Source organism: Candidatus Margulisiibacteriota bacterium, assembly GCA_028715625.1.
Taxonomy (GTDB): domain Bacteria; phylum Margulisbacteria; class Riflemargulisbacteria; order GWF2-35-9; family GWF2-35-9; genus JAQURL01.
In genome coordinates this window covers 1-56,240 of the sequence record JAQURL010000003.1, presented here as the reverse complement: position 1 = coordinate 56,240, position 56,240 = coordinate 1, and the positions used below count along the sequence as shown (strand labels likewise).

Annotated in this window: 70 protein-coding genes and 1 other annotated feature (1 of these 71 running past the window's edge); of the genes, 66 read left to right on the top strand and 4 right to left on the bottom strand. The window is 38.1% G+C overall.

Annotated features, from left to right (window positions below):
* The 58 genes from nusG to PHV30_00960 all read left to right on the top strand — a co-directional run.
* Positions 1–54, top strand: the 3' portion of a protein-coding gene (gene nusG / locus PHV30_01245) for a transcription termination/antitermination protein NusG (GenBank protein MDD5455638.1). It extends 678 nt beyond the left edge of the window; 54 of the gene's 732 nt are visible here — the last part of the coding sequence; the start codon falls outside the window, past its left edge; its stop codon occupies positions 52–54.
* An 18-nt stretch (positions 55–72) separates the two neighbouring features.
* A complete protein-coding gene (gene rplK, locus PHV30_01240) occupies positions 73–495 on the top strand; it encodes a 50S ribosomal protein L11 (protein MDD5455637.1) in 423 nt (140 codons plus the stop codon).
* A 17-nt stretch (positions 496–512) separates the two neighbouring features.
* Entirely contained in the window at positions 513–1,205 is a 693-nt protein-coding gene (rplA, locus tag PHV30_01235; protein ID MDD5455636.1) for a 50S ribosomal protein L1, read from the top strand.
* Positions 1,201–1,295: a sequence feature (ribosomal protein L10 leader region), on the top strand. (Overlaps the previous gene by 5 nt.)
* 38 nt (positions 1,296–1,333) lie before the next feature.
* On the top strand, positions 1,334–1,864 hold the full coding sequence (gene rplJ / locus PHV30_01230) for a 50S ribosomal protein L10 (protein ID MDD5455635.1): 531 nt from the start codon (positions 1,334–1,336) through the stop codon (positions 1,862–1,864).
* Positions 1,865–1,885: 21 nt separating this feature from the next.
* Complete coding sequence (gene rplL, locus PHV30_01225; protein ID MDD5455634.1) at positions 1,886–2,284, top strand: 50S ribosomal protein L7/L12; 399 nt, start codon at positions 1,886–1,888, stop codon at positions 2,282–2,284.
* A gap of 59 nt (positions 2,285–2,343) precedes the next feature.
* On the top strand, positions 2,344–5,544 hold the full coding sequence (gene rpoB / locus PHV30_01220) for a DNA-directed RNA polymerase subunit beta (protein ID MDD5455633.1): 3,201 nt from the start codon (positions 2,344–2,346) through the stop codon (positions 5,542–5,544).
* A gap of 22 nt (positions 5,545–5,566) precedes the next feature.
* The gene (rpoC, locus tag PHV30_01215) at positions 5,567–9,727 is read left to right on the top strand and encodes a DNA-directed RNA polymerase subunit beta' (GenBank protein ID MDD5455632.1); all 4,161 of its coding nucleotides are present in this window, start codon (positions 5,567–5,569) and stop codon (positions 9,725–9,727) included.
* Between the two features lie 81 nt (positions 9,728–9,808).
* Complete coding sequence (rpsL, locus tag PHV30_01210; protein ID MDD5455631.1) at positions 9,809–10,183, top strand: 30S ribosomal protein S12; 375 nt, start codon at positions 9,809–9,811, stop codon at positions 10,181–10,183.
* A gap of 14 nt (positions 10,184–10,197) precedes the next feature.
* The gene (gene rpsG, locus PHV30_01205; GenBank protein MDD5455630.1) at positions 10,198–10,671 is read left to right on the top strand and encodes a 30S ribosomal protein S7; all 474 of its coding nucleotides are present in this window, start codon (positions 10,198–10,200) and stop codon (positions 10,669–10,671) included.
* Positions 10,672–10,681: 10 nt separating this feature from the next.
* A complete protein-coding gene (gene fusA, locus PHV30_01200) occupies positions 10,682–12,766 on the top strand; it encodes an elongation factor G (protein MDD5455629.1) in 2,085 nt (694 codons plus the stop codon).
* A 26-nt stretch (positions 12,767–12,792) separates the two neighbouring features.
* The gene (gene tuf / locus PHV30_01195) at positions 12,793–13,992 is read left to right on the top strand and encodes an elongation factor Tu (protein MDD5455628.1); all 1,200 of its coding nucleotides are present in this window, start codon (positions 12,793–12,795) and stop codon (positions 13,990–13,992) included.
* A gap of 14 nt (positions 13,993–14,006) precedes the next feature.
* Positions 14,007–14,363 carry a 30S ribosomal protein S10 gene (gene rpsJ, locus PHV30_01190; GenBank protein ID MDD5455627.1) on the top strand — a complete coding sequence of 119 codons (357 nt, stop codon included), beginning with the start codon at positions 14,007–14,009 and terminating at the stop codon, positions 14,361–14,363.
* A 30-nt stretch (positions 14,364–14,393) separates the two neighbouring features.
* Entirely contained in the window at positions 14,394–15,017 is a 624-nt protein-coding gene (gene rplC, locus PHV30_01185; GenBank protein ID MDD5455626.1) for a 50S ribosomal protein L3, read from the top strand.
* Between the two features lie 7 nt (positions 15,018–15,024).
* The gene (gene rplD / locus PHV30_01180; protein ID MDD5455625.1) at positions 15,025–15,663 is read left to right on the top strand and encodes a 50S ribosomal protein L4; all 639 of its coding nucleotides are present in this window, start codon (positions 15,025–15,027) and stop codon (positions 15,661–15,663) included.
* A complete protein-coding gene (gene rplW, locus PHV30_01175; protein MDD5455624.1) occupies positions 15,656–15,940 on the top strand; it encodes a 50S ribosomal protein L23 in 285 nt (94 codons plus the stop codon). Before rplD ends, rplW begins: the two co-directional genes overlap by 8 nt.
* Positions 15,941–15,950: 10 nt before the next feature.
* Entirely contained in the window at positions 15,951–16,781 is an 831-nt protein-coding gene (rplB, locus tag PHV30_01170) for a 50S ribosomal protein L2 (GenBank protein ID MDD5455623.1), read from the top strand.
* A gap of 20 nt (positions 16,782–16,801) precedes the next feature.
* Positions 16,802–17,077 (top strand): 30S ribosomal protein S19, encoded by a 276-nt coding sequence (gene rpsS / locus PHV30_01165; GenBank protein MDD5455622.1) that lies wholly within the window; start codon positions 16,802–16,804, stop codon positions 17,075–17,077.
* 12 nt (positions 17,078–17,089) lie between these two features.
* Positions 17,090–17,446, top strand: a complete 357-nt coding sequence (gene rplV / locus PHV30_01160) for a 50S ribosomal protein L22 (protein MDD5455621.1) — start codon at positions 17,090–17,092, stop codon at positions 17,444–17,446.
* Positions 17,430–18,101 carry a 30S ribosomal protein S3 gene (gene rpsC, locus PHV30_01155; GenBank protein MDD5455620.1) on the top strand — a complete coding sequence of 224 codons (672 nt, stop codon included), beginning with the start codon at positions 17,430–17,432 and terminating at the stop codon, positions 18,099–18,101. Before rplV ends, rpsC begins: the two co-directional genes overlap by 17 nt.
* Entirely contained in the window at positions 18,101–18,520 is a 420-nt protein-coding gene (rplP, locus tag PHV30_01150; GenBank protein ID MDD5455619.1) for a 50S ribosomal protein L16, read from the top strand. The genes rpsC and rplP overlap by 1 nt, the downstream gene beginning before the upstream one ends.
* Positions 18,517–18,720, top strand: a complete 204-nt coding sequence (gene rpmC / locus PHV30_01145; GenBank protein ID MDD5455618.1) for a 50S ribosomal protein L29 — start codon at positions 18,517–18,519, stop codon at positions 18,718–18,720. Before rplP ends, rpmC begins: the two co-directional genes overlap by 4 nt.
* Positions 18,720–18,980 carry a 30S ribosomal protein S17 gene (rpsQ, locus tag PHV30_01140; protein MDD5455617.1) on the top strand — a complete coding sequence of 87 codons (261 nt, stop codon included), beginning with the start codon at positions 18,720–18,722 and terminating at the stop codon, positions 18,978–18,980. The genes rpmC and rpsQ overlap by 1 nt, the downstream gene beginning before the upstream one ends.
* Positions 18,981–19,355 carry a 50S ribosomal protein L14 gene (gene rplN / locus PHV30_01135; GenBank protein ID MDD5455616.1) on the top strand — a complete coding sequence of 125 codons (375 nt, stop codon included), beginning with the start codon at positions 18,981–18,983 and terminating at the stop codon, positions 19,353–19,355.
* 18 nt (positions 19,356–19,373) lie between these two features.
* A complete protein-coding gene (rplX, locus tag PHV30_01130; protein ID MDD5455615.1) occupies positions 19,374–19,685 on the top strand; it encodes a 50S ribosomal protein L24 in 312 nt (103 codons plus the stop codon).
* A 61-nt stretch (positions 19,686–19,746) separates the two neighbouring features.
* On the top strand, positions 19,747–20,286 hold the full coding sequence (rplE, locus tag PHV30_01125; protein MDD5455614.1) for a 50S ribosomal protein L5: 540 nt from the start codon (positions 19,747–19,749) through the stop codon (positions 20,284–20,286).
* A gap of 20 nt (positions 20,287–20,306) precedes the next feature.
* Positions 20,307–20,492 (top strand): type Z 30S ribosomal protein S14, encoded by a 186-nt coding sequence (locus PHV30_01120; protein ID MDD5455613.1) that lies wholly within the window; start codon positions 20,307–20,309, stop codon positions 20,490–20,492.
* 16 nt (positions 20,493–20,508) lie between these two features.
* Positions 20,509–20,907 (top strand): 30S ribosomal protein S8, encoded by a 399-nt coding sequence (rpsH, locus tag PHV30_01115; protein ID MDD5455612.1) that lies wholly within the window; start codon positions 20,509–20,511, stop codon positions 20,905–20,907.
* A 21-nt stretch (positions 20,908–20,928) separates the two neighbouring features.
* Complete coding sequence (gene rplF, locus PHV30_01110) at positions 20,929–21,474, top strand: 50S ribosomal protein L6 (protein MDD5455611.1); 546 nt, start codon at positions 20,929–20,931, stop codon at positions 21,472–21,474.
* Positions 21,475–21,492: 18 nt separating this feature from the next.
* Positions 21,493–21,804 carry a 50S ribosomal protein L18 gene (gene rplR, locus PHV30_01105; protein ID MDD5455610.1) on the top strand — a complete coding sequence of 104 codons (312 nt, stop codon included), beginning with the start codon at positions 21,493–21,495 and terminating at the stop codon, positions 21,802–21,804.
* 23 nt (positions 21,805–21,827) lie between these two features.
* Positions 21,828–22,322 (top strand): 30S ribosomal protein S5, encoded by a 495-nt coding sequence (gene rpsE, locus PHV30_01100; GenBank protein ID MDD5455609.1) that lies wholly within the window; start codon positions 21,828–21,830, stop codon positions 22,320–22,322.
* A 23-nt stretch (positions 22,323–22,345) separates the two neighbouring features.
* Positions 22,346–22,795: a 50S ribosomal protein L15 gene (rplO, locus tag PHV30_01095; GenBank protein ID MDD5455608.1), complete on the top strand. Its 450-nt coding sequence runs from the start codon at positions 22,346–22,348 to the stop codon at positions 22,793–22,795.
* Positions 22,785–24,044: a preprotein translocase subunit SecY gene (secY, locus tag PHV30_01090; protein ID MDD5455607.1), complete on the top strand. Its 1,260-nt coding sequence runs from the start codon at positions 22,785–22,787 to the stop codon at positions 24,042–24,044. The genes rplO and secY overlap by 11 nt, the downstream gene beginning before the upstream one ends.
* A gap of 3 nt (positions 24,045–24,047) precedes the next feature.
* Positions 24,048–24,686: an adenylate kinase gene (locus PHV30_01085; protein ID MDD5455606.1), complete on the top strand. Its 639-nt coding sequence runs from the start codon at positions 24,048–24,050 to the stop codon at positions 24,684–24,686.
* A gap of 64 nt (positions 24,687–24,750) precedes the next feature.
* A complete protein-coding gene (infA, locus tag PHV30_01080; GenBank protein MDD5455605.1) occupies positions 24,751–24,966 on the top strand; it encodes a translation initiation factor IF-1 in 216 nt (71 codons plus the stop codon).
* 18 nt (positions 24,967–24,984) lie between these two features.
* Positions 24,985–25,098, top strand: a complete 114-nt coding sequence (rpmJ, locus tag PHV30_01075) for a 50S ribosomal protein L36 (GenBank protein MDD5455604.1) — start codon at positions 24,985–24,987, stop codon at positions 25,096–25,098.
* Positions 25,099–25,109: 11 nt separating this feature from the next.
* The gene (gene rpsM, locus PHV30_01070) at positions 25,110–25,475 is read left to right on the top strand and encodes a 30S ribosomal protein S13 (protein MDD5455603.1); all 366 of its coding nucleotides are present in this window, start codon (positions 25,110–25,112) and stop codon (positions 25,473–25,475) included.
* 24 nt (positions 25,476–25,499) lie between these two features.
* Positions 25,500–25,895: a 30S ribosomal protein S11 gene (gene rpsK, locus PHV30_01065; GenBank protein MDD5455602.1), complete on the top strand. Its 396-nt coding sequence runs from the start codon at positions 25,500–25,502 to the stop codon at positions 25,893–25,895.
* 22 nt (positions 25,896–25,917) lie between these two features.
* On the top strand, positions 25,918–26,541 hold the full coding sequence (gene rpsD, locus PHV30_01060; protein MDD5455601.1) for a 30S ribosomal protein S4: 624 nt from the start codon (positions 25,918–25,920) through the stop codon (positions 26,539–26,541).
* 26 nt (positions 26,542–26,567) lie between these two features.
* Positions 26,568–27,506, top strand: a complete 939-nt coding sequence (locus tag PHV30_01055; protein MDD5455600.1) for a DNA-directed RNA polymerase subunit alpha — start codon at positions 26,568–26,570, stop codon at positions 27,504–27,506.
* 15 nt (positions 27,507–27,521) lie between these two features.
* Positions 27,522–27,872: a 50S ribosomal protein L17 gene (rplQ, locus tag PHV30_01050; GenBank protein MDD5455599.1), complete on the top strand. Its 351-nt coding sequence runs from the start codon at positions 27,522–27,524 to the stop codon at positions 27,870–27,872.
* 18 nt (positions 27,873–27,890) lie between these two features.
* Positions 27,891–28,649 (top strand): tRNA pseudouridine(38-40) synthase TruA, encoded by a 759-nt coding sequence (gene truA, locus PHV30_01045; protein ID MDD5455598.1) that lies wholly within the window; start codon positions 27,891–27,893, stop codon positions 28,647–28,649.
* A 7-nt stretch (positions 28,650–28,656) separates the two neighbouring features.
* On the top strand, positions 28,657–29,106 hold the full coding sequence (rplM, locus tag PHV30_01040) for a 50S ribosomal protein L13 (protein MDD5455597.1): 450 nt from the start codon (positions 28,657–28,659) through the stop codon (positions 29,104–29,106).
* An 11-nt stretch (positions 29,107–29,117) separates the two neighbouring features.
* Positions 29,118–29,537: a 30S ribosomal protein S9 gene (rpsI, locus tag PHV30_01035; protein ID MDD5455596.1), complete on the top strand. Its 420-nt coding sequence runs from the start codon at positions 29,118–29,120 to the stop codon at positions 29,535–29,537.
* 24 nt (positions 29,538–29,561) lie between these two features.
* Positions 29,562–30,512, top strand: coding sequence for a hydroxyacid dehydrogenase (locus PHV30_01030; protein ID MDD5455595.1), 951 nt, complete (start codon positions 29,562–29,564; stop codon positions 30,510–30,512).
* A 170-nt stretch (positions 30,513–30,682) separates the two neighbouring features.
* Entirely contained in the window at positions 30,683–32,584 is a 1,902-nt protein-coding gene (locus tag PHV30_01025) for an ATP-binding protein (protein MDD5455594.1), read from the top strand.
* 6 nt (positions 32,585–32,590) lie between these two features.
* Positions 32,591–33,616, top strand: coding sequence for a tRNA preQ1(34) S-adenosylmethionine ribosyltransferase-isomerase QueA (queA, locus tag PHV30_01020; protein ID MDD5455593.1), 1,026 nt, complete (start codon positions 32,591–32,593; stop codon positions 33,614–33,616).
* Positions 33,617–33,669: 53 nt separating this feature from the next.
* A complete protein-coding gene (gene thrC / locus PHV30_01015) occupies positions 33,670–34,716 on the top strand; it encodes a threonine synthase (protein ID MDD5455592.1) in 1,047 nt (348 codons plus the stop codon).
* A 10-nt stretch (positions 34,717–34,726) separates the two neighbouring features.
* Positions 34,727–35,215: an Lrp/AsnC family transcriptional regulator gene (locus PHV30_01010; protein ID MDD5455591.1), complete on the top strand. Its 489-nt coding sequence runs from the start codon at positions 34,727–34,729 to the stop codon at positions 35,213–35,215.
* A 1-nt stretch (position 35,216) separates the two neighbouring features.
* Positions 35,217–36,362, top strand: a complete 1,146-nt coding sequence (locus PHV30_01005) for an aminotransferase class I/II-fold pyridoxal phosphate-dependent enzyme (protein MDD5455590.1) — start codon at positions 35,217–35,219, stop codon at positions 36,360–36,362.
* Between the two features lie 3 nt (positions 36,363–36,365).
* A complete protein-coding gene (locus PHV30_01000) occupies positions 36,366–37,547 on the top strand; it encodes a cofactor-independent phosphoglycerate mutase (protein ID MDD5455589.1) in 1,182 nt (393 codons plus the stop codon).
* Between the two features lie 2 nt (positions 37,548–37,549).
* Complete coding sequence (rseP, locus tag PHV30_00995; protein MDD5455588.1) at positions 37,550–38,599, top strand: RIP metalloprotease RseP; 1,050 nt, start codon at positions 37,550–37,552, stop codon at positions 38,597–38,599.
* A 2-nt stretch (positions 38,600–38,601) separates the two neighbouring features.
* Positions 38,602–39,444 (top strand): transketolase, encoded by an 843-nt coding sequence (locus PHV30_00990; protein ID MDD5455587.1) that lies wholly within the window; start codon positions 38,602–38,604, stop codon positions 39,442–39,444.
* Positions 39,441–40,382 (top strand): transketolase family protein, encoded by a 942-nt coding sequence (locus tag PHV30_00985; GenBank protein ID MDD5455586.1) that lies wholly within the window; start codon positions 39,441–39,443, stop codon positions 40,380–40,382. The genes PHV30_00990 and PHV30_00985 overlap by 4 nt, the downstream gene beginning before the upstream one ends.
* Entirely contained in the window at positions 40,379–41,059 is a 681-nt protein-coding gene (gene ftsE, locus PHV30_00980) for a cell division ATP-binding protein FtsE (GenBank protein MDD5455585.1), read from the top strand. The genes PHV30_00985 and ftsE overlap by 4 nt, the downstream gene beginning before the upstream one ends.
* Positions 41,049–41,951: a permease-like cell division protein FtsX gene (gene ftsX, locus PHV30_00975; GenBank protein MDD5455584.1), complete on the top strand. Its 903-nt coding sequence runs from the start codon at positions 41,049–41,051 to the stop codon at positions 41,949–41,951. Before ftsE ends, ftsX begins: the two co-directional genes overlap by 11 nt.
* 16 nt (positions 41,952–41,967) lie before the next feature.
* Positions 41,968–43,506, top strand: coding sequence for a peptidylprolyl isomerase (locus PHV30_00970; GenBank protein MDD5455583.1), 1,539 nt, complete (start codon positions 41,968–41,970; stop codon positions 43,504–43,506).
* Between the two features lie 117 nt (positions 43,507–43,623).
* Positions 43,624–45,033: an ATP-binding protein gene (locus PHV30_00965; protein MDD5455582.1), complete on the top strand. Its 1,410-nt coding sequence runs from the start codon at positions 43,624–43,626 to the stop codon at positions 45,031–45,033.
* A gap of 54 nt (positions 45,034–45,087) precedes the next feature.
* On the top strand, positions 45,088–45,801 hold the full coding sequence (locus PHV30_00960) for a response regulator (GenBank protein MDD5455581.1): 714 nt from the start codon (positions 45,088–45,090) through the stop codon (positions 45,799–45,801).
* A gap of 93 nt (positions 45,802–45,894) precedes the next feature.
* Here the strand turns inward: PHV30_00960 and PHV30_00955 are convergent, their stop codons facing one another.
* Entirely contained in the window at positions 45,895–46,488 is a 594-nt protein-coding gene (locus PHV30_00955) for a LysE family translocator (GenBank protein MDD5455580.1), read from the bottom strand.
* A gap of 176 nt (positions 46,489–46,664) precedes the next feature.
* Between PHV30_00955 and PHV30_00950 the strand changes: the two genes are divergently transcribed.
* The 8 genes from PHV30_00950 to phoU all read left to right on the top strand — a co-directional run bounded on the left by PHV30_00950 (position 46,665) and on the right by phoU (position 53,064).
* The gene (locus PHV30_00950) at positions 46,665–47,621 is read left to right on the top strand and encodes a hypothetical protein (GenBank protein MDD5455579.1); all 957 of its coding nucleotides are present in this window, start codon (positions 46,665–46,667) and stop codon (positions 47,619–47,621) included.
* A 12-nt stretch (positions 47,622–47,633) separates the two neighbouring features.
* Positions 47,634–48,533, top strand: coding sequence for a PstS family phosphate ABC transporter substrate-binding protein (locus PHV30_00945; GenBank protein MDD5455578.1), 900 nt, complete (start codon positions 47,634–47,636; stop codon positions 48,531–48,533).
* A 129-nt stretch (positions 48,534–48,662) separates the two neighbouring features.
* Positions 48,663–48,854 (top strand): hypothetical protein, encoded by a 192-nt coding sequence (locus PHV30_00940; protein MDD5455577.1) that lies wholly within the window; start codon positions 48,663–48,665, stop codon positions 48,852–48,854.
* A gap of 78 nt (positions 48,855–48,932) precedes the next feature.
* Positions 48,933–49,787, top strand: a complete 855-nt coding sequence (locus PHV30_00935) for a PstS family phosphate ABC transporter substrate-binding protein (GenBank protein ID MDD5455576.1) — start codon at positions 48,933–48,935, stop codon at positions 49,785–49,787.
* Positions 49,762–50,655 carry a phosphate ABC transporter permease subunit PstC gene (gene pstC / locus PHV30_00930; GenBank protein ID MDD5455575.1) on the top strand — a complete coding sequence of 298 codons (894 nt, stop codon included), beginning with the start codon at positions 49,762–49,764 and terminating at the stop codon, positions 50,653–50,655. Before PHV30_00935 ends, pstC begins: the two co-directional genes overlap by 26 nt.
* On the top strand, positions 50,648–51,502 hold the full coding sequence (pstA, locus tag PHV30_00925) for a phosphate ABC transporter permease PstA (protein MDD5455574.1): 855 nt from the start codon (positions 50,648–50,650) through the stop codon (positions 51,500–51,502). The genes pstC and pstA overlap by 8 nt, the downstream gene beginning before the upstream one ends.
* Positions 51,503–51,512: 10 nt before the next feature.
* Positions 51,513–52,283, top strand: a complete 771-nt coding sequence (gene pstB, locus PHV30_00920; GenBank protein MDD5455573.1) for a phosphate ABC transporter ATP-binding protein PstB — start codon at positions 51,513–51,515, stop codon at positions 52,281–52,283.
* Positions 52,284–52,386: 103 nt separating this feature from the next.
* The gene (gene phoU, locus PHV30_00915) at positions 52,387–53,064 is read left to right on the top strand and encodes a phosphate signaling complex protein PhoU (protein MDD5455572.1); all 678 of its coding nucleotides are present in this window, start codon (positions 52,387–52,389) and stop codon (positions 53,062–53,064) included.
* Here the strand turns inward: phoU and PHV30_00910 are convergent.
* From PHV30_00910 to PHV30_00900, 3 genes are all read right to left on the bottom strand, one after another.
* A complete protein-coding gene (locus PHV30_00910; GenBank protein MDD5455571.1) occupies positions 53,061–54,353 on the bottom strand; it encodes a hypothetical protein in 1,293 nt (430 codons plus the stop codon). The two genes, phoU and PHV30_00910, sit on opposite strands and share 4 nt — an antisense overlap.
* A complete protein-coding gene (locus PHV30_00905; GenBank protein ID MDD5455570.1) occupies positions 54,353–55,123 on the bottom strand; it encodes an outer membrane lipoprotein-sorting protein in 771 nt (256 codons plus the stop codon). Before PHV30_00905 ends, PHV30_00910 begins: the two co-directional genes overlap by 1 nt.
* Before the next feature lie 10 nt (positions 55,124–55,133).
* Positions 55,134–56,240 (bottom strand): FtsX-like permease family protein (locus PHV30_00900; protein ID MDD5455569.1); only part of this gene is annotated, 1,107 nt, incomplete at its 5' end.

The following is a 56,240-nucleotide window of genomic DNA, read 5'->3' as shown; positions in this document are numbered from 1 at the left end:
CGTGAAACACCGGTGGAGATAGATTTTGACCAAGTTGAAAAAGCATCAAAATAAGTTCCGGAGGTAATTAAAGTGGCAAAAAAGGTTAAAGGTTATATTAAATTGCAATTGCCGGCTGGCAAGGCAAATCCCGCACCACCCGTAGGTCCTGCCTTGGGACAGCAGGGTGTAAATATTATGGAATTCTGCAAAGCCTATAATGACAAGACCAAGACCATGGGCGATCAGATAATTCCAGTAATTATTACTGTTTATGAAGATCGCAGTTTTGATTTTATTTTAAAAACCCCCCCGGTTTCAGACATGTTGAAAAAGTTTGCCAAAGTCGCCAAGGGTTCAGGAGAGCCAAATAAAAATAAAGTTGGTACGGTCACCATGGCGCAGGTGAAGGAAATTGCTCAAATTAAATTAAAAGATTTAAATACCAGGTCTGTGGACTCTGCAATGAGGACGGTTATGGGTTCAGCCAGAAGTATGGGTATAGAAATCAGCTAGCAAGTGGAGGAAATGGAATGAGAAAGAGATCTAAAGCATATAAAAGCAAAGTAGAATTGGTTGAACCTCACAAGAAGTATACGTTAAGTGATGCTCTTGAGGTACTGGACAAGATGCCTGCGGCCAAATTTGATGAATCGACCGAACTTACCGTAAGGCTGGGGATCAATGTGAAACACAGTGATCAGCAGGTAAGAGGCACTTTGATATTGCCTCATGGTGTTGGAAAATCTACGAAAGTAGCTGTCATTGCCAAGGGTGAGAAACTGGCAGAGGCTGAAAAGGCCGGAGCCGATTACGTAGGCAGTGAAGATTTGATTGAAAAGATCAAAGGTGGCTGGGTGGAATTTGATGTGCTGGTTACAACACCGGACATGATGAAGCTCGTGGGTGTACTTGGTAAGGTGTTGGGTAAAAAAGGACTTATGCCTTCTCCCAAAACCGGTACAATTACTCTGGATGTTAAAAAAGCTGTTGAAGAATTTCGTAAAGGTAAAGTTGAATACAGAGCGGACAAACAAGGTATCGTACATATGTCTATCGGCAAAAAAAGTTTTAAGAAAGAAAGATTAAAAGACAATATTTTGGCTGTGTATGACGCTATATTAAAGGCCAAGCCGTCATCAGCCAAAGGTGTTTATATAAAGGGTGTTTATTTGGCGCATACAATGAGTCCAGGTGTGGAAGTGGACTCAATGAACATGAACTAACCAGACAGAACTGCCCAAGACAGCAGGGGCCTGACGGGCTTAATAATCCTGCCGAGGTAAATAGTCGTCCCTAACTATTTGTCCTCTTTGCAGTGAAAAGGGAATAGTCAGATCGGAGGAGGATAAAAGTGGTTAAGGAATCTAAAGTACAAGTTGTCGATGAGCTAAAAGACAAAATCAAGAATAACAATTACATCTATTTTCTGGAATATCAGGGTTTGAATGTTGAGCAGATGACCGGTCTGCGGGCATTACTCAAGGAGAATTCATCCGAACTGAAAATTTATAAAAATACTTTCTCCTTAAGGGCTTTGCATGAAGCCAGACAGGAAGCAGGAGAAGAGGTAAAGAAAATACTGACAGGAAGTACCGCCTTAATTTTCAGTACTGTTGACCCGGTAAAACCGGCCAAGATTTTAATGGATTTTATTAAACAGAATGATGCCGCCAAAATGAAAGGCGCGCTTATTCAGAATAAATTTTTGGATACGGCATCTGTAAAAACATTATCAACACTGCCGTCCAAAGAAGTATTAATAGCTAAATTGTTGATGTTGATGAACAGTCCGATTACAGGTTTTGTTAATGTGCTGCAGGGCAATCTGCGTAAATTTGTTTACGCGGTCAATGCCGTAAAAGAAGCCAAAGAAAAAGCGTAATATAAAAAGGAGGTGAATGAAATGACAGAAGTGAAAGTGAGCAAAGAAGGTGAAAAAGTCATTGAAACTATCGAGAAAATGACTGTTTTGGAACTCGCGGAACTAGTGAAAGCTTTAGAAGAAAAATTTGGAGTTACTGCCGCCGCTCCTATGGCAATGGCCGCAGCGCCAGCTGCTGCAGGTGCCGCACCGGCTGCCGAAGCTGCAAATGATGAGGTAAGCGTCATTCTCAATTCAGCAGGGGATAAAAAGATCCAGGTACTGAAAGTTGTAAGAGAAATTACAGGTTTAGGTTTAAAAGAAGCTAAAGACCTGGTTGACGGCGCACCCAAAACCGTAAAAGAAAAGTTGAAAAAAGAAGAAGCAGAAGAAATCAAGAAGAAACTCGAAGCCGAAGGCGCAAAAGTTACAGTAAAATAAAAATATATAAGAGGGGGGATTGCACTAATCCCCCCCAAAAAAATTGAGGTGATTTTTTAGTGGCTACTAAAGTTGCTCCAAGAGAATCCTTACATAAGGATAAAATAAGCGATAAAGTCTCTATATCGAATTTAATAGACATTCAGAGAAAGTCATTTGACGAGTTCGTCAAAATAGGAATCAAAGAAGAATTAAAAGCAATATCTCCTATCAAAGGTTTCGGCAACAGACTGGAACTGGAATTTTTGGATGATTATGAATTGGGAGAACCGGATTATTCGTTAGAAGAATGCAGGGACAGAGAACTTACATTTTCAGCTCCCTTAAAAGTAAAAGTAAGACTGTTAGATAAAGAAACAGGGGAAGTTAAGGAACAGGACGTTTACATGGGGAATATTCCCGTGATGACGGAAAAAGGTACATTTTTAATAAATGGCGCGGAAAGAGTTGTCGTAAGCCAATTCGTACGTTCGCCAGGTGTTTACTTCAAAGAAAAAAATGATAAACAAGGTATTATTACCTATCACGCAACTGTAATTCCTAACCGTGGAGCATGGTTAGAAATTGAAACAGACAAAAGCAACGTACTTTATGTACATGTGAACAAAGTAAGGAAATTACCTCTGAATGTATTTTTAGGAGCAATCGGTATCGATGAAAAAACTATGATCGCAGCAATAAAAGATAACAAATTTATCAAAAATACTATTGAAAAAAGCGGCATCAAAGATAAGGACCAGGCTTTAAAAGAGGTTTACTATCGTTTAAAACCCGGAGATCCTTTCAATCAGGAAGCAGCTAACAATCTGGTGAAGGGTTTATTTTTCGATAACAAATCATATGATTTGGGAAAAGTGGGCAGATACAAGCTGAACAATCGTCTGCATCTTACTGTAAAGGATGATGTAACGGTTTTAACCGAAAAAGATATATTTGCCATAGTAAATGAAATTTTAAAACTTATTTCCGGTGAAGGTTTGACTGATGATATTGACCATTTGGGCAATCGTCGTGTCAGATGCGCCGGAGAGCTCATGCAAAAACAGCTCAGAGTGGGCCTGGCCAGACTGGAAAGGCTTGTAAATGAGCAGATGACTGTAAGCGAACCGGAAGAAATCGTACCACAGAAACTTATTAACATCAGACCGTTAATGGCTGTGATGCGCGAATTTTTTGGTACCAGCCAATTGTCGCAGTTTATGGACCAGACCAATCCGCTGGCTGAACTTAATCACAGACGCAGATTGTCAGCCCTTGGGCCTGGAGGTTTAACCAAAGAAAGAGCGGGTTTTGAAGTGCGCGATATTCATCCGTCACATTACGGCAGGATTTGCGTAGTAGAAACTCCCGAAGGCCAGAATGCAGGTCTTATTGGCCCTCTGGCAATTTTTGCCAGGATCAACAAATTTGGTTTTATCGAGACACCATATATAAAGGTAAAGAACAAGAAAATCACCAGTGAAGTTACTTATTTTACAGCTGATTTGGAAGACTATCATAAAATAGCTCCTTTTGATATCAAAACAAAGGAAGGCATTATTTCAGAAGGTAAAGTGCCGGTACGTTTTAGAAAAGAATTCCAGTACGCCAAAGCTGATGAAGTAGAATACGTGGGTGTATCTCCCAGACAAATGTTCGGTATATCTACCGGACTTATACCATTTCTGGAACACGACGATGCCAACCGTGCCTTGATGGGAGCCAACATGCAGAGACAGGCTACTCCATTATTGCTGCCGGAAAGGCCTTTTGTCGGGACAGGTCTGGAGTTTGATATTGCCAGATATGCAGGTTCCATGGTGCTGGCGGAAGAAGCCGGAGAAGTAACAGCGGTAGATGCCAATCATGTTATTGTTAAGAACAAAAAAGGTAAAGTCAGAAGATATAACATGATTAAATATCAGAAGAGCAATCAGAACACCTGGGTAAACCAGCAGCCGATAGTAAATGTTGGCGACAAGGTGGATGCCGGTGACATTCTGGCTGACGGCGCTTCTACCAAAGATGGCGAACTGGCGCTGGGTAGAAATATCGTTGTTGCTTTTGTGCCCTGGGAAGGTTTAAACTTTGAAGACTCGATTTTAATCAGCGACAAACTGGTTAAGGAAGATGTTTTTTCTACTGTGCATATAACAAAATTTGAAGTTGATGTCCGGACTACAAAGCTTGGAGATGAAGAAATAACCAGAGAAGTAGCCAACGTTTCCGAAGAATTGCTGGCGAACCTGGATGAGGACGGTGTCGTTCGGGTGGGTGCTGAAGTCAAACCCGGAGATATTCTGGTCGGTAAAGTTACTCCAAAAGGAGAATCCGAACCTCCTGCTGAAGAAAAATTGCTTCGCGCTATTTTCGGTGACAAAGCCAGAGATATGAAAGATACATCATTACGTGTTTCTCCCGGAGAATACGGTAAAGTAGTAAAGGTTAAAGTTTTTTCCAAGGAAAATAATGATAACCTGCCGCCGGGTGTAATAAAAGTAGTTCGAGTATATGTGGCGCATTTAAGAAAAGTTTCCATCGGTGACAAAATCGCAGGTCGTCACGGAAATAAAGGTGTTATATCCAAAATATTACCGCCGGAAGACATGCCGATGTTACCTGACGGTTCTCCCATAGATATGGTGTTGAACCCACTGGGCGTACCGAGTCGTATGAACGTAGGTCAGATCTATGAAACACTTTTAGGTGGTGCGGCCAAAGCGTTGAACAAATATTATTTAATCAATCCATTTGATGAAGTTCTAGGAGAAGAAAGTTCTTTAAATGTTATATCTACCGAAATACAAAAAGCTAAAAAAGTTAAAGGATTTGAATGGCTTACAGAAAACGGGAAAGTACAGTTGAGAGATGGTCGTACAGGCGAATATTTCGACAGACCTGTTTTTTGCGGCTGTATGTTTATGTTAAAACTGATTCACCTTGTTGACGACAAAATACATGCTCGTTCAACAGGACCTTACTCATTAGTTACTCAGCAACCACTTGGTGGTAAAGCCCAGTTCGGCGGACAGCGTTTCGGCGAAATGGAAGTTTGGGCACTGGAAGCATACGGAGCATCACATACACTACAGGAAATGCTGACCATAAAATCTGACGATGTTACAGGACGTGCCAAAGCTTACGAATCCATTATCAAAGGTAAACCGATCGCCAAGACCGGTGTGCCTGAATCGTTCAAAGTTCTGGTCAGAGAGTTACGCAGTATTTCTTTAGACCTTAGATTATTGAATGAAGATAATGAAGAAATTGATAAATTATAAAGGTAAAAGGAGATCATAAGATATGTTATCAAAAAGCTATGACGAATTTAAGAAAATCAAGATTACCTTAACATCTCCTGAGCGCGTAAGGGCATGGTCTCACGGTGAAGTGACCAAGCCTGAAACCATTAACTACAGAACCTTCAGACCTGAGAGAAACGGACTTTTCTGTGAAAGAATTTTCGGGCCGGTCAAGGATTGGGAATGCGCTTGCGGTAAATATCGCCGGGTCAGATATAGAGGAATTGTATGTGAAAGATGCGGTGTGGAAGTAACTCATTCCAAAGTACGTCGTGAACGTATGGGCCATATTGAACTGGCTGCGCCTGTTTCTCACATCTGGTATTTAAAAGGCGTACCTTCCTACATGGGAGTTTTACTGGATATGACAGTAAAAGGTCTGGAAGAAGTTATTTATTATGATAGCTATATTATTACCGAAGTATCAACTGAACTGGAAGCTATACTTGAAGAAAAGCAGAGACTGAGTGAGCAGAAATATCTGGAACTCAAAGAAAAATATGGTGAAAAGTTTAAAGCTGACATCGGTGCCAGAGCTATAAAAACTTTATTGAAAAAAATTAATTTGCAGGAACTGCTGGAGCAGCTAAAAGAAGAAATTAAAACTGCGTCTGCGCAAAAAAAGTTAAAACTTACCAAACGTTATAGGGTAGTAGATTCATTTCTGGATTCAGGTAACAGACCGGACTGGATGATAATGGACGTAATTCCGGTCATGCCCCCAGACTTAAGACCTATGGTGCAGTTGGAAGGCGGAAGGTTTGCAACTTCTGATCTTAATGATCTTTACCGTCGTGTTATTAACCGTAATAATCGTTTAAAAAGATTACTTGATATCGGTGCTCCGAACATGATTGTTAAAAATGAAATGCGCATGTTGCAGGAAGCAGTTGACGTACTTCTTAATAATGGAAGAAGAGGCAGGGTGGTTACCGGAAGTAATGGCCGACCGTTAAAATCATTAAGCGATATCATTCAAGGCAAGCAGGGCCGTTTCCGTCAGAATTTATTAGGTAAACGAGTCGATTATTCCGGTCGTTCGGTAATCGTCGTCGGTCCGCATTTGAAATTACATCAATGCGGTGTTCCTAAAACCATGGCACTGGAATTATTTAAACCTTTTGTTATCAGAAAACTGGTAGAAAAAGGTTTTGTGCAAAATGTTAAAAGTGCCAAAAGAAAAATTGAAAGAAGTGATATAGAAGTTTGGGATGTTCTGGAAGAAATTATTGACGGGCATCCTGTAATGCTTAACCGTGCACCTACTTTGCACAGATTAGGTATACAGGCATTTGAGCCTGTACTGGTTGAAGGTAAAGCTATTCAGCTTCATCCGCTTGTTTGTTCTGCTTTTAACGCTGACTTTGACGGCGACCAGATGGCGATACATATTCCTTTATCTCTGGAAGCACAAGCAGAAGCAAGACTGCTGATGCTGGCTAATAATAATATACTGGCACCTGCTAACGGCAGACCGGTAATTACACCGAGTCAGGATATGGTTTTAGGTATTTATTATTTGACAGTTATGGATAGCACTCTTAAAGAGAATCCTAAAAGAATGTTCACTGATTTTGATGAAGTTATGCGTGCTTACGAAACCAATCAAATTCAAATCCATGACAAAATAAAAGTCAGGCACAATGCTGAAATTATTGCAACCAGTGTCGGCCGTGTTATATTAAATATGGCAATTGGTGATGCAATTTCCAAACAGGGACTGCCTGAACAAAAATTTATTAATGAACCGTTAGGTAAAAAGCAGCTTTCTGCTTTGATGCTGGACTGGTTTTTCAGGTTCGGGAACGAAATGACAGCTATTCTGGCTGATGAAATGAAAGATATCGGCTTCAAGTACGCAACCAAAGCCGGTATTTCCATATCCATCGAGGATTTAACAGTTCCACCTACCAAAAAAGATATTATCGAAAAAGCCTATGATGAAATCGATCAGATTGAAACTCTTTTTGAAAAAGGAATTATTGCCAACGATGAAAAGCGTTTAAGAGAACTGGAAGTATGGCGTGCTACCGGTGAAAAAGTAACCGAGGCCATGAAGGGTAATTTCAGTGAATTGAATAACGTCTTCATGATGGCAAGTTCAGGTGCCAGAGGCAGCATCGACCAGGTTAAACAGCTTGCAGGTATGCGCGGTCTGATGGCAGATGCTTCCGGTAATACTGTAGACATTCCTATTATTACTAACTTCCGTGAAGGATTGAATTCCACAGAATATTTTATTTCTACATATGGAGCAAGAAAAGGTTTGGTCGACACGGCATTAAGAACTGCGGACTCTGGTTATCTGACCAGAAGACTGGTTGATATCGCGCAGGACATAATGATCACTGAAGACGATTGTAAAACCAGTAATGGTGTTCGTGTTACAGCCATCAAAGAAGGCTACGACGAGGTAATTTCTTTAAAAGAAAGATTAACTGGTCGCGTAAGTCTGGAGAAAATTACTGATGCTAAAGGTAATGTGATTGTGGATGTGGACCAGACAATAACCGAAGAAATGGCTAATGGGATTATTAAAGAAGGCAAAGAAGAAATGCAGGTGCGCTCAGTAATTACCTGTGAAGCGAAACGAGGTCTGTGCCAGAAGTGTTATGGCAGAGATTTAAGCAGCGATCATATTATCGATACTGGCGAAGCTGTAGGTATTATTGCCGCCCAATCAATCGGTGAACCTGGTACCCAGCTGACCATGAGAACCTTCCATACCGGAGGTGTAGACTTATCTAGATCTATAAAGGTAGAAATAAAGGCAGATATGGCCGGTACGGTTTCTATCAGTAAAAATTTGATAGTTCATGAAGTACATAACGAATATGGTAATGTGGTAGAAGTTGTTGTTCGTGACGGTGAAATCACAGTGAAGTCAAAAGAAGGAGATCAGAAGAAATACATGATCTCTCAAGGGTCTGAGTTACGAGTGAAGAAAGGTCAAAAAGTAGAAAAAGGGACCGTGCTCTTTGGTCATGACTCCACAGTTGATTATCTAGTTTCATCAGTATCCGGCGAACTGAGGCTGACCGGTGATGTAAAACTTATGCCCAACAAAGTCGGCAAGCATATTGTGAACTATGTTGTGAAAAATGAAGGCGATATTATTCTGGTTAACAAGAAAAAGCTGGAGAAAGTGTCCATCGGGGCAGAAGAAAAGGTAAAAGTTAAAGAAGGCCAGATTGTTAAAATCGGCGATAATTTGACAAACAAAAAGGAATCAAAAGTAGCAGGTATAATAGCCAGTGTTGCCTCCGAACTTATTACAATAATGCAGGCAAACACCTATCATTGTTCAGAGGGTGCTCTTCTTTTTGTCAATTCCGGCGATACCATTAAAGAAAATCAGATTATCAGGAAAGAAAAAAGATTTAACCAGGGCGGTAAAGCCAGAGATATTGTTGCAGGTTTGCCGAAAGTTGAAGCGCTTTTTGAATCCCGAATATCTAAAAATAAAGCAACCCTCGCAGAAATTGACGGTTCGGTGGAAATTGTTACAAAAGAAGGCGTAAGAGTAGTCGCAGTATACAATGATGATGATAAACAGGAGTACAAAGTCCCTGCTGATACTCGTATTGTAGTTCACACTGGGGACAAAGTATTGAAAGGGTCTATGCTTACTGAAGGAATAATTTCTCCGCACGATATTCTTTCTATTCTGGGTGTTCAGGCCGTACAGGAATTTTTACTGGAAGAAGTTCAAAAAGTTTATCGCGGACAGGGTGTTACCATTAACGATAAACATGTAGAAATTATCTTAAGGCAAATGACCAGAAAAGTTAAAATAATCGATATGGGTGATTCCAAATTATTACCCGGAGAACTTATCGATGTTGTTGAGTTCCAAAAGGAGAATGAGAACTTGATAAAAGCAGGTAAAGCACCATCAATAGGCGAGCGAGTACTGTTAGGTATTACCAAAGCATCTTTGAATACTGAATCATTTATATCCGCCGCATCATTCCAGGAAACTGCGAAAGTACTGACTGAAGCAGCTATAAAAGGAAAGATTGATGAGATGTACGGACTTAAAGAAAACGTTATTATTGGTAAACTTATTCCTGCTGGAACAGGGTATTATACCAACAAACCTATTGAGCTAATTCCACAGGTTGTTTTGACTAAAAAAGAACCCATGGAATTAGAGGCTTAAAAGCATAAATTTTTTGGTTGACAAGGCATGGTGAGTATAATAGAATACCAGACGTTGTCAAAAAAACGAGGAGAATAAAGGATGCCAACTATTAATCAATTAGTACGAAAAGGTAGAAAAAACAAGAAGACAAAAAACAATGTTCCGGCTCTTAATAATTGTCCTCAAAGACGAGGAGTTTGTGTTCGAGTTTATACAACTACGCCGAAAAAACCGAATTCGGCTTTAAGAAAGGTTGCGAGAGTCCGCTTAACAAACGGGTTTGAGGTAACAGCATATATTCCAGGAGAAGGCCACAATCTTCAGGAACACTCGGTAGTTTTAGTTAGAGGTGGCAGAGTAAAAGATTTACCCGGCGTTCGTTACCATATTGTCCGCGGTTCACTGGATACTACCGGTGTAGGTAATAGAAAACAGAGCCGTTCGAAATATGGCGCCAAACAAGAAAAAAAGTGAGGGTATAAAATAACATGTCACGACGCAGACAAAGTATTGAAAGAAAAATCGGATTAGACGTTAAGTATAACAGTGTGCTTGTAAGTCAATTTATCGGTAAATTAATGATGGACGGGAAAAAGTCTACAGCTGAAACTATTTTTTATAGCGCTCTGGATAAAATCGCTGAAATGAAAAAGGGTGAGGATCCTTTTAAGGTATTTAGCGATGCTTTAAAAAACGCCAGCCCTGTTATGGAAGTTAAAGGCCGCAGGGTCGGTGGAGCTACTTATCAGGTGCCGGTTGAAGTTCGCAAGAAAAGAAGTACCTCTCTGGGCATGCGCTGGCTGGTTCAGTATTCCAGGGCCAGAGCCGGTAAATCTATGATAGAAAAACTTGCCAGAGAATTGATAGAAGCTTCAGAAAATACAGGTTCATCAATAAAGAAAAAAGACGAAATGCACAAGATGGCAGAAGCAAACAAAGCATTCGCACATTTTAGATGGTAGGAGACAGAAAGTGGAAAGAAAAGTACCCCTTAATAAAATCAGAAACATAGGTATCGCCGCACATATTGACGCGGGTAAAACTACCCTTACAGAGCGTATTCTTTATTATACGGGCAGAAGTTATAAAATCGGCGAAGTTCATGAAGGAACAGCGATTATGGACTGGATGCCTCAGGAGCAGGAACGCGGGATTACAATAACCTCCGCTGCAACTACTTGTTTCTGGAATACAACGCGTATAAATATAATTGATACACCCGGTCACGTTGACTTCACCGTTGAAGTTGAGCGCTCTCTTAGAGTTTTAGACGGTATGGTTGCTGTTTTTTGCGGTGTAGGTTGTGTTCAACCTCAATCAGAAACTGTATGGAGACAAGCAACAAAGTATCATGTTCCCAGAATAGTTTTTGTAAATAAAATGGACAGAGTGGGAGCGGATTTTTATAAGGTTGTGCAGGAAGTTAAAGATAAATTGGGCGCAAAACCGGTTGTATTACAAATACCTATCGGACGAGAAGATCAGTTCGTTGGAATAGTTGATATTATTGCTCAGAAAGCATACAAATGGCATGGAGATGATCTTGGTGTTAAATTTGATGAAATAGAAATACCTGATGATTTAAAGGAAAGCGCAAAGAAATACTATGATGAAGCGGTTGAAATATCCGCGGAGTTTGATGATAAGTTAATGGAAAAGTATTATCATGGAGAAGCTCTTACAAAAGAAGAAATTGTTTCAGGAATTCGTAAAGGTACAATAGATTGTAAAATAGTTCCCTGTACATGCGGATCAGCATTCAAAAATAAAGGTATCCAGACATTGCTGGATTGTGTGCTCGCTTATTTGCCGGCACCGATTGATTTGCCTGAAACTAAAGGTATTGACCCCAAAACAGGAGATGAGATTACCAGAAAAGTTGATGATAAAGAAAAGTTTGCAGCGCTGGCTTTTAAGATAGCAACAGATCCTTATGTAGGTAAATTAACTTACTTCAGGGTTTATTCCGGGATATTAAAAGCAGGTTCTTATATATTAAACAGTACAAAAAATACCAAAGAACGTATCGGCCGCTTACTGCTGATGCACGCCAATACAAGAGAAGAAATTGCTGATGTAGGAACGGGAGAAATTTGTGCAGCTGTTGGTCTTAAGGTAACAACAACAGGAGATACATTATGTGATGAATCTTCACAGATATTGCTGGAGTCTATGGATTTTCCTGATCCGGTTATTTCTGTTGCCATTGAACCAAAAACCAAAGCAGACCAGGAAAAATTATCTTTAGCCTTGCAAAGACTGGCTGAAGAAGATCCGACATTCAAGGTGCGTATTGATCATGAAACTAATCAGACCATAATTGAAGGTATGGGAGAATTACATCTGGAAATTATTGTCGATCGTTTATTAAGAGAATTTAAAGTAGAAGCAAATGTAGGTAAACCACAAGTTGCTTATAAAGAAACAATTCGTGGCACTGTAGAACAGGAAGGAAAATTTATCAGACAATCTGGCGGCCGTGGACAATATGGTCATGTTTATATTAGAATTGAGCCACTGGAGAGAAATAAAGGTTTTGAATTTGAAAATGCAATTAAGGGCGGTGTAATTCCCAGGGAATATATACCTGCCGTTGAAAAAGGAATTAAGGAAGCATTGGTAAATGGTGTGCTTGCCGGATATCCATTGGTGGATGTTAAGGCAACATTGTATGACGGTTCATTTCATGAAGTTGACTCTTCGGAAATGGCCTTTAAAATAGCCGGTTCAATGGCCTTGAAGGAAGGTGCTTTAAAAGCCAATCCGGTTATACTGGAACCGATTATGGACGTAGAAGTAGTATGTCCCGAAGGTAACATGGGAGATGTAATCGGAGACTTAAATTCACGCAGAGGAAAAATTGACGGTATGGAACCTATAGGTAAAAATCAGAAAGTTCGCTGCAAGGTACCACTTGCAGAAATGTTTGGATACTCAACGGATTTAAGAAGTAAGACTCAAGGTAGAGGGGACTACACTATGCAACCTGCATACTATGAAGAAGTACCGAAGAGTCAGGCAGAAGCCATTATTGCGAAAGTTAAAGGGGCTAAATAAGCTTTATTTATTAAAAGGAGGATAAAATGGCTAGAGAAAAATTTGAGAGAAAAAAACCGCACGTAAACGTTGGAACAATTGGTCACGTAGATCATGGAAAGACCACGCTGACATCTGCAATTACCGCAGTATTGGCAACAGTAGGTAAAGCGAAGAAAATTGATTATGATCAGATCGACAGCGCACCTGAAGAAAAAGAAAGAGGTATTACAATCAATACCGCTCACGTGGAATATGAAACTGATGCCAGACATTATGCCCACGTTGACTGTCCGGGACACGCAGACTATGTAAAGAATATGATTACCGGAGCTGCGCAGATGGACGGAGCTATTCTTGTAGTATCCGCTGCTGATGGTCCGATGCCTCAAACCAGGGAGCATATTCTTTTAGCACACCAGGTTAATGTACCTTATATTATTGTTTTCTTAAATAAAGTCGATATGGTAGATGATCCGGAACTGATTGATTTGGTTGAAATGGAAGTAAGAGAATTATTGACCAAATATAAATTCCCCGGAGATGAGATACCTATTATCAGAGGTTCTGCTTTAAAGGCTCTGGAAAATGCGACAAAACCAGATGATCCTAATGTAAAAGCAATTTTTCAACTGCTTAAAGCTGTTGATGAATATATACCGACACCTAAACGCGATGTTGAAAAGCCATTTTTGATGCCTGTTGAAGACGTATTTTCAATAACAGGTCGTGGTACTGTAGGTACGGGCCGTATTGAAAGAGGCAAAGTAAAAGTTGGTGAAGAAGTTGAAATTGTAGGTATGATGGAAAAGGCAAAAACTGTAGTTGTAACCGGTGTGGAAATGTTCAGAAAAACTTTGGACGAAGGTATGGCCGGTGATAACGTCGGTTTACTTCTGAGAGGTATAGAAAAAAATGAACTTTTCAGAGGACAGGTTATAGCACGTAAGGGAAGTATTAATCCACATACCAAGTTTAACGCTGAAGTTTATGTGTTGAAAAAAGAAGAAGGCGGACGACATACTCCATTTTTTAATGGATACAGACCGCAGTTTTATATGAGAACAACTGATGTAACAGGTACTATTCAACTGCCGCAAAACGTAGAAATGGTAATGCCTGGAGATAACGTCAACATGGTGGTCGAGCTCATTACTCCTATTGCTATCGAAGAAGGATTAAGATTTGCTATCCGTGAAGGTGGCAGAACTGTAGGAGCAGGAGTAGTTACATCAATTATAGCCTAAAGTAAGAGAAAAAAATGGTAACAACAAAGAAAAAAGCAATTACTGGAACTCAAAAAACAAAAGTCGCGCAGAAAGTCAGGATTAAACTGAAAGCATTTGATTACAGAGTTTTAGACCAATCAAGTGAAAAGATAGTTGGTACGGCACAGAGATCAGGGGCAAAAGTCATTGGTCCTGTGCCGCTGCCTACCGATCGCAGTGTATGGTGTGTATTGAAATCACCACATGTTAACAAAAGAGGCGGAGAGCATTTCGAAATCCGTACTCATAAACGTTTAATTGATATTATCAATCCTCCCGCATCAACAATCGATGCCCTGATGCAATTGGATTTACCAGCTGGAGTCGACATAGAAATTAAACTGGGATAGACATTACAACTATTGATAGGATAATCAAAGATGAAAGAATTAAATAAAGGATTAATTACAAAAAAAATTGGCATGACACAGATGTTCGATGACAAAGGTCAAGTTGTTGTCGTGACTGTACTGGAAGCATGCGATAATTTTATCGTCAGCAAGAAAACAGCTGACAAGAATGGTTATCAGGCTTTAAAAGTTGGTTCCAGAGAAGTGAAGGAAGAAAAGTTGACCAAACCTGCGGCTGGTCAATTTAAAGCTGCCGGCAAGTTTTTTAAAAAAATACACGAGATCAGACTTAAAAATATAGATACATATAATGCAGGAGAAGAATTGAAAGTAGATATTTTTAAGGACAATGAAAAAGTTAATGTTTCCGGAATTATTAAAGGTCGTGGCTTTACCGGAACAGTAAAAAGATATAATTTTACCATTGGCCCAATCAGCCATGGTTCAAAACATCATCGTCGTAAAGGCACCAGCGGTGCGGGAACCGGTCAGGCTAAAGTCTGGAAAGGTCAAAAAACTGCAGGACATTACGGTAATTGTTTGGTTACAGTTAAAAATTTGAAAATTTATAAAGTGATGCCCGAAAAAAAATTAATACTTGTAAAAGGCGCAGTACCGGGAGCGGTTGGCGGAACAGTGAAAGTTTACAATTAAGGAATAAATGATGACAAAAGTAAAAACTTATAACTTAAAAGATAAAAAAATTGACGAAGTAAAAGTCAGTGAAAAAATTTTTAAAATTGAAGTGGAAAAGGAACTGGTCCATTTTGTGCTTATGTGTTATCTGCATAATAAGCGCGAAAAAACTGCCAAGGTAAAAACTCGTACAGAAGTAGCCGGCGGAGGTAGAAAGCCATGGAAACAAAAAGGTACAGGACGTGCCAGGTCTGGTAGTATCAGATCACCTTTATGGGTTGGCGGCGGAGTTACCTTCGGGCCGCAGAATATTAAAAGAGAGCTTAAAGTTAATAAAAAAGTTCAAAGAAAAGTTCTTTTCGGAGTTTTAAGCGATAAAGTTAACAATACAATAATTTTGAAACATGAAGAAGCAATTGGCAAGGAACTTAGCAAAGTTAAGGATTTTAACGGTATACTTACCGATTTAGATATTGCCGATCAGAAAATTCTTTATGTATCCAAAGAGAAAAAGGCCAGAGAAACATGGCTGGGCAATTTGAAGAATGTTAAAGTGCAAAGTGTATTCGGATTAAATCCTTTTGACATTTTAAATGCCAACCAGATCATGTTCGAGGAAAGTTCTATTAAACAATTAGAGGAGATATATTCGAAAAATGGATAAACAATTTGTTATAAAACCGGTTATTACCGAAAAAAGTTCTCTGTTGGGAACTGAAAATAAATATGTTTTTCGTGTAAGTTCAGATCTCAATAAAATTGAAATCAGAAAAGCTATTTCCGATATTTTTAATGTTGAAGTTGTAGCTGTGAATACAATTAATATTAAGCCCAGAAAGAAAAGATTGGGCAGATTTACCGGTACAACCAGAAAATGGAAAAAAGCCGTAGTTACTTTAAAAGAAGGCAGCAAAATCGAAAATTTTGAGAAATTGGCGTAAAGGATAAAACATGGCAATCAAAAATATAAAACCAATGGGCAACGGAACAAGGAATATGATTACTTCCGATTTTTCGGAAATTACTACATCCAAGCCTGAAAAATCATTAATAAAAGCCTTAAAGAAAAATGGCGGACGTAATAATTATGGTCAGATTACTGTAAGACATAAAGGCGGAGGTAATAGACAATTTTACAGGGCTGTAGATTTTAAAAGAGATAAAGATGGTGTTAAAGCCAAAGTAGCTTCTGTAGAATATGATCCGAACAGAACATCGCGTATTGCCCTGTTAAATTATTTTGATGGTGAAAAAAGATATATTCTGGCACCAACCGGATTAAAAGTTGGAGATGTTTTACAATCAGGATCTGTTGATGTAGAAATTAAAATTGGTAATTGTTTGAAATTAGCCGATATACCTGTAGGTACCGTAATACATAATATAGAAATAAATCCAGGTAGAGGTGGACAACTGGTAAGAAGCGCCGGTTCAAGCGCTCAGTTGATGGCCAAAGAAGGAGACTATGCGGTAATCCGTCTGGCTTCCGGAGAATTAAGACAGATAAGGATCGACTGTAAAGCCACAATCGGTCAGTTGTCGAATATTGAACATCGCAATATTCGTTTGGGTAAAGCCGGAAAATCAAGGCACAGAGGCATAAAACCTCATGTCAGAGGTTCGGCTATGAACCCAAATGACCATCCTCACGGCGGAGGCGAAGGTAAATGTCCGGTAGGACATCCGGGCCCCTTGACACCACAGGGCAAACCCACAAGAGGATTTAAGACCAGGAACAAGAAAAAAATAACAGATAAATATATTATTACAAGAAGAAAATAAGGAGTTGGGAGAAATAATTTATGTCTAGATCATTAAAAAAAGGTCCGTTTGTCGACGATCATTTGTTAAACAAAGTCAAAAAAGCTAAGGAAACAGATGACAAGAAAATTATAAAAACATGGTCAAGAAGATCAATGATTGTACCGGATATGATCGGATTAACATTCGCTGTTCATAACGGGAAAAAGCATATTCCTATTTTTGTTTCCGACAATATGATTGGACATAAACTTGGCGAATTTGTACATACAAGAACATTTAAGGGCCATTCTATGAAAAAAGTTGTCACAACATAAGGAAGAATAACAATGAATATAACAACCAAAATTAATTATGTGCGCATATCACCCAGGAAACTGAACAGGGTAATAAAAGAAATTGTTGGCAAAAAGGTCAATGATGCTCTAAAAATATTAAGTTTTTTACCACATCACGGAGCTAAAATTTTATATAAAGTTGTAAAATCAGCCAAAAGTAATGCAGTAAACAATTATAAACTGGCAGAAGACAATTTAGTTATAGCCCAGGGTTATACAGGTCAGGCATTGATGATGAAAAGATTTACTGCCATGAGCAGAGGTAAAGCAGGCAGGATAAACAAGAAATTATCGCATGTATCGATCATGCTTAAAGATGAAGGGAGCAATGATGGGGCAAAAAGTTAGTCCTACGGCGTTCAGATTAGGAATTATTAAAGACTGGGATAGCACATGGTATACAGGTAAGAATTATGCTGCCAATGTACTTGGTGATGAAAACATCAGAAAAGCCATTTATAAAGATTTCGGCAAAGCCGGAATATCTATTATAAAAATTAAAAGAAAAACAAATAACCTGGAAATCATCATTAAGGCTGCCCGTCCCGGAATAATCATTGGTAAGGGTGGCTCAGAAGCTGATAAATTAAAAATTTCAATTCAGAACAAAACCCAAATGAAAGATGTGCAGCTTTTTGTTGTTGAAGAAAAACATATTGATATGAGTGCCCCTATTTTAGGTGATTCTATTGCCAGACAACTGGAAAAAAGGGTTGCTTTCAGAAGGGCTATGAAACAGGTTGTAAACAGGGCTTTAAAAGCCGGAGCTCAAGGAATAAAAGTATCATGTTCCGGTAGATTAGGCGGAGCAGAAATTGCCAGAACAGAATGGTACAGAGAAGGTAAAGTACCTTTACAAACTATTCGCGCGGATATTGATTACGCTTTTACAGAAGCTCAGACTATTTATGGCAAGATTGGCGTAAAAGTTTGGGTATATAAAGGTGATATTATCGAGCAGAAAAAGGTAAAGGAAGAAATTATTAAGGAGGACGCGGGCTAATGTTACAGCCGAAAAAACAAAAGTTCAGGAAACAGCAGAGAGGCAGAAGAAAAGGAATAGCCAATAAAGGCGCCAGTCTTGAATTTGGCGAATATGGTTTACAGTGTCTTTCTAATGATTGGATTACCGCCAGACAAATAGAAGCGGCTCGTATTGCCATGACTCGTTTTATTAAAAGAGGCGGCAGGGTATGGATCCGTATTTTCCCGGATAAGCCTTTTACCAAGATTCCTGCTGAAACCAGAATGGGTAAAGGTAAAGGTAGTCCGGAATATTTCGTAGCTGTTGTAAAAAGAGGTAAGATATTGTTCGAAATATCTGATGTAACCGAACAAATAGCCAGGGAAGCCATGAGGCTTGCAGGTCATAAATTGTCGGTAAAAACAAAGTTTATATCAAAATTGGAGATAGAAGAATGAGTAAGAAAAAAGCAGACACTACGAAAATGACTGAAGAGACTATGTTGAAAACAATTAATGATAAGAAAAAAGAAATGATTAACGGACGTTTTCAACTGGTTGCCAATCAATTAAAAGATGTAAAAATGTTCCAGAAAAACAGAAAAGAAATTGCTCGATTGTACACAGCGTTAAATCAAATGAAAAAAGGTGATAAGTAATGGCTGAAGAAAGAAACAGACGTAAAGTTAGAACTGGAATTGTCGTAAGTGACAAAATGGATAAAACAGCTGTTGTCAAACTAGAAAGAAGAACTCAGCATGCTCATTATAAAAAAATTATTAACAGGTTCGTAAAAGTAAAAGTTCATGATGAAAAAAATGAATGCAAGACAGGTGATATGGTATCTATTATGGAAACGAAGCCTTTAAGTAAAGAAAAAAGATGGAGACTTGTGAAAATTTTAGAAAGGGTTAGTTAAATGATACAGCAGGAAAGCAGATTAACAGTTGCCGACAATTCCGGCGCAAGATTTATTTTATGCATCAGAGTATTGGGTGGGACCAAAAGAAGGTATGCCCATGTCGGTGATATTATTATCGGGGCTGTAAAGGATGCCATACCGAATACCGGTGTCAAGAAGAGTGAAGTTGTCAGAGCTGTAGTAGTTAGGACTTCGGAGCCTATTAAACGTAAAGACGGCACAGTTGTTCGTTTCGACGACAATGCCGCTGTAATTATTACTGATCAGAATATTCCCAGGGGCACAAGAATTTTTGGCCCTGTGGCTAGAGAACTGAGAGATAAAGATATTGATTTTTCCAAGATTATCTCTTTGGCTCCGGAAGTATTGTAAATTTAGAGGAGAAAAGACGTGAACAGAATAAAGAAAAATGATGAAGTGATTGTTTTAACAGGTAAAAATAAAGGTAAGATTGCCAAGGTTTTACAAGTTATACCTAAACTGAAAAAAGTAGTAGTTGAAAAAGTAAATCTTGTAAAAAGACATACAAAACCAAGCCAGAAAAACACAGGCGGTATTATAGAAAAAGAAAAACCTATTGATTGGTCAAATGTTATGCTGGTATGCAAATATTGCAAAAAACCGTCAAAGGTTGGTTTTGAAATTGTTAGCGGAAAAAAGAGTCGAAAATGTTCTTCCTGCGGGGAAGTTATCGACAAGTAGAAGAAAGGATAAATTAGACGTGGTTAGCAAGAAAGCGGAAGCTGAAAAAGTTCAATCAAAATTGGTGGACTTAAAAGAAAAATATAAAAAAGATATTATACCTGAATTAAATAATAAATATAAATATAAGAATATTAATCAGGTTCCTAAAATAACAAAAATTGTAATTAATCGTGGTTTGGGCGAAGCGGTAACCAATTCCAAGGTTGTGCAAAGCACGCTTGATGAATTCCGGGCCATCTTCGGACAGCAACCTGTTATTACCAAGGCAAAAAAATCCATTGCCGGATTTAAATTAAGAAAAGGATTATCCATCGGATGTATGGTAACTTTACGTGGAAAAAAAATGTATAACTTCATGAACAAACTATTCAATCTTGTTCTTCCTAAAATCAGAGATTTCAGAGGAGTATCTACTAAAGCATTTGATAAGCAGGCTAACTATACTCTGGGTATTAAAGAACAATTAATATTCCCGGAAGTAAATTATGATAAGGTAGATAAAGTAAGAGGCTTTAATATTACTTTCGTTACTTCCTGTGAAAATACCGATGAAGCAAGAGAATTATTAAGATTATTAGGAATGCCTTTTAGAAAATAAGAACAAAGGAGAACTGATCAATGGCAAGACTTTGTATGGTTGTAAAAAATGAAAGAAAAAAGAAAACACCTATTCAATATAGAAGACGATGCAATTTATGCGGTCGTTCACGTGCGCATATTAGAAAATTCGGAATATGCAGGCTTTGTTTAAGAAAATTAGCCGCCCAAGGCAAATTGCCAGGCGTTACTAAGGCTAGCTGGTAGTTAAAGGGAGGAAAATATGAGCGTTACTGATCCAATAGCGGATATGATTTGTATACTGAAAAATGCCTGGAGAGTAAAAAAAGAAATTGTTATAATTCCTTTCTCCAATATTAAAAAGGAAATTGTTAAGTTAATGAAAGAAGAAGGTTATATCAGCCAATTTGAAATTCAGGAAGATAAAGCCAAGAAAAGTATAAAAGTTTATTTGAAATATGATGATAACGGTCAGTCTGTAATTACTGATATGATACGCAGAAGCACTCCTGGGAAAAGAGATTATACCCAGAAGAGCAAAATAGATAAAGTTAAAAATGGTTTTGGCGTATCCATATTATCAACCAATAAAGGCCTTTTAACGGGCAAACAGGCGAGAATAAATAACGTTGGCGGAGAAGTGCTCTGCTATATTTGGTAAGATAAGGAGATTGAAGGTTAAATGTCAAAAATAGGAAAAAAACCGATTCCCATTACTGATAAAGTTAATGTGGAAATTACAGGTAGCAATGTTAAGGTTAAAGGACCGAAAGGTGAATTGAGCGTAGAAATTCATTCGCCCAAAATAAGTGTTACAAAAACAGATACTGAGATTCTGGTTTCCAGAAGCGGAGACGATAAAGAAGCTAAGACGCAGCATGGTTTATATAATTCCATAATCAGAAATATGATTAAAGGTGTTATGGATGGGTACGAGATACGCCTGTCATTGGTTGGCGTAGGTTATCGCGTACAAAAAAAAGGTGAAGGGCTTGGACTTACTTTAGGTTTTTCTCATCCTGTAGAAGTAAAACCTGTTAAAGGTATATCTTTTGTAGTCGAAGGCGATACCAAAATTACCGTCAAAGGCATTGATAGACAACTCGTAGGGCAGGTTGCTGCTGACATTAGAAAATTAAAAGGCCCTGAACCTTATAAAGGTAAAGGCGTGCGTTATTTTGATGAACATGTACGAAAAAAAGCTGGTAAAGCCGGTAAGAAGCAATAAGCCGACAAGGAGCAGAGAATGGTTAAATTGAAAAAAGATATTAAAGGACAGGCGGATAGACCACGCTTGGTAGTAAGTAAAAGTTTAAAGAATATTTATGCCCAGATTATTGATGACACCGCAGGGAAAACCCTCATAGGTATTTCCAGCGCTTCCTTAAAAAAGGGACGAGGTAATATAAAAGTAGCGGATATGCTTGGTGAACTCATAGCCACTCAAGCACTGGAAAAGGGAATAAAAAAAGTAGTATTTGATAGAGCCGGTCATATTTATCATGGCCGTATAAAGGCTGTAGCAGAGGCTGCCAGAAAAAAAGGGCTGGAATTCTAGTCCGATAATGAAGGAGTTATTATATGGAGCATAAGGTAGGGGATTTTGTAGAAAAAATAGTACAAATCAGACGTGTAACCAAAGTAGTAAAAGGCGGCAAGAAGCTTTCCTTTAGAGCTACCGTAGTTGTAGGTGACGGACAAGGTAAAGTGGGAGTTGGCGTGGCCAAAGCCGCAGAAGTTCCCAGCGCAATAAAAAAAGCAATACATGTAGCCAAAAGAAAGATGGTTCAGGTTAACGTAGTAAATGGTACTATTCCCCATGAAGTACTTGGCAAACTCGGCGCCAGTAAAGTATTTTTAAAACCGGCCCCGAAAGGTACCGGTGTAATCGCGGGCGGCGTTATTCGTCTTGTGTTGGAACTTGCCGGTATCCATAACGTTGTATCCAAGTCTCAGGGTGCATCTTCTATTATTAATAATGCTTATGCAACAATTGACGGTCTGACAAAATTAAAAAATCTGGAAGACGTTAAAAAAAGTCGTGGTGTAAATGTCAGTGTAAGATTTGTGAGTTAATAGTATAAAGGGAGATATCAGCAATGGATTTAGCAAATTTAAAACCTTATAAAGGAAGCAAGAAAAAAAGAACACGTGTAGGGCGCGGAGAAAGTTCCGGCTTGGGCAAAACTTCTGGTAAAGGCAGCAAAGGACAAAAAAGCAGAAGCGGTGGTTTAAAACGTCCCGGTTTCGAAGGAGGACAAACTCCTATTTACAGGCAATTGCCCAAAATCAGGGGATTTAAAGCTTTTACTCAAAAAGATTATTTAGCAATAAACCTAAACATTTTGAATAAAATTGATGTGGAAAAAATAGATCTGACAATATTAAAGTCATATAAAATCGTACCCAAAGGAACAAAAAAAATTAAAATTTTAGCTTCGGCAAAGTTCGAAAAAAAAGTTCATGTTGTCGCTGACTTCTTCTCAAAAAAAGCAGAAGAATTAATAAAAAAAGCCGGCGGTGTCGCTGAGGTTATTAATGGCCAGTAATTTTTCTGGAATCTTTCAGATTGAAGATTTACAAAAAAAATTAGGTTTCACATTATTAATTATTTTTATTTTTAGAATAGGTATTCATATCCCTATTTATGGACTGGACATGAACAAGCTCGCCAGTATCTTCGGTGGTGGGGACTTTCTGGGCTTTGTGGACCTTTTTTCAGGCGGTGCTCTGAAAAGATTTTCCATATTCGCCTTGGGTATTATCCCTTATATCAACGCTTCTATTATCATGCAGCTTATGACTTTTTTATATCCGTCATTAAAAGAAATGCAACAGGAAGAGGGCGAATCAGGACGTAAGAAGATTCAACAGTATACACGTTATCTGACTATTTTTATAGCTATTATTCAGAGTATAGGTATTACTGTAGGATTAAGAGGTATATTACTTCCAAATCTCAATTTTTATTCTTTTTTACTTTTCACAGTAGTAGCACTTGTTGCCGGGACCACTTTTGTAATGTGGCTGGGTGAGCTGATTACAGAGCGAGGTATCGGAAACGGCGGAAGTATCATTATTTTCGTGGGTATAATCGGAGCCATGCCGTCTTATATTGCCAATACCATAACCCTGATCAAGGGAGGAATACCTATTTACAATGTCATTATACTGGTTTTCATGTTAGTGCTGGTAATTATCGGTATAGTAGTAGTGCAGGAAGCTCAACGAAATATTCCTGTCCAATATGCTAAAAGAGTAGTAGGTAGAAAAATGTATGGAGGTCAAAATACATATCTTCCAATGAAAATAAACCAGGGAGGCGTAATCCCAATAATTTTCGCCTCATCAGTGCTTTCAGTGCCGATAATGTTGCTGCAATTTATACCTCAAATGACTTTTTTGCATAAATGGATTAATTATGGAACAGTATTTTATCTGATTGCTTTCTCCGGTTTGATTTTTTTCTTTACTTATTTTTATACTGCTATCACTTTTAACCCGACAGAACTTGCTGATAATATAAAGAAATACGGTGGGTTTATATTAGGAGTAAGGCCAGGCAAACCGACTGCCGATTATCTGGATTCGGTTATATCCAGGTTAACCTTTGTGGGGGCTACTTTCTTGGCAGTTATTTCAATAATTCCAATGGTTTCAGCCAATTTTACGCACGTAACCAGCTTTATGGGCCTGGGCGGAACAGCCCTGCTTATTATTGTTGGTGTTGCCAATGATATTATCAGACAAATTGAAACAATATTATTAGCCAATAAATATGAAAAACTGGTAAGGTGATATATGAAAACTAAAATTTTACTATTAGGAGCACCTGGTTCCGGGAAAGGTACTCAAGCCAAGTATTTGGCTGGAAAGTACAATTTTTTGCATATAGCCATGGGCGATATTTTAAGGCAGGAAGTTCAGGATAAGACACCACTTGGTCTTGAAGCTAAAAGTTTTATGGACAAGGGCGCTTTGGTGCCTGACGAAGTAGTGAACAATATCGTGGTAAACAAACTGAAAAGCCTGGAACGGTCGCCATTTATATTGGATGGATTTCCCAGGACAATACCTCAGGCTGAATTCTTGGAAAAAAATGCCATTGCTTTTGATTGTGTAATATATTTTAAAATTAGCCTGGAAAGCGTACTGGACCGGATGTCCGGCAGGTTAACCTGTCCCAAATGCGGGGCGAGTTTTCATATCAAATACAATCCCCCCAAAAAAGAGGGAATTTGCGATTTATGCGGAGGACCGCTGATAGTAAGGGATGACGATAAGCCCGAAACTGTAAAAAGACGTTTCGAAACTTATTTAAAACAGACTCAACCTTTGCTGGATTTTTATCAGAAAAAAGGTATTGTTTTTGAAGTTGATGCTGAGCAGAATATTGATGATATACAAAAGATGCTCATCGGCGTAGTAGATAGAAAATAATGTTTGTCAACCTAATCAATATCTGATAAAATTAGGAACCGTTTTAAAAGGAATAGGAAGTATCATGTCAAAAGAAGTCATTGAGGTTGAGGGCGAAATTCTGGAAGCTTTGCCCAACGCAATGTTTAAAGTAAAACTGGAAACCGGGCAGGAAATATTGGCCCACGTATCCGGTAAAATCAGAAAGAATTTTATAAGGATTCTTCTGGGAGACAGAGTGAAAGTGGAGTTGTCTCCGTATGATTTGAATAGAGGTCGGATAACTTACAGAACGAAGTAGAAATTAAAAGAGGAAATTATGAAAGTAAGAACATCAGTAAAGAAAATTTGTCCGAAGTGTAAAATTATTAAACGTTTTGGTAACGTAATGGTTATTTGTGAAAACCCAAAACACAAACAAAGACAAGGATAAGGAAGGAAGCTATGCCAAGAATCGCAGGAGTTGATGTACCGAGGAATAAGAGAATAGAAGTTGCGTTAACCTATATATTCGGAATAGGGCCGACTACAAGTAGAAAAATACTGGATGCTACAAATATAAGCTATGATGTCAGAGCTCAGGATTTAACTGAAGGCGAAATTGTTAAAATAAGAGATGAAATAAAAAAGTTTACAATTGAAGGTGATTTGAGAAAAGATATTTCCATGAATATTAAAAGATTGATGGAGATTGGATGTTACCGTGGTATCAGACATAAAAAACATTTACCTGTAAGAGGTCAAAGGACAAAAACCAACGCACGGACCAGAAGAGGCGTTCGTCGAACTGTCGCAGGCAAGAGAAAATAAAAGAAGAGGAGAGAGGTTAATTCCATGGCGGAGAAAAAGAAAGCTACCGGACGTAAGAAGAAAGTTAAAAAGAACGTATCGCAAGGTATTGCGCATATCAGTTCCAATTTTAATAATACAATTATTTCTATTTGCGATTTGGAAGGGAATGTAGTTTCCTGGTGCAGCGCAGGTGGAGTCGGTTTTAAGGGTTCAAAAAAAGGTACGCCGTTTGCAGCTCAATCAGCTGCGGAAAAAGCGGCGCTTATTGCCAGAGAAAACGGAGTCATGCAAGTTGATGTGTTAGTCAAAGGTCCCGGCCCAGGTCGTGAGACGGCTATCAGAGCAATTCAGGCTGCCGGTATTGACGTTATATCTATTAAAGATGTTACACCTATTCCGCATAATGGCTGCAGGCCTCCTAAGCGTAGAAGGGTATAGAGGTAGAAAGGAGCAGTAGAATATGGGTTTGTATAAGGGGCCATCTTGTAAGCTGTGCAGAAGAGAAGGCATCAAGTTATATTTAAAAAGTGACAAATGTGATTCTCCTAAATGTTCAATAGCCAGAAGGAGTTATCCTCCTGGAATGCATGGACCGTTAGCCAGAATAAAATTATCGGAGTATGGTATCCGTTTAAGAGAAAAACAAAAGGCAAAACGTTTTTACTATGTTAGTGAAAGCCAGATGCGTAAATACTACGAACAGGCAAATCGGATGCATGGAGACACCGGAGAAGAGTTTTTGCAAATTCTGGAAAGCAGACTGGATAATTTCGTTTTCCGCAGCGGTGTAGTTGATACTCGTATGCAGGCAAGGCTTATGGTTCGACATGGCCATTTTATGGTTAACAAGAAAAAGGTAGATATTCCTTCCTACATTCTTAAAATTAATGATGTAGTTACCATAAAAGAAAAGTCGTTGAAAAAGTTTGAAACATTATTGGAAAAAGCAAAAAAGAAAAATATTCCCAGTTGGGTAACAAGTGATTTCACCGGCAACAGTTTTACGTATACAAAAGTGCCGACCAGAGATGAACTGGATGTCCCTGTGAATGAACAATTTATCGTTGAATTTTATTCAAGATAAAATATAAATAAGGAGGCTACTTAGACGTGAAATTAAATACTAAGGTTGACGTAACAAAAAGTAATGATGGAAATTATGCCAAAGTTGTTATGGATCCTTTAGACAAAGGATATGGTGTAACACTTGGAAATTCTATGCGTCGGGTGCTTCTTTCTTCTTTAGAGGGTGCCGCAGTTACCGCATTAAGAATTGATGGAGTTTTGCATGAGTTCGGCGCAATTGAAGGTGTAAAAGAAGATATATTGAATATAATACTGAATATTAAAACATTGGTTATTAAATCTCATTCTACTACACCTAAAACAGTGAAAATAGATGTAAAAAAGAAAGGTGTAATTACAGCTAAGGATATACAGCATGACGCTGAGATTGAAATAATCAATAAAGATCACCAGATTGCTACTATTACAGCGGATAAAGTTCATGTAAAAATGGAACTAAGGATTGAAAAAGGAACAGGTTATCGTCTGGCCGATCAGAACCATTTTGAGAATATGCCGGTTGGAACAATACCTGTCGATTCCAGTTTTTCACCTGTTTTAAAGGTAAATCACAATATCACAGCAACCAGAGTAGGGAACAGGACTGACCTGGACAAGTTGACAATGGAGATATGGACAAACGGCAGCATGAGTGCAGAAGACGCAATTGAAGAGTCTTCAAAGATATTGATAGACAGTTTTAGTTTATTTACCGATTACAAGCATATTGTTCCTTTGATGAAGGAAGAAGAAAAAAAGAAAGAGTCTTCTCAACAGAATGTGGACATGGATTTGACAATTGAGGACTTGGAATTATCTGCCAGATCTTCTAACTGTCTGCGTAAAGCCGGTATTTCCAAAGTATCAGAGCTTATCCAGAGACCGATGAAGGATTTGATGAAAATTAAAAATTTCGGTAAAAAATCAGCTGATGAGATAAACGAAAAATTGGCTCAGTATAGCTTGAAATTGAAAGACGATTAATAATTGGAGTAAACAATGAGACACAGAAAAAGTAACGATAAAATAGGATTGCCTACAGATCAAAGGATGGCCTTAATTAAAAACGGGGCTAAAGCATTATTCACTTTTAAGCAGATAAAGACTACTGCTCGACGTGCCGAAGAGATAAGTAAATATGTTGACAGGATCATTACCAAAGCGAAAAAAAATGACCTGAACGCCAGAAGAGAAGTATTTAAAATGCTTGCTGACAGAAAAATGGTGACATTGATTTTTAAAGACATAATTTCCAAGTATCAGGACAAAAACGGTGGTTATACCAGGATACTGAAATATGGGATACGTCGGGGCGATGCTTCGAGTGTATCAGTACTTGAATTAGTATAATTTTATATTGATCCAGAAATGAGGACAATAAAGCTTTCAATCCAGTATGATGGAAGTCTTTTTTTTGGTTTTCAGAGACAAAAAAATGTGATGACGATCCAGGAACTGATTGAAACAGCTATCCACAAACTTTATAAACGTCCCATTAAAGTACAATACGCGGGAAGGACAGACAGAGGTGTGCATGCCAAATGTCAGGTTGTAGTTTATAACGATGAGGGTAAAATTCCTCTTGAACCATTAAAACAAATAATTAACAAAAAATTAGGTTTTCCGTTAGTAATTGATATAGAAGAAACACACAGCACTTTTGATCCAAGAAGAGATGCGTTGTTTCGTGAATATGAATACTGGATGTATGAAGGAAAACAGAATATTTTTTTGGATCGGTATCTGTTATACGTGCAAAATATTCAGCTTGATCTGATGCAAGAGTGCGCTGAGAGTTTGGCAGGGATTAAAGATTGCAGGAATTTATGTACTGAAGCCAAACAATATAAGAACACTAAAAGAATTATCAATAAAGCTGATTTAAAAAAAACGACATTGGACTTTTTAGGCTATAAAAAAACAGCCTATAGATTTGCGATAAATGCAAACAGTTTTCTGCAGCATATGGTAAGAAAGACAATCGGACTGATGCTGGAGGTAAATAATAAAAAATTGTCGCTTGAACAGTTTAAGCAGATAGTAGACGGAAAGTTGACTTACAAATGGCCGCCGGCTCCTGCAAAAGCACTGTTCCTGAGCGAGATCGGTTACAAAGGTAGGAAGTGAGGAAGTAATGAGAAACAAATTTGATACATATTATACAAAAAAAGATGACCTGAAAAAGGAATGGTTGCTTATTGACGCAACATCACAATATTTAGGCCGTTTGTCGTCACAAATCGCAGCTATTTTAAGGGGAAAACATAAGGCTACATTTCAGCCAAGTGTGGATGCCGGTGATTATGTAATAGTAATAAATGCCGATAAAATTAAAATATCAGGCAAGAAAAATGTTGAAAAGACATATTACCGATATACAGGTTATCCTGGCGGAATAAAAAGTCAAACTTATGCGGAATTGCTGGAACAAAAACCGGAAAGATTAATATACATGGCCGTTAAACGTATGTTACCTAAAGGCAGGATCGGAAGAGCGATGATTACAAAGTTACATATATTTAAAGGTGATCAGCACAATCATATGGCCCAGAAGCCAAAAAAGCTAGAGATGGCATATAAATAAGGAGTGTATTTATGGCTGAAGAAGCAAAAACAGAGAAAAAAGAAAAAGCAAGATACTACGCAACAGGGAAAAGGAAAACATCCATTGCCAGAGTTTGGGTAGTTTCAGGTAACGGCAAGGTAACTGTAAATGATAAAAAACTGGAAGATATGTATGTAGCATTTTCTTCTAAAGCAAAAGTGATAAAACCTCTCATCCTTACCAATACTCAGGGAAGATACGATATTATGGCAACCGTTAAGGGTGGCGGTCCGCAGAGCCAATCAGAGGCTTTAATGTATGGTATCGCCAAAGTTCTTGATGGAATTTCTGAAGAATATCATCGTATTTTAAAAACAGAAGGTCTTTTGACCAGAGATTCAAGGATAGTTGAAAGAAAGAAATACGGTAAGAAAAAAGCTCGAAAGATGACTCAATATCGTAAACGATAGTTTCTCGAAAAAGGAATTCTAACATTGGCGAAAAAGAAGATTCTGGTCAGTGACAAGTTATCTTCCAAGGGAATCGATTTAATAAAAGATCAGTTTGAAGTTGATGTTAAACCCGGACTTTCCGAAGATGAACTCACAGCAATAATCAATAACTATGAAGCTCTTTTGGTACGCAGCGAAACAAAGGTAACAGCCAGGATTTTAGCAGCTGCCAACAACCTGAAAATTATTGGTCGCGCCGGTGTTGGGGTGGATAATATCGATATCCCGGCAGCAACTAAAAAAGGTATCATTGTAGTAAATTCTCCGGAAGGCAATACAATCGCCGCGGCAGAACATTCCTTAGCTTTACTGCTGGGCATTACCAGAAATATTCCTTTCGCGCATAACAGTATGCAGAAAGGTGAATGGAAGAGGGGCGAGTTTACAGGAGTAGAGCTTTTCGGTAAAAAATTAGGGGTAATAGGTTTGGGAAAGATCGGCCGCAGAGTAGTCAGTTATGCTCAATGTATGGGTATGCAAATTATGGGCTTTGATCCATATATTAACGAAGAATATTTGAAACAGCTTGGCATTAAAATTTACCCGCTGGACGAAGTGCTGTCCCAGGCCGATTATATTACTTTTCATATTCCCAAAACCAAAGAAACACAGCACATGATTGATAAAAAAAAGTTTAGGATTATGAAAAAAGGTGTGTATATCATAAACTGTGCCCGGGGTGGGATTATCGTGGAGCAGGACCTGAAAGAAGCTGTAGAAAGCGGTATAGTAAAAGGAGCCGCTGTCGACGTTTATGAAGAAGAACCCATAAAACCCGATAATGTTTTATTGGGAGTCAAAAATATTATCACAACACCGCATATCGGGGCAGCCACAGAAGAAGCCAAGGAAAATGTAGCTATCGATGTTGTCGAACAGGTGCGCGATGTCTTGAATGGCGGAGAAGCCAGGTCAGCTGTAAATACTCTTTAAGAAGAGAATGATTGTATCTTTGTAAATCTGATGAAGTTTAAAACAAATTTTCCCTTATTAGTTTAATATCTATTACAAATTATGTTCTGGCTGCCTTTAATGCTTAATTTGCGGACGTTTTAGCCATAACCGAGCATTGCTTTTTAAGTATATCTAAATATAATATTAATATGTTCAAAACTATGAATTCATTTAGATTAAAGTCAACTGTCATACTTTTCAGTTTTTTTCTATTGCTGGTTGTAATGGCCGGGTACCTTTTTATTAATATCCAGAGGGATCATGAGTATGACAAACAATTGAAGTTTTATTCCGCTAACAATCAGAACCTCCAGAACTTCAGAACCACTCTGGCTCAATCTTTTTCTTTGATATATGAATATTCTTCGGAAAAAGATATGAAAATTAAGGAAAAATATATTCGCCTGAGCCATATTCTTGATTCTCAATTTGAGTCCATGCTGAACAAACTTATTCAGTCTACTTCTATAAGAAAGATTTTTTTATACGAATATCAGGTTTATGTAAAAGTAAAGGATATGTCCGACCGGCTTTTTGATACACAGGATACAACTGAACAAAAACAGATTGTAGAAAAAATTAAAAATTTGGAAAGTAAAATGATGTTTTCAATAGACAAGCTTTCCGAAAATGAATATCAAAGCACGTCCGAAGCGTTTAATCAGAGAACAAAAAATTATGAGCGATTGCTTATGTACTATATAGTCATAATTGTATTTTTTCTGGTCTTCGGTTTTGGTATGCTTTTGATTTTTTTCTCAAGGAACGTGGCTAATCCGCTTAGATCATTCATGAAGGCCGTTAAATATCTGGAACAGGGTGATTTTTCTCAAAAAGTGAACATTAAAGCCAATACCGAATTTGAAAAAATGGCTTCAGCTTTTAATGACATGATCGATAAATTAAAGGTTCTTACCCACAGCCTTAAAGAAAAAAACGACCGTTTGGAGTCAATTGTAAATACGCCGGCAGTCGGTGTAATAATTATGGATAATGATCATAAGGTGATTTTTCAAAACAAATGGGCCTTGAGCCGTTTTACCAAAGATAATAAGATAGGGTTTCTCAAGGAAAAGGACAGCGACAAATTTTATTTCAAAAAAGTTATGGACGCTACTTTCGAAACTTATATTTTTGAGGATGAAGATATTCTCGGCAATAAATATGAATGTTTTCTAAATAAAATAGATGATGAACGTCTTCTTCTGATTTTTGATATTTCCGAGAAAAAAAGACTGGAAGAAAATCTCAAACATTATATTGAAAATATTGAGACTATTGTTGCTGATAAAACTAAAGCTCTGAATGACGCTTATAGCGAATTGGAAACCAAAAATAAGGAATTAATGGAGCTGGATGTGCTTAAAACCCAATTTCTGCAGAATATTTCCCACGAATTAAGGACTCCATTAACGAGTATTATCGGTTATTTGGATGTGGTTTTAAATTATCATAATATACCGCTGACACAGAGAAGTTTTCTGCAGATTGCTCAGGAAAACAGCCTGTCTCTTTTAAAAATTATTAATGATTTGTTGAATTTAACGGAAATTGATTCGGGACACACAAAACTTCAACTGCAATCAGTAAATATCCAGGATATGCTGGAAGAGCTTACCAGTCAAATAAAAATTCAGGCCGAGCAAAAAAAGTTAAAATTGAGTCTGGATATTGATAAGAAGGTGTCTCCGGAAATGTTCGAGATTAAGGTAGATGAGACCAAAATCAGAAACGTATTTAACAGTTTGCTTTCCAATGCCATAAAATTTACTAAAAAAGGTAAGGTGGAAATAAGTCTGTCAGCCAATAAAACCAGTGTTATTGTTCAGGTTACCGATACAGGTATCGGTATTAAAAAAGAGGACATCGGCATAATTTTTGATAAATTCAGACAAGTTGACAACTCAATATCTAAAGCTTATGACGGTGCTGGTCTTGGACTGCCCATTGCCAAAAAACTCGTCGAGTTGCATCATGGAGAGATAAAGGTGGAAAGTGAAGAGGGTAAAGGGTCGACATTTACGGTAATTCTGAAAAGATCCCTCAAATAGTTTAACTTGTTACTTTCAGATTTTAATTATAATCTACCCCCTGAACTGATTGCACAGACGCCAGCTCCGAGACGAGAATATTCTCGTTTGATGGTGTTGAACAGAAAGAAAGGCGAGATTTTAAATGCTGTATTCCACAACATTGAAGATTTTTTAAATAAAGGAGACTTGTTGGTATTTAACGATGCCCGTGTAATACCGGCCAGATTGTTTGGACAGAAAGATACTGGAGCAAAAATCGAATTATTCCTTCTGGAAGACCTGGATAATAATTGCTGGGAAGTATTGGTTAAACCTGCCAAAAGATTAAAGATTGGAACAGAAGTAAAATTTTCTTTGGGATTAACGGCAACAATTATCAAGAATCTGGGCGAAGGATTACGCTGGGTGGAATTTAACAGAAATCCGCTGGATATAATCGAACGGATAGGAGAAATACCTTTACCTCCATATATTAGTTATGACGCGAAAAGAAAAGATTATTATAAAGAAAGATATCAGACTGTTTATGCCGCCAGAAACGGAGCGGTTGCGGCACCAACGGCAGGACTACATTTTTCTGCAGAATTAATTGATAAAATTAAAGTTAAGGGTGTACGTACAACCAGCGGCACTCTTTATGTAGGGTTAGGTACATTCAAACCCATGAGCTCTCCTGATATTTCTGACCATTATATGCATTCGGAAAGATACGAGCTTTCTAAAGAAACCGTACGGCTTATTAAAGAGACAAAAAATTCAGGGAAACGTGTTGTTGCGGTAGGGACAACAGTTGTAAGACTATTAGAGGGAGTATGCAATGTTAATAACAAGCTGGAGCCGGGAAGCGGAAGATTAAATATATTTATTAAACCGGGATATGAATTCCAGGTTGTGGACGCGCTTATTACCAACTTCCATCTGCCCAAATCTACTTTGCTGGCCATGGTTTTCGCCTTCGCAGGTAGAGATTTTGTGTTGCAGGCTTATCAAAAAGCTATAAAAGAAAAGTATCATTTTTATAGTTTTGGGGACGCTATGTTCATTCAGTAATATTGGAAATTAACCACTTTAACTTTCAGGCATTTTCCCTTACAATTAAGCACATGTGGCAAGGTGTTATAGAGCAGTATCGCAAGTTTTTACCGGTTTCGGACAATACGCCGGTTGTTACTTTGCTGGAAGGTAATACTCCACTGATACCGGCTGTTTATCTTCCTGAACTCATTGGAAAAAAAGTAAAGATTCTTTTCAAATACGAAGGATTAAATCCCACAGGTTCTTTTAAAGACAGAGGAATGACTATGGCTATAACCAAGGCGGTTGAACGCGGAATGAAAGCGGTTATGTGTGCATCTACAGGAAATACATCAGCATCTGCTTCTGCTTATGCAGCCAGAGCTAATATTAAATGTATAGTGCTTATTCCGGAAGGTAAAATTGCTCTGGGTAAACTGGCGCAGGCTATGATGCATGGCGCTCTTGTGCTGGAAATTGCCGGCAATTTTGATGATGCTCTTAATGCAGTGCGTGATATAACTGAAAAATATCCGATTGAGCTGGTTAATTCCATAAATCCTTATCGTATCGAAGGCCAGAAGACCGCTTCTTTTGAGATTATTGATTCTCTGGGGACAGCTCCCACCTATCATGCCTTGCCAGTAGGCAATGCCGGCAATATTACCGCATACTGGAAAGGTTACAATGAATACAAAGCTGCGGGGAAATCTAAAAATTTACCTAAAATGTTGGGTTTTCAGGCCGCGGGATCTTGCCCGATTGTGCTGGGAAGAGTAGTAGAAAAACCGGAAACTGTGGCTACGGCGATTCGTATCGGGAACCCCGCAAGCTGGAAACAAGCAGTGGCAGCAAGAGACGAATCCCGAGGGCTTATTGATATTGTTACAGATGAGCAAATACTTGATGCTTTCAAGCTTTTAGCAGAAAAAGAAGGCGTTTTTTGCGAGCCGGCTTCGGCTGCTTCTGTTGCCGGAATACTTACTAAAAAAGAGATGTTCAGAGATGGGGATATAATAGTCTGCACCCTGACAGGTCATGGACTAAAAGACCCGGATAATGCTATATTAAAATCATCAAAGCCGATAAAAGTAAAAAATTCTATTAAGGAAATTATTAAAATTATAGGTTTATAAAGAGGTAACTATGAAAAATAAAATTCTGGATATATTAAAAAATGATTCCCGTTTAACACCCAAAGAAATTGCCAGTATGCTGAATGTAGCAGAGAAAAAGGTAAAAGCTGAGATTGCCAAACTGGAAAAAGAAAATGTTATCCTGAAATATTCCGTTATTGTTAATGATGAAATAGTTAACGGTGACGATACAGTCATAGCTTTTATAGAAGTTAAGGTTACACCGGAAAGGGACAAAGGTTTTGACAATATAGCCAAACGTTTGCAGAAGTTTCCCGAAGTACAATCCATTTACCTGATGAGCGGTGCTTATGACCTTCTGGTAGTGGTCAAGGGAGATTCTTTGAAAGATATTGCCCGATTCGTTTCCGGCAAGCTTTCACCTCTCGGGAATGTGCTCTCTACAGCTACACATTTTCTGCTGAAAAAATATAAAGAAAACGGTATAGTAATGGGCCAGGACGAAGAAAAATCACAGCGCCTGAATATTACTTTTTAAGATGCGTTCGTTATCAGAAAAAGTAAAAAGCATTCAGCCTTCAGGTATTCGAAAATTTTTTGATCTGGTATTAAATGCTGAAAATATTATTTCTCTTGGTGTGGGCGAACCGGATTTTTCTACACCCTGGCATATAACAGAGCAGGCCATCTATAGCCTGGAAAAAGGCCAAACATCATATACTTCCAACCTGGGTATAATGGAGCTGCGCAAAGAAATTGCTTATTATCTTCATAAACGTTTCCAGGCTGATTATAATCCGGATAATGAAGTATTAATAACAGTGGGTGTGTCCGAAGGAATAGATGTAGCCCTGCGTACTATTCTTAATGATGGTGACGAGGTTATTGTTCCGGTGCCTAATTTCGTCTGTTATCAACCCTTGGTTACATTAGCTGGTGGATTACCGGTACCTGTGGATACAAGTGAAACAGGGTTTATTCTGACAAAGAAACAAATTCTGGAGCATCTTACACCCAAAACAAAAGCCATATTGATTTGTTATCCTAACAATCCGACCGGAGCTATGATTTCCAAAGAACAGTTGCAGGATATCATTAAAATCGTCAAAGAGAAAGATTTATGGCTGTTATCCGATGAAGTTTACGGCGAATTAATTTATGAGGGACAACCGCTTTCAGCCTCCACATATATCAAAGATAACTTGATATTATTAAACGGTTTTTCCAAAGCCTATGCCATGACCGGATGGCGCATAGGTTATATGGCTTGTCCAAAAGATGTCTTAAGTCAGGCTGTTAAAATTCATCAATATAATACAATGTGTGCTCCCATAATGGCTCAGTATGCGGCAGTAGAAGCATTGCGCAATGGAAAAAAGGAAATGGAAAAAATGCGCAGGTCTTATGAAGAACGCAGAAATTTTTTTTATAACGGTCTAAAGGAAATCGGCTTCGATGTCCTTAAACCGGAAGGAGCTTTCTATATTTTCCCCAATATAAAACGATTCGGATTAAAAGCAGAGGATTTTGCCATGCAGCTTTTACAAAAAGCTCATGTGGCTGTTGTACCCGGCAATGCCTTTGGTGAAGGGATAGATTATTTTATACGCTGCTGTTACGCAGCCAGTATGGAAGACTTGAGAGAAGCGCTGAAAAGAATTAAAAAATTTGTCAATGATTTGTAACACATGAAAAAATTTCTTGTTATTATCGCTGACGGCATGTCCGGTTGGCCTCTTAAAGATTACCATAACCAGACCTCAATGGAATTGGCAAAAACCCCAAATATGGATTTTTTGGCCAAACACGGCAAGCTGGGTTTGGTAAAAAATGTTCCCGACACTCTTCCAGCCGGTAGCGATGTAGCCAATCTGGCTATTTTTGGTTATGACCCCGAAAAATATTATACGGGCAGGGCAGCCATAGAAGCTATCAGCCAGAATATAAATCTGGAACCTGCGGATATAATATTCAGGGCTAATCTGGTACAAATAGAAAATAATAAGATGATAGATTTTACAGCTAAACATATTGACTCCAAAGTCGCTAAAGAAATAATGGACCTGTTAAATAAAAAATTAGGGAATAAATATATTGCTATAAGATTTATAAATGGAGTTAGTTATCGCAATCTTTTATTAATAAAAAACCAGAAAGTCAAACTGAAAACAACACCACCTCATGATATTACGGGACAGCAGATTGATAATTATTTACCTGTCGGGGAAGGTTCGGAATTAATAAGGAAGATTATGAATGATGCCGAAAAGGTCATAAAGGAAGACTATTTGCCTCAGCATAGGGAATGTAAGGCAAACATGGTTTGGTTATGGGGTGAGGGCAAAAAAATGAAGCTGCCGGGCTTTAAAAAACGCTATGGTTTGAGCGGTGCGGTTATTTCGGCTGTAGATTTGATAAAAGGTATAGGTTTTGCCGTGGGAATGGATTACGTTCAGGTGCCAGGTATAACCGGTTTTATAGATACTAATTTTAAAGGTAAAGCCATCTATGCTTTAAAGGCATTGGAAGACCATGATATTGTATTTATTCATATTGAAGCAGCTGATGAGGCCGGCCATATGGGGGATTTGCCATTAAAGATAAAAGCTATTGAAAAAATAGATGAGGAAGTTCTAGGAACCATCCTGAAATTATATAGTAAAAAAGATTTGGCAATTTTATTACTTCCTGATCATAATACTCCGATTGAATTGAAAACACATGGTCGAGATCCGGTACCGTTTTTAATATATCATTCGGACAATGTGGAAAATGTCACACAGCAAAGATTTACTGAAAAAGATGCCCAAGCTAGCAATTGGACGGTTGAAAAGGGTAGTGATCTTCTGGATATTTTTTTAAAGGATTAATTATGATTACAGTTATTATAGCTCTATTATTAATTTCGGTTTTAATTCTTGTCCATGAGGGCGGCCATTTTTTTATAGCCAGATTATTTAAGGTAAAGGTTTTTGAGTATTCTATCGGGTTCGGTCCTGTTTTCCTAAAAAAAAGATTTAATGATACTCAATTTTCCTTGCGCTTCTTTCCGTTCGGAGGATTTGTACGTCTGGCCGGAATTGATAGTAGCTTACCTGAAGAGCAATATAGACCGGAAGAAAGTTATGAACGTTTAAACTACTGGCAGAAAACTTTGGTTCTGGCTGCAGGTTCAATATCGAATCTGATTTTCGGTTTTTTATTGCTGTTTTTATTGCTGTTTTTTTTCGGCAAAATGGAAGGGCTTAGCACAAGAATAGAAAAAGTGATTGCCAATACCCCGGCTCAGGCTATGGACTTGCGGGAAGGTGATAAAGTTCTCAAAGTAAACAGTCAGGCTGTAAGTGATGGAGAGCAGGTGGTAAAACTTATCAGATCCTCAAAAGGTCAGCCGCTGGAATTTATTGTGCAGAGGAACAACGGTGAGATAAAATTTTTGCTTAATCCTTCTTATCACGAAAAGGATAAAATATACTTCGTGGGAATAAAATTACAACCGATGTTAATTAATCGATATTCTTTAATCTTTTCCTTAAAAGAAGGTGTAAAAGAGTTCAATTCCATCAGCCTGATGACGCTTTACGGCCTTGAACAGTTCTTTACCGGGCATGTAAGCATGGATCAGGTAGCCGGGCCTTTGGGAATTGTCAGTTTAACAGGAGAAATGGTAAACTATGGAGTGACCTTTTTATTCAGGTTCATTGTTATATTAAGCATTAATCTGGCGATTCTGAACCTGTTTCCTTTTCCGGCCCTGGATGGCGGCAGGATATTATTATTGAATATTGAAAAGGTTTTAGGAAAGGTTGTTAAGCCGGAGATTATTAACAGATTAAATTATATAGGCGCCTTGATTCTGCTTTTATTTATTATTTATGTGACCTATTTTGATCTGAGAAGAATATTTATAAAACCAAGTTAATTATGATAACAAAAGATGAGATTCATGAAATTCTGACTAAAGCCTGTATTGTTCGCAGCCATGTGCTGGATATGACATGCGCCGCAAAATCCGGACATCCGGGGGGCTCATTGTCCATTGCCGAAATAATTTCAACTTTATATTTTTACTGGTTGAAACTGGATCCCAAAAATCCTAAATGGGAAGAGAGGGATTATTTCGTTTTAGCCAAAGGGCATGCGGCTCCCGCACAATACGCCGCAATGGCCGAACGAGGCTTTTTTCCTTTGGATTATTTAAAAACACTGCGTCAGCTCGGCAGTAAGTTACAGGGCCACCCTGACAGACGCAGTTTGCCTGGAATAGAAATGACAACAGGATCACTTGGCCAGGGCCTTTCGGTAATGGTAGGTATGGGGTTGGGGTTAAGGTTAAATAAAAAAAAGAATAGAATTTATGGGGTATTAGGGGACGGTGAATGTCAGGAAGGTCAGGTCTGGGAAGCAGCAATGGCGGCTAGTCATTTTAAATTAGACAATCTGGTAATTTTTGTTGATAAGAATCAGCTGCAGATTGACGGTTCAACTAAAGATATTATGAATATTGATCCTTTGGCGGATAAATGGGCGTCTTTCGGCTGGCAGGTGTTTGAAGTTGACGGCCATAATATAATGGAAATTGTATCTACACTTGAAAAAACAGAAAAAATAAAGGGTAAGCCCTGTGTTATTATTGCCAATACGGTAAAGGGTAAAGGTGTTTCTTTTATGGAAAATCAACTCTGTTTTCATGGTGCTCCCTGTACTGATGAACAATTGGTTAAAGCCAAGCAGGAAATTAAGGAAACCAGGGGTAAAATCGGATGACAGAATTAGCCGGCACACGTGATTATTATGGTAAAACCTTGGTGGAACTAGGTAAAGAGAATCCTGATATTGTTGTATTGGACGCTGATTTATCAAGCTCTACGCGTACAGGCTGGTTTGCTAAAGAATTCCCAGACAGGTTTTTTAACGCAGGTATTGCTGAGCAAAACTGTATCGGAATGGCTGCCGGTCTGTCACTTATGGGGAAGATTGTTTTTGCGAGTTCTTTTGCCATGTTTATCAGCGGTCGTCCCTGGGAACAAATCCGTAATTCTATTGCCTATCCCAGACTTAATGTGAAAATAGGTGCGACACACGCAGGTATAACAGTAGGAGAAGACGGAGCTACACATCAAGCACTGGAAGATATTTCTATAATGAGAGCAATCCCATACATGAATGTTTTGGTTCCTGCCGATGCCATAGAAACCGCGCAAATGGTACGTTTGGCAGCAAAAGTTAACGGCCCGTTTTATATCCGGATGAGTCGCAGTAACACCCCCCTTATTTTTAAAGGGACAGACTATCAGTTTGAATTAGGGAAAAATAAAGTTTTGACCGAAGGAAAAGATGTCACAATTTTTGTCTGCGGTATCATGGTATCAAAAGCTTTGGAAGCCGTAGAAGAACTGAAAAAAGAAAAGATTTTCGCCAGCGTGGTAAATGTTTCCTGTATCAGCCCTATCGATATGGACACTATTGTTAAAATGGCGAAAAAAACAGGAGCTGCAGTTACGGTTGAGGAACACTCGATTTTGGGTGGCATGGGTAGCGCAGTGGCTGAGATTCTGGTAAAACATCATCCCGTGCCTGTTGAAATGCTGGGAATAGAAGGAGTTTTCGGGGAAAGTGGTAAGCCGGACGATCTTCTTACCAAGCATAATCTTAATGTTAACGGTATTATTAATAAAGTAAAAAAGGTATTGGCCCGTAAGTGATAAGGTTACGCAACGTAACAAAGACCTATAATAAAAATTTTAATGCCTTAAACAGGATTAATCTGCATATTTGCAAGGATGAGTTTGTGTTCCTGGTTGGTCCTACCGGTGCGGGGAAAACCACATTATTAAAGCTTGTAATGCGTGATGAACTTCCAGACTCCGGCAGTGTTTACATAGACAAGATCAATACGCATGATTTTAATGAAAACCAGGTAGCAAAATTGCGTAAGAACATCGGGGTTATTTTTCAGGATTTTAAGATTTTATATCGGACTGTATATGAGAACCTGGCTTTTGTTTTAAAGATACAGGGTGAAAAAAAGAAAGTTGTCCGGGAAAAAATAGAAAGTGTTATCAGCCTGGTGGGGCTGGAGAGCAAACTGCATTGTTACCCCCATCAACTTTCCGGCGGCGAGCAACAAAAGGCTTGTCTGGCCAGAGCGATCATTAATAAACCTACAATTCTGCTGGCTGACGAACCGACGGGTAATCTTGACCCAGATTCTTCCTGGGAATTAATGCAGATACTCAAGAAGATTAATCAGGCTGAGACAACAATCGTTGTAGCCACACACGACAAGACGGTTGTAGACCTGATGAGAAAACGGGTTGTGGCTTTACATGCAGGTAATATTATCAGGGATGAACAATTAGGAAGTTATCATGAATCTTAGAATTATCAAGTTTTTCTTTGAAGAATCGTTTATTTCTCTGCGGCAAAATATGCTCATGGCTGTAATTTCTATAATGACTATAATGGTCTCGCTGGTAATGCTGGCGTCTTTTATCCTTTTATTTATTAATCTGAACACTTTATTCGGAGGTATCAGCAATAATTTAAGCGTGACTATTTATTTAAATAAAGACATCACTTCTTCAGGTATATCCAAGGTACAGGAACAGATTACATCAATAGCCGGGATAAAGAATTACGAATTTGTTTCCAAGGAATCAGCCTGGAATAAACTTAAAAGCAAGTTCCAATATCAGGACGATATTGTCAGCCTGGTGTTGAATAATCCTTTACCTGATTCATTTGTGCTGAGGTTGAATTCCACAGAACAGATAGAGCGTATAGTAAGAGAACTCAGGTTCATAGACGGTGTGCAGGAAGTACGTTATGGGAGGGAAGTAGTCAGCAAACTGAGAAAAATCGTGCAAATATTCAATTATGTGGGCCTTTCGCTGGTTGGTTTTTTACTTATTGTTACTTTGTTAATAACAATAAATACAATCAACCTGACTATTCTAGCCAAACGAAATGAAGTGCAGATTATGAAACTGGTCGGAGCTACTAATAGCTTCATTAAATGGTCATTTATTATCGAAGGCCTGATAATAGGTCTTCTTGGCTCGCTGGCAGCAGTTGTAGCTGTTGATGCTATATATAGCTATATAAGTATAAAAGTTCAGAACGCTTTTCCTTTCATGAGTGTGTTTCTGAAGAATTTTAATCTGGTAACATTGGATATATTTCTGATCTGTCTGGGATTATTTATTGGAATTATCGGCAGTTTTCTTTCCATAAAAAAATTATTAAAAGCTATTTTAAGACGATCAACATAAGAAGGAGGTTTTGATAGTGTTAGAATTTATGAGAACAAGAGCAAGAGAAATAGTAATGGTGACTGTTTTATTATTTGTTGTGTCTTTATTCAGTTTCGGTGCGTTTTCCTTTTTTAATAGAAATAATAAGTCCGGAAATAAAAAAGAAAATGTCAAAATATCTAAAATCGCCATGGTTAACGGCGAACCCGTGGATGAAAGCCGTTTTTATCGTCAGCTTAATCAATTTTTTTCGGCCGTTCCGGCAGACAGAAGGATACTCCTTGATCCGGATGTAGTCGACTTTTATCGCTATGATGCTTTGCAGAAAACAATTTCTTTTATGGTAATGCTCGATGAAGCTAAGAAGCAGGGGATAAGGGCTTTCCCTCAAGAAATAAATTACAGGATAGACCAGATTGCCAAAATGTATCAGTTGAAGAATGCAAGGGAATTGAAAAAGATCCTTATTGAAAGGAAAATACCGTGGAATGACTTTAAAAAGGAACAGCGTGAAGAAATAATGGTAGCTAAATTTGTTAATGGTATTTCTTCCAGAGCTACTGTAACCGATATAGACAAAAAGATGGCATTTACAGAAGTGCATGCCCGGCATATTTTGATAAAAGATGAAGAGACAACACAAAACGCAAGTAATGTCAGCTCCGACATAAAAGCTCTTAAAAAGGCCGAATCCATTTATGAAATGGTTCTGGCCAACAGAGATAAATTTGCTGAAATTGCCAAGAAATATTCGGACGACAAACTTACCGCTGATAAAGGTGGCGACCTTGGTTGGATAAGCCGGGGCCAGATGGTTCAGGAGTTTGAGAAGCAGTTATACAAAATGAAGCCCGGAGATATCGCCGGTCCTATAAAAACAATATTCGGATACCATATCATTCAGGTCCTGGAAAGGAAAGACAAGGAAATTCCTGCCGGAGTGACTGAAAAAGATATCGAAAACCAGATATTGCAAGAGAAACAGGGCGAGGCTGTACGCAGGTGGTTAAAACCGCTGGTTGACTCAGCTAATATAGAAATCATTGACCCTGCATTGAAAGCTTATGAGTACAGAGTAAAAAGAGATTATCCTAACGCTCTTATTCAATATCAGAAAATTCTGGCTAATGAACCTCAAAATTTGCTTATGTATATTCAGATAGCCCGTATGCAGGAAAAAATAGGGCATAACGATGATGCATATAATGTTTTACAAAGAGGGATTATCTGGCAGAAATATAATCCTCAATATCAATATCCTATTTTATATTTTTCTATTATCGATTTTGATAGTAAAAATAATAAGATGGGTGAAGCCAGGTCTTATGTGGATAATGTTGTTAAATTGTTCGGAAGCAACTTGCTTATCATGGAAACAGTTTCGAATAATTATATGGAGCTGATATCCAAGAACGCCAGAGAAGATTTACGTCGGAAAATAGAGGAATTGCAGATTAAAGAAAAAGAAGCTAAAGCTGCGGCAGCTGCCGGGCAGCAACAGCAGGTACCGTTGATGCAAGATAAACCGCAGCAGCAGCAAGGGCCTGTGATACCTAAAGCTACGGGTAAATAATATAGTAGTATATTATCATCCCGACTTCGATTCGTCTTGGCGCAGTCAGGACGAAATGATCGTTTGTCCCATTTTAGGACAGCCTATCATTAATTTGAATGTGAAGCAGTGACTAAAATGTTTTTTGATAAGATTAAAAATAATTTTATTAAATACTTAAGTAATTTAAGTTTTTTCCAAAAGCTTTTTTTACTATTCGCGTCTTTTTTTGTTATTTTTTTTATTGTTTCTTTTTTTCTGATAGATAATAGTATTCAGCACGCTTATTTTTCAAAGGATATAGATGTTTTAGATAAACATATCCGTTATATAGAATCTACATTGAACCAGGTAAATAAAGAGACCTTAAATCGATATGCCAAAAATTTTGGAATAAGGATAACACTTATTGTTGAAGATGGTACCGTAATTTATGACACTTCACAAAATCCCCTGTTAATGGAAAACCACGGTAAACGCCCTGAAGTTGTGGCTGCTAAAAATGGTAAACTGGGAATAAATGTACATAAAAGCCGGACATTGCGTAGGACAATGCTTTACGCAGCCAGGCAAAATGGCAGCTTGACGGTGCGCACTTCATTGCCGGTAGACAACATAAAACAGCAGGTAAATTATGCAATACTAAGGCTGCTTCTTATCTATATTCTGGCCACAGGTGTTATTCTTCTTATGGTATTTAAACTGACGAAAACCATGACTGACCCTTTAAACAAGCTGCTCAAAACCATTGAAAATTTTTCTCTGGAAGAAAATATAAGTTATAAACAATCAGCGGGAAAAGATGAAATAGCCATGTTAACAACTTCTTTTAATGATCTGATCGGACAAATAAAACAAAATTTGGGAAAATTGAGACAGTTAGAAAATGTGCGCAAAGAGTTTATAGCAAATGTAACACATGAATTAAAAACTCCATTGACTGCTATTACAGGATTTATAGAAACCCTAGAAGCAGGAGCTTTGCATGACCCTGAATATAATCGGCGATTTCTGCAGATTATCAAAGATAATGTAGAACGACTAACTTTGCTGGTTAATGACATTTTAAGTCTGGCTAAAATAGAAAGCGGGAGAGTTGATGATGAAAAGATAAATTTAACTGAAATTTTGAAAGAACTTATGGAAGATTTGGACCTTAGGACCAATAAGCGAATAGAATTTTATACAAGCCATAAAAAAATGGAAGTACTTGCTAACCGGGAATCTATATATTCAGCTTTCCAGAATTATATTGATAATGCTTTGAAATTTTGTCCTGAGGGTAAAATTACTATCAGTTTGACTAAAGAAGATCAACAGGCTTTTTTTTCGGTGCAGGACCATGGTCCGGGTATTGCTAAAAAGTATCTGCCCAGATTGTTTGAACGTTTCTATCGTCCGGATAAAACACGTTCCAGAAATACAGGAGGAACAGGTCTGGGCCTTGCTATTGTCAAAAATACTGTGGAAAAATATGGGGGTATAGCGGGGGTTGAGAGTATAGTTGGCAAGGGTTCCAGATTTTATTTCAGTTTACCGCTGGTGTGAGCCTTAATTTAATCGTAATAATTCCGTAATAATCAGATGTTATAATATTGATAAATGTCCAAGATCCTGATTGTTGATGATGAAAAAGATATTATAGAACTACTAAAGTTCAACCTGGAGAAGAACGGTTACAATGCTCTGGTAGCGGAAGACGGTCAGTCGGCTCTGGAGCTTGTGGACAAGCAAAAGCCTGATCTGGTGCTGCTGGACTGGATGCTTCCTAAAATAAGCGGTCTCGATGTCTGCAAACAAATAAAAAATAATCCTTCAACACAACAAATTATTGTATTCATGGTCACAGCCAAGGGTGAGGAATTTGACAAAGTTCTGGCTTTGGAACTGGGAGCAGATGACTATATCTGTAAACCATTTAGCATCAGAGAAATGCTGGCCAGAATTAAGGCGCACCTGCGCAGAGTGAGCACTGAAGTTAATAAAATTCAGACTAAACAAAATGTTGATGAAAAAGAAAATCTTTTGTATTTCGAAGGGCTTTCTATAAATATTAATAATCATGATGTGGTGTTGAATAATAATGAGCTGCATTTAACAAAAATTGAGTTTGATTTACTTTTGACCATGGCCCGTCAACCCAGAAGGGTATTTACCCGGGGACAGCTTTTGTATCAGGTGTGGGGACATGATTTTTACGGGGATGACCGGGTTGTAGATGTGCATATCCGCAGACTGAGGGCTAAACTGGAACAATTAACGGATAGAGAATATGTGCAGACTGTCAGGGGCATCGGTTACAGATTTAATGCTTAATTCAAGCCAGCTGTTCGCTGATATTTTTTGACCCATCCATTACCTGACTTGTCTTGGTAAAAATTTTTGGCAGTTGTTTAAAAAAGAGAAAGATCATTCCCGCCAGATCATCACAACGCTTAAGATCATTAGCAGGAACAACCCCCATCCTAATATTTTATTAGCTTTTTTGGATTTGATGAGCCTGGAAATAGAATCTCCCAGATATACCCAGGATAACATGCTGGGGATGCCTACCAGAGCGAATATCCCCGCAAAAATGAGCACATTGACATGCAGATTTCCAAAGTGAGGCATAAAAGCACCGGCTCCACTTACGGCCATTATCCAGCCTTTGGGATTAACAAACTGTAGCAGGTAACCTTCTTTTAATCCAAGATTTTTATAGGTAATATCAGGATTTATATTCAGATGCATCATACTGTAGCCCAGATAAAGCAGCCAGAAACTGCCAGCTATTTTTAAGATCATTGCCAGATAGATATTCTGTGTAATAAGACTGCCAACTCCATATCCAGTAACACAAAGTAAAGTGAAAAAACCCGTTATAACACCGGTCATCAAGTTTATAGAAGCCCTTACGCCATAGACTTTTCCATTATTAAACAGCACAAGATTATTAGGTCCGGGTGTAATGGTTGTCAAAAAAGCAAATATCAGATAACCGAATAAAGCTGAGAGTGTCATAAGTGTAAATATAATATAATTCGCGAGAATTTAATATATTGTTTTTGATTTTTTCATTAAACATTAATGATTCTGTAATGGATCGGAAATACAGTCATTTTATAATTTTTTTCAAGAATACATTAAGGAGGTGAACAAGTTTTCAAGAGTAAATAATTTTAGGAAGGAGATAAAACATGAAAAAAATTAGTTTATTGGTTGGACTGTTATTGTTTACAGTATTCAGCTTTTCGCTGGAAATAGACGGTAAGGCAAAAAGTTCATTCGGTTTCTTCGTAAATGGAGACCATGACAACAGTTGGGCTACTGAGAAGGCAGCGAATGTTTATCCTAATGACGCATCGTCATTTAAAACAATCGTGGGGCTAACTTTAAAAAACGATGATACTAAAGTGTATTGGGAAACAAAGTTTCAGGCCAGTTCAACTGCTGTGGCTATGTCAGCTGCCTATCTGTATATTGATACGGAGTTGAAAGCTATCCCAGGTGCTTTAAGAGTGGGGTTTCAAAGAATGGGAATACTTGATGCTGAAACTCATCCATATGCCGACGGTTCTTTTTATACTTTCTGTAAAGATAAAGGGACAGGAATTGCGTATTATCTGCCTATAATGGACTATGATGTAAAATTTACCTACCTTGGTAATGTATCTTTCCTGGATGTTAATAATTTAAACAACAGCACCAGCAAGACATTCCTTGGTATGATGGTAAAATCCGGTTCTGATTATAGTTTCGGAGCCATTTACAGTACAGATAGCAACTATTCCGGAGCAAATATTAGTGGATTATCTCTTTATGGAGACTTAACCATGAACTTTGACGCTCTGAAATTAGTAGAAACAGTTTTTCTGGATTTAAGCGATGACGCTTCCAAAGCATATCTTACATCAAAGAATAAAGCCAAAAGTTATCTGGGATCATATTTAACCTATGATCTTAACGGAGATTTAATGCTTTACGCCAATCTATTACTGGATTTCAACAAAGTTAACATCAGTAACAAGATCAGCGGCGGGATGAAGTACAAAATTTCCAACAAAGTTGCTCTGTACACTCATTATGAGTTAGTAACTGATACGTCGGACAATGCGTCAAGTTCGACCAGTATAGCTTTTGAAACATCAATTTAAGGAGGATACAAAATGAAAAAAAGTTTTTTACATAAAGTGCTGATTGTCTCTTTTATCTTCGGGAGTTGTTTTGCGGATTCCGTCCAGATAAAAGGCTCTGATACTCTGGTTAATCTGGTACAAAAGTTGTCTGAAGTTTATATGAAGAAACATCCCGACGCGAATATTTCAGTATCTGGCGGTGGTTCAGGTACAGGTATAGCGGCTCTAATTAATGGTAAAACAGATATTGCCGATGCTTCCAGGCTTATGAAAGATAAGGAATTGGCTAAATGCAAAAGTAAAGGTATGGATGTAAGGCAGGTAGTTATTGCTGTCGATGCTTTGTCAATTATTGTAAATGACAGTAATCCTATTACTTCTCTTTCCATGGAGCAGATTGCTGCAATATATAAAGGAGATGTAACTAATTGGGCAGACGTTGGTGGCCCTAATAAAATAATCACTTTGTATGGCAGACAACCCAGTTCAGGGACATTTGATTTTATTCGTGAACATGTTTTAAACGGTGAATACTCGGATAAAATGAACCAGATGAACGGTAATGCCCAGATTGTGGAAGCAGTTATGCACGATGAGGGCGGTATCGGTTACGTAGGCGTAGCCTATGCTACCAAAGGAGGCACCAAACCTCTGAACGGTTTGAAGATTCTTAAGGTATCCGCTACAAATGGGGGCATTACTTATAGTCCGCTGGATGAGAATATGATCTACAGTGGCAAATATCCTATTGTCAGAGGATTGAATCAGTATTTGAGCGGTAAACCCAAAGGACTGGTCAAGACTTTTATTCAATTTGAGTTATCTGACGAAGGCCAGAAGATTGTTGCCGATGAAGGATTCTATCCGTTAAAAGGGGATTTTTTGAAAAAAAATGAAAAATTGTTTGATACAAAAGTAAAATTTTTCTAAACACTCCTTTCTTGAAAATGAAGAGGAGAAAGTTTCACCTCCTCTTCATTTTTTCTTCTCCAGAAAATTTTCTTATCGTAAATAAATTGCAATAGTCACTTGCTAGAATTTATTGTAGGAGGTGAGTTTATGGATATTAATGATTGGGTAATTTTTTTTAATAAAGATAATAGTAATCAGGAACCGGATTTTGAAGCGTCATTTAATAAAAAGTTAAAGTTATCAGTTTTAGATTATTTTCCTGTTATGCTGATTAAATCTTTTAAAATTGAAGAAAAGTCAGGACTAGCCCGGGAATTTAATAATGTAACAGAATCGTAATGAAAGCTTAATATTTTTTTTGTATGATGATAATAAATTGTGTTAATTTTAAGATTAATCAGAGAAGAGGAGAAACGTATGAGAAAAATATTAATACGCTGGGTCGGTTTAGTTATGTTCGGGGGTATTTTGTTAGCCAATACACCAATACAGATTAAAGGGTCTGACACTATGGTTAATTTGGTACAGAAGTTAGCCGAGGTTTATATGCAGCAGAATACGAAAGTTTCTATTTCTGTAATCGGCGGGGGTTCGGGTACCGGTATAAGTGCTTTGATTAATCAAAAAACAGATATCTGCAACTCATCACGTCTTATCCAGCCCAAGGAACTGGCTCAGTGTAAACAAAAGGGTATTGCTGTGAAAGAGATTATTATTGCCGTAGACGCACTTTCTGTGATTATTAATGCTTCCAATCCGCTTAATCAGTTGCCAATGGACAAGATCGGAGCTATTTTCAGGGGCGAAATAACTAACTGGAAACAAGTAGGTGGACCGGATAAAGTTATCACACTTTATGGCCGGCAGAGCAACTCCGGAACTTTTAGTTTTTTCAGGGAACATGTTCTAAAAGGTGAATATTCCGATAAAATGCTGCAGATGAACGGTAACTCCCAGATTGTTGAAGCTGTTCGTCATGATTCCGCGGCTATTGGATATGTGGGCGTAGCCTATGCGGCAGAAAATGATAAACCTTTGCGGGGATTAAAAATTTTAAATGTATCTGCAAAACAGGGGGATATAGCATACAGTCCATTAGTAGAGGCTAACATTATTTCTAATAAATATCCTGTTTCCAGAGGTTTGAACCAATATATTTCAGCAAAATCCGGTAAAACAGTACAAGACTTTATAAATTTTGAACTTTCGGTCCAGGGCCAAAAGATAGTAACAGGAGAAGGGTTCTATGGAGTTAAGGATCAACAAAAATAAAGCGTTTGATGAACTGACAAACTGGGTATTCAAATTATCCAGCTCAATATCAATACTGGTTGTTGTTGGTATCTTTATTTTTCTTTTTAAGGAAAGCCTGCCTTTTTTCAAAGAAATGCGACCAGCAGATTTGTTTTTATCAGCCAAATGGAATCCCGAAGGTTGGAGTGGAGAATATTACGGGATATTAGCTTTGGTCTGGGGTTCTTTGCTTGTTACAGTGATAACACTGGTCATTTCCATTCCTCTGGGATTAATGGTTGCCGTTTTTATTGCTGAAATCGCTCCCAGAAATTTGAAGATATTCATCAAACCTGTAATTGAATTGCTGGCCGGTATTCCGTCTGTTGTAATAGGCTTTTTCGGACTGGTTTTTGTAGGTCCGCTAATAGCCGGGATTTTCCATTTGGCAAATGGATTGAACGCTTTAAACGGAGGATTGCTTTTGTCGATAATGGTACTGCCTACAATTATTACTCTTTCTGAAGATGCTATTAATGGTGTACCCAAAGACTATCGGGAGGCAAGCTTTGCTTTGGGAGCTACCAAACTGGAAACTATTTTTAAGGTAACTCTGCCGGCTGCATCTTCAGGGATTCTTGCAGCTATAATGCTGGGCATGGGCCGGGCCATAGGTGAGACAATGGCGGTTTTGATGGCCTGCGGCAACGCACCTGCTCTGGCTAAATCCATTTTTGATCCGGTACGTACTTTAACTTCAACCATTGCCATAGAAATGGGTGAGGTAGCTTATGATACAAATCATTACTATGCTTTATTTAATTTAGGATTATATTTATTTTTAATATCTTTTTTTATTAATAATATTGCTGAATACTTTTTGAAAAAAGGACGTAGAAATGCATAGTATTAAACCAGCGAATATTAAGGAAAATATTGTTTTCGCTTTGCTATACTTCTCTTTTTTTCTTGTCCTGGTTTTTTTGATTTTAATAATTGGATTAACTTTTTATCACAGCCTGGGCACTTTGTCATGGAATTTTATTTTTGAGCCACCATTAAACGGTATGAAGGAAGGCGGGATATTCCCGATGATCATCGGTACATTGCTGGTAACTTTTATTTCCGCAATATTTGCTATACCGTTAGGCATTTTCAGCGCTATATATCTGGTTGAATATGCTAAAGATACTTATTACACAAGGCTGACCAGGATGGCTATCAGGAATCTTTCAGCTGTGCCATCCATAGTCTATGGTCTTTTTGGTCTGGCAATTTTTGTAAAAACCATGCAGTTTGGAACATCGATGCTCAGCGCGGGACTTACTTTGGGTCTGCTTACACTGCCTACTATCATCAGCACTTCCGAAGAAGCTTTGAAGATTGTACCGAAAACTTATAAAGAAGGCGCTTATGCCTTGGGAGCAACCAGATGGCAGGCGCTTTATAAAATTATTTTGCCTGTAGCTTTCCCCGGAATAATGACGGGCATTATTCTCGGTCTTTCCAGGGCCATCGGAGAAACAGCACCTATATTGTTTACAGGAGTAGCTTTTTATTTACCGCATTTAAGCCTGGATATTTTCCAGCAGTTTATGGCATTACCTTATCATCTGTACATCATGTCTACCCAACATCATGATATTGAAGGAGTAAGGGGCATCGCTTATTCTACGGCTGCTGTATTGATACTAATTGCCCTGATGTTGAACATCATAGCCTCTGTAATCAGGCACAGGTTCAGAGAGAGGTAGGGGAGAGTTTATGAAGACTATTCTTAAAACTCAGAATTTTACATTTTATTATGGTAAAAAAATGGCCATTAAGGATATCTCGGTAAATATAACGGAACGAAAGATAACCGCTGTAATCGGCCCTTCAGGCTGCGGCAAGTCTACATTTTTAAGATCGTTTAATCGTCTGAATGAATTGATCAGCAATGTATCCTATAATGGTAAAATATTTTTTCACGATCAGGATATTTATGAACCGGGACTGGATGTGGTTACTTTACGTGAAAAAATCGGTATGGTCTTTCAGAAACCCAATCCTTTTCCCAAAACAATATCTGAAAATATCAAATACGGGCCAAAAATTCAGGGAATGAAGGCTAAAAAAAGTCTCGATGAAATCGTAGAATACTATTTAAAAAAAGTTGTTCTCTGGGATGAAGTGAAAGATAAATTAAATGAATCTGCCTTTTCTTTATCCGGTGGGCAGCAGCAGAGGCTCTGTATAGCCAGGGCTTTGGCAGTAAAACCCGAAGTGCTTTTAATGGATGAGCCTTGTTCGGCGCTTGATCCGATTGCTACTTTAAAAATAGAAGATCTTATGAAAGAATTAAGTAAGGAGATAACTATAATTATAGTGACCCATAATATGCAGCAGGCCGCCAGAGTATCGGATCATACCGCGTTTTTTAATACAGACGCGAGCAGGGTAGGGCAACTTATTGAATATGGCCTGACCAAAGATATTTTCACTAATCCAAAAAATATACAGACGACGGATTACATCACAGGGCGTTTCGGATAAAACTCATCCCCCAGCCCCTTCTCTTAAGAAGAGAAGGGGGGCGGAATTAAGCCCCCTCTCTTTTCAAGAGAGGGGTTGGGGTGAGTTAAAAAAGGAGGTTTTTATGTCTAGAGATGATTTTCATCACAAACTGGATAAGGCGCAGGATATGATTATGAAAATGGGTGAAATCATCCATTTACTGATGACAGAGATAATCGTCATGTACCAGACCAAGAAAGTGGACATGGATAAAGTTGAACATTTATATAAGGAAGAGGATAAGCTGGACCAGCTGGAGTTTGATATTGAAAAATTAACCATGGAGTTGCTTGCCTTGCAGCAGCCTATGGCCATTGATCTGCGCACTATCATGTGTATCATAAAAATCAGTATGGACCTGGAACGAATCGGCGATCATATCCGTAAAATTATTCGAAAAAGTAAAAAGGTCATTGAACTTGGTGAAAGAGAACATTTCAACTCATTGGCTGAAATGACTATACTTTTGCGTCAGATGATTGAACAGATACTTATTGCTTTTAAAGAAAACAATGTACAACTGGCCAGAGAAACTTTGAAAAATGATCAGAAAATTAATGATATTCAACGGTCATTATTTCAACAATACATTGATAAAATTCAAGAAAAACCTACGCAGGAAGTAATCAGTTCCAAGATTTATCTACTGTTTATTACCCGTTTTCTGGAACGGATAGGGGACCATGTGGAAAATATAGGAGAACGGGTCCTTTATAAGGTAACAGGTGACATCAAGTCGCTGAAAGAGAAGGTTTACTAGAAAAGCATTGTCGCAAAAACATCAAAGGACAGGCGGTATCCGCTAAATGTGTATTCGGCCAGCTCCGGTCCTATAAAGCTGTTTACATTAACTTGCAATGTAAAGTTGTTTACAGGGCTATAGCTTATACCGGTCGACAGTATACTGGAAGAATCACATAGGTTAGAAATATAATTACAGTTGACCGATGAGTCTGAAAACGGATATTTGGCAATTGTTCCGAATACAGCCATATAATATTTGCTGTGGTAATTGGGAACATAAAGATTGTTAGCTATCAGGGATGTAAACGCAACAGAATCTTTAAAAACATTTTCTGTATAACCGCTGTCGTTATAAAAAAATTCAGATATCAAAGTAATTTGATCAGCATAAATCCAGCTAAAAGATTTGGACAGTCCCAGGCTTATTTTGGGGACCCAGGCATTTCCTATTTTATATAACTGTGCAGTACCGTTAACATTTCTGACTTTGGTTTGGTCGTCGCCATAGGACATGGTCATTTCTCCAAGCACATCAATGCCTTCTAAACGTGAGGAAAAATCAAATCCGAAAAGAGGAATAAATCCTTTCTTTTTCCAGGCTGAAAAAGCGTACTCTGTATTATTTAACAAAAATTCATATTTAGCCGCTAATCCTACATCATCTATATTGTTGGCATTATTAAAATCAAGAAACATATAGGTGTTTTGTCCGGCACCGTTAGGGACATGAATTTTGATACCATAAGTACCTTCACGATATTGCGCAAGGTTAAGAAAATTTTTTTTTTGAATATTCAAAACATCAGTGGGGTTCCAGAAATATGTGCGTCCCCACTGCAATACCTGTTTGCCTGAACGGATATAAACCGCTCTGTTAATATTCATATCCATAAATAGTTCTTTAATAGAATAAGCCAGATTACTGGTAGCAATAAGCGAAGTATTTTGCTGGGCGATATTTGATACCTGCAGGTTCAGGAATGTCTTAAAATTTTTTTTCAGACGTACATCCAGCAGCAGATTGGTATCAAAATAATTGACCATCCGGTTGTCAGCAAAACTCCCACCTCCATTTTCAAGCCACTTGCGGTTCAGATAATAACTGCCCTTGGAAGAGAAAGAACCTGAAAAATTTACACTTTCTTTGTTATAAAATTCATTCAAACTTGAATCCTGAATATTTTTGGACTCAACCATTGTATTCGCCGTACTGCCGAAGAGTGTATTTTCATCTATAATTTCATCGGCGAATATGGTAAAACCCAGACAAAGAGAGACAAAAATAAATCGAATTAGTATTTTCATTATTTGCTCAGATTTTCCAAATAGGCTTTGGTAAAAATGGAGTCATCCAGCTTTTTTGTTGATATTCCCGATATTTCTACCACTGTTTTATTGCCTTTTTCAAATTCATCAATAAACATACCTTTTACCCATACATAACGACCGTCTACAATTGTATATTTCATGAAATAGGCTGTTTCCATGAGTGTTTCGGTAAGAGAATACTGTTGTTCTTTCAAGGGCAGAAAATTATCCTGGCGTACCCAGTAGTAAACCGATGGATATTTCACATCTTTTACTTTAGCCGTGAGTTTGAACTTGTATACGGGAAAATCACCTAATTTTTCTGAAAAAAATATTTCTTTATTGTTTGCGGATATTTCGGGTTTATACAATTCTACCAATTTGCGTTTTTCAAAATCATCGGCGCTGGCATCACTGCCTGCTATGCTTTCGTCACGGTTTATGTGCTGGAAGGTACGGGTATTTCTTCTGTACATCCAGAAATTGTCACCTATTTTTAAGTAGCCATTTCCTTTTTCCGCTTCAGGCGCTGTCATAACTATCATAAAAGCGTCATCCTTATCTCTGCGATAATAGACCATATCAATTACTTTTATGCCCTGATTAACCTTTTGCTGTGTAATATTCACCCTGGCAGTAATGTCCGTTTTCATTTCCTGCAAATCATCCAGCTTTTTCATCATATCCGTAACGCTAATTTCTGAGGAAAACGAGAAGCATACCAAAGCGGTAAAAATAATAAATTTCAGGTAGTTAAAAAAACACATATAATTCTCCTTATTCAAAATGACTCAAAGCTTTGGCACAAGGGAGTCTGGAAGCCCGGTGTGCCGGGAAGAAAGCAGTAGCGACAGCAATAAAAATAATTAACAGCATATTAAAAATTATGGCTGTTAGTTTCGGAACAAAGTTTATATGTTTGTCCACCAGCAAAATACTCATGAAACTGTCTGAGTGGATAGTGATTTTGCCAAGCAGGTCCATGATTAAAAAAGCCAGCAATGTGCCGATAATCGTGGAGATGAGGGTCAGTAAAAATGTTTCCAGAATGAAGCTGTTACGAACATCATTTTTTTGCATGCCGATAGCTCGGACTGTGCCTATTTCCCTGGTCCTTTCACGAATAGTCATGCGCAGAGTATTTACAACTCCGATGAGAATAATGAAAAACAGGATAAGTACAGCGGCAAGGGTAATGATGTTTAAAGCTTTTTCCAGCTTGATGATACTTTCAGCGGTTTCATACATAGTCCGCACATCCAGAGCTGCGCTACCTCCCTTATAATTTGCCAGGTCTTTCATTTTTTTTGTCATTTCCTTGGTCGTACGACTGCGTGCCAGCCGCTCCCATTCTTTGCCCAGGGCTGCGTACAAAGGATGACTTTCTGATATTATGAAAATCTTGTTGTCCGGTGGCAAGTCCTCATAATAATATTTGAAGAAAACGTCATCACTAAAAAGAACCGTGTTATCCGGCAAATACCTGGAAGAAAAAGTTCCGGTTAATTTATAATTTCTGGTTACGTTTTGCGGATCAAACTTGGTTATATAATTAATCGTGATGGAATCTCCGGCTTTCAGCTGATTTTCTTTTGCCAATTTGGCTGATATGAATACCTGTTCTTTAGCCGGGAAAATGACATCTTTTTCTTGAATGATAATATTCTTCGTTAAAATTGCCAAGGAGATTGCATCGCGTTTAAAACTTAGCATGCAAATGTTGATATCGCCAGAGGTTCGCTGTATTTCTCCAGCTATGGCCGCTACATTCGGCGTAAGAGCGGCGTGAAGTTTGTCCGCTTGTTTAACGGCTGTTTTCGGATATTTCAGAACAATTTGCAGACTCCCTGTTTCCTGAGGTTTTAAGCCCATCAGCTTTTTGAT

Excerpts from the sequence above, each read along its gene's own strand:
- rplC (MDD5455626.1), top strand. The coding sequence starts at position 14,394 with ATGAAAGAATTAAATAAAGGATTAATTACAAAAAAAATTGGCATGACA.
- rplF (MDD5455611.1), top strand. The coding sequence starts at position 20,929 with ATGTCAAAAATAGGAAAAAAACCGATTCCCATTACTGATAAAGTTAAT.
- tuf (MDD5455628.1), top strand. The coding sequence starts at position 12,793 with ATGGCTAGAGAAAAATTTGAGAGAAAAAAACCGCACGTAAACGTTGGA.
- pstA (MDD5455574.1), top strand. The coding sequence starts at position 50,648 with ATGCATAGTATTAAACCAGCGAATATTAAGGAAAATATTGTTTTCGCT.
- rpsL (MDD5455631.1), top strand. The coding sequence starts at position 9,809 with ATGCCAACTATTAATCAATTAGTACGAAAAGGTAGAAAAAACAAGAAG.
- rseP (MDD5455588.1), top strand. The coding sequence starts at position 37,550 with ATGATTACAGTTATTATAGCTCTATTATTAATTTCGGTTTTAATTCTT.
- infA (MDD5455605.1), top strand. The coding sequence starts at position 24,751 with ATGTCAAAAGAAGTCATTGAGGTTGAGGGCGAAATTCTGGAAGCTTTG.
- rplM (MDD5455597.1), top strand. The coding sequence starts at position 28,657 with ATGAGAAACAAATTTGATACATATTATACAAAAAAAGATGACCTGAAA.
- rpsE (MDD5455609.1), top strand. The coding sequence starts at position 21,828 with ATGGAGCATAAGGTAGGGGATTTTGTAGAAAAAATAGTACAAATCAGA.
- PHV30_01005 (MDD5455590.1), top strand. The coding sequence starts at position 35,217 with ATGCGTTCGTTATCAGAAAAAGTAAAAAGCATTCAGCCTTCAGGTATT.
- rplQ (MDD5455599.1), top strand. The coding sequence starts at position 27,522 with ATGAGACACAGAAAAAGTAACGATAAAATAGGATTGCCTACAGATCAA.
- rpsI (MDD5455596.1), top strand. The coding sequence starts at position 29,118 with ATGGCTGAAGAAGCAAAAACAGAGAAAAAAGAAAAAGCAAGATACTAC.
- PHV30_00955 (MDD5455580.1), bottom strand. The coding sequence starts at position 46,488 with ATGACACTCTCAGCTTTATTCGGTTATCTGATATTTGCTTTTTTGACA.
- PHV30_00965 (MDD5455582.1), top strand. The coding sequence starts at position 43,624 with ATGTTTTTTGATAAGATTAAAAATAATTTTATTAAATACTTAAGTAAT.
- PHV30_01085 (MDD5455606.1), top strand. The coding sequence starts at position 24,048 with ATGAAAACTAAAATTTTACTATTAGGAGCACCTGGTTCCGGGAAAGGT.
- PHV30_00940 (MDD5455577.1), top strand. The coding sequence starts at position 48,663 with ATGGATATTAATGATTGGGTAATTTTTTTTAATAAAGATAATAGTAAT.
- rpsQ (MDD5455617.1), top strand. The coding sequence starts at position 18,720 with ATGGCTGAAGAAAGAAACAGACGTAAAGTTAGAACTGGAATTGTCGTA.
- thrC (MDD5455592.1), top strand. The coding sequence starts at position 33,670 with ATGTGGCAAGGTGTTATAGAGCAGTATCGCAAGTTTTTACCGGTTTCG.
- rplW (MDD5455624.1), top strand. The coding sequence starts at position 15,656 with ATGGATAAACAATTTGTTATAAAACCGGTTATTACCGAAAAAAGTTCT.
- PHV30_00935 (MDD5455576.1), top strand. The coding sequence starts at position 48,933 with ATGAGAAAAATATTAATACGCTGGGTCGGTTTAGTTATGTTCGGGGGT.
- rpsM (MDD5455603.1), top strand. The coding sequence starts at position 25,110 with ATGCCAAGAATCGCAGGAGTTGATGTACCGAGGAATAAGAGAATAGAA.
- rplR (MDD5455610.1), top strand. The coding sequence starts at position 21,493 with ATGGTTAAATTGAAAAAAGATATTAAAGGACAGGCGGATAGACCACGC.
- truA (MDD5455598.1), top strand. The coding sequence starts at position 27,891 with ATGAGGACAATAAAGCTTTCAATCCAGTATGATGGAAGTCTTTTTTTT.
- rplO (MDD5455608.1), top strand. The coding sequence starts at position 22,346 with ATGGATTTAGCAAATTTAAAACCTTATAAAGGAAGCAAGAAAAAAAGA.
- PHV30_00905 (MDD5455570.1), bottom strand. The coding sequence starts at position 55,123 with ATGTGTTTTTTTAACTACCTGAAATTTATTATTTTTACCGCTTTGGTA.
- PHV30_01120 (MDD5455613.1), top strand. The coding sequence starts at position 20,307 with ATGGCAAGACTTTGTATGGTTGTAAAAAATGAAAGAAAAAAGAAAACA.
- rpsD (MDD5455601.1), top strand. The coding sequence starts at position 25,918 with ATGGGTTTGTATAAGGGGCCATCTTGTAAGCTGTGCAGAAGAGAAGGC.
- ftsX (MDD5455584.1), top strand. The coding sequence starts at position 41,049 with ATGAATCTTAGAATTATCAAGTTTTTCTTTGAAGAATCGTTTATTTCT.
- rplP (MDD5455619.1), top strand. The coding sequence starts at position 18,101 with ATGTTACAGCCGAAAAAACAAAAGTTCAGGAAACAGCAGAGAGGCAGA.
- PHV30_00950 (MDD5455579.1), top strand. The coding sequence starts at position 46,665 with ATGAAAAAAATTAGTTTATTGGTTGGACTGTTATTGTTTACAGTATTC.
- phoU (MDD5455572.1), top strand. The coding sequence starts at position 52,387 with ATGTCTAGAGATGATTTTCATCACAAACTGGATAAGGCGCAGGATATG.
- pstC (MDD5455575.1), top strand. The coding sequence starts at position 49,762 with ATGGAGTTAAGGATCAACAAAAATAAAGCGTTTGATGAACTGACAAAC.
- rplA (MDD5455636.1), top strand. The coding sequence starts at position 513 with ATGAGAAAGAGATCTAAAGCATATAAAAGCAAAGTAGAATTGGTTGAA.
- rpsK (MDD5455602.1), top strand. The coding sequence starts at position 25,500 with ATGGCGGAGAAAAAGAAAGCTACCGGACGTAAGAAGAAAGTTAAAAAG.
- PHV30_01000 (MDD5455589.1), top strand. The coding sequence starts at position 36,366 with ATGAAAAAATTTCTTGTTATTATCGCTGACGGCATGTCCGGTTGGCCT.
- rplL (MDD5455634.1), top strand. The coding sequence starts at position 1,886 with ATGACAGAAGTGAAAGTGAGCAAAGAAGGTGAAAAAGTCATTGAAACT.
- rplN (MDD5455616.1), top strand. The coding sequence starts at position 18,981 with ATGATACAGCAGGAAAGCAGATTAACAGTTGCCGACAATTCCGGCGCA.
- PHV30_01025 (MDD5455594.1), top strand. The coding sequence starts at position 30,683 with ATGTTCAAAACTATGAATTCATTTAGATTAAAGTCAACTGTCATACTT.
- rpsG (MDD5455630.1), top strand. The coding sequence starts at position 10,198 with ATGTCACGACGCAGACAAAGTATTGAAAGAAAAATCGGATTAGACGTT.
- rpsH (MDD5455612.1), top strand. The coding sequence starts at position 20,509 with ATGAGCGTTACTGATCCAATAGCGGATATGATTTGTATACTGAAAAAT.
- secY (MDD5455607.1), top strand. The coding sequence starts at position 22,785 with ATGGCCAGTAATTTTTCTGGAATCTTTCAGATTGAAGATTTACAAAAA.
- rplV (MDD5455621.1), top strand. The coding sequence starts at position 17,090 with ATGAATATAACAACCAAAATTAATTATGTGCGCATATCACCCAGGAAA.
- rpsS (MDD5455622.1), top strand. The coding sequence starts at position 16,802 with ATGTCTAGATCATTAAAAAAAGGTCCGTTTGTCGACGATCATTTGTTA.
- pstB (MDD5455573.1), top strand. The coding sequence starts at position 51,513 with ATGAAGACTATTCTTAAAACTCAGAATTTTACATTTTATTATGGTAAA.
- PHV30_00910 (MDD5455571.1), bottom strand. The coding sequence starts at position 54,353 with ATGAAAATACTAATTCGATTTATTTTTGTCTCTCTTTGTCTGGGTTTT.
- rpsJ (MDD5455627.1), top strand. The coding sequence starts at position 14,007 with ATGGTAACAACAAAGAAAAAAGCAATTACTGGAACTCAAAAAACAAAA.
- PHV30_01010 (MDD5455591.1), top strand. The coding sequence starts at position 34,727 with ATGAAAAATAAAATTCTGGATATATTAAAAAATGATTCCCGTTTAACA.
- rplD (MDD5455625.1), top strand. The coding sequence starts at position 15,025 with ATGATGACAAAAGTAAAAACTTATAACTTAAAAGATAAAAAAATTGAC.
- rpmJ (MDD5455604.1), top strand. The coding sequence starts at position 24,985 with ATGAAAGTAAGAACATCAGTAAAGAAAATTTGTCCGAAGTGTAAAATT.
- rpoC (MDD5455632.1), top strand. The coding sequence starts at position 5,567 with ATGTTATCAAAAAGCTATGACGAATTTAAGAAAATCAAGATTACCTTA.
- rpmC (MDD5455618.1), top strand. The coding sequence starts at position 18,517 with ATGAGTAAGAAAAAAGCAGACACTACGAAAATGACTGAAGAGACTATG.
- PHV30_00985 (MDD5455586.1), top strand. The coding sequence starts at position 39,441 with ATGACAGAATTAGCCGGCACACGTGATTATTATGGTAAAACCTTGGTG.
- PHV30_00990 (MDD5455587.1), top strand. The coding sequence starts at position 38,602 with ATGATAACAAAAGATGAGATTCATGAAATTCTGACTAAAGCCTGTATT.
- PHV30_00960 (MDD5455581.1), top strand. The coding sequence starts at position 45,088 with ATGTCCAAGATCCTGATTGTTGATGATGAAAAAGATATTATAGAACTA.
- PHV30_00945 (MDD5455578.1), top strand. The coding sequence starts at position 47,634 with ATGAAAAAAAGTTTTTTACATAAAGTGCTGATTGTCTCTTTTATCTTC.
- rpsC (MDD5455620.1), top strand. The coding sequence starts at position 17,430 with ATGGGGCAAAAAGTTAGTCCTACGGCGTTCAGATTAGGAATTATTAAA.
- rplB (MDD5455623.1), top strand. The coding sequence starts at position 15,951 with ATGGCAATCAAAAATATAAAACCAATGGGCAACGGAACAAGGAATATG.